47 protein-coding genes, 1 pseudogene and 1 riboswitch (1 of these 49 cut by a window edge) are annotated in these 57671 nt (G+C 70.6%); of the genes and pseudogenes, 29 read left to right on the top strand and 19 right to left on the bottom strand.

What is annotated here, in order from left to right:
- The 4 genes and pseudogenes from ACFYRY_RS33650 to ACFYRY_RS33635 all read left to right on the top strand — a co-directional run.
- Positions 1 to 289, top strand: partial view of a glycoside hydrolase family 5 protein gene (locus ACFYRY_RS33650; RefSeq protein WP_389154339.1) — the 3' portion only. Its footprint begins 749 nt before the window's first position; only the last 289 of its 1038 coding nucleotides appear in the window; its start codon lies beyond the left edge, outside the window; its stop codon occupies positions 287 to 289.
- Positions 290 to 833: 544 nt separating this feature from the next.
- Positions 834 to 2573, top strand: a complete 1740-nt coding sequence (locus ACFYRY_RS33645) for a pyruvate dehydrogenase (protein WP_389154336.1) — start codon at positions 834 to 836, stop codon at positions 2571 to 2573.
- Between the two features lie 758 nt (positions 2574 to 3331).
- On the top strand, positions 3332 to 4552 hold the full coding sequence (locus ACFYRY_RS33640) for a right-handed parallel beta-helix repeat-containing protein (protein WP_389154334.1): 1221 nt from the start codon (positions 3332 to 3334) through the stop codon (positions 4550 to 4552).
- A 463-nt stretch (positions 4553 to 5015) separates the two neighbouring features.
- Positions 5016 to 6122: pseudogene (locus ACFYRY_RS33635) on the top strand (polysaccharide lyase family 1 protein); the annotation flags it as partial.
- A 42-nt stretch (positions 6123 to 6164) separates the two neighbouring features.
- Here ACFYRY_RS33635 and ACFYRY_RS33630 read toward each other — a convergent pair.
- The 3 genes from ACFYRY_RS33630 to ACFYRY_RS33620 form a co-directional block, all read right to left on the bottom strand.
- A complete protein-coding gene (locus ACFYRY_RS33630; protein WP_389154332.1) occupies positions 6165 to 7130 on the bottom strand; it encodes a glycoside hydrolase family 6 protein in 966 nt (321 codons plus the stop codon).
- A 141-nt stretch (positions 7131 to 7271) separates the two neighbouring features.
- On the bottom strand, positions 7272 to 9314 hold the full coding sequence (locus ACFYRY_RS33625) for a non-reducing end alpha-L-arabinofuranosidase family hydrolase (RefSeq protein ID WP_389154330.1): 2043 nt from the start codon (positions 9312 to 9314) through the stop codon (positions 7272 to 7274).
- 53 nt (positions 9315 to 9367) lie between these two features.
- Positions 9368 to 11011, bottom strand: a complete 1644-nt coding sequence (locus ACFYRY_RS33620) for a glycoside hydrolase 43 family protein (RefSeq protein WP_389154879.1) — start codon at positions 11009 to 11011, stop codon at positions 9368 to 9370.
- A gap of 488 nt (positions 11012 to 11499) precedes the next feature.
- Here ACFYRY_RS33620 and ACFYRY_RS33615 point away from each other — a divergent pair, with 488 nt between their 5' ends.
- On the top strand, positions 11500 to 13146 hold the full coding sequence (locus ACFYRY_RS33615; protein WP_389154327.1) for a glycoside hydrolase family 27 protein: 1647 nt from the start codon (positions 11500 to 11502) through the stop codon (positions 13144 to 13146).
- A gap of 230 nt (positions 13147 to 13376) precedes the next feature.
- Here the strand turns inward: ACFYRY_RS33615 and ACFYRY_RS33610 are convergent, their stop codons facing one another.
- The 3 genes from ACFYRY_RS33610 to ACFYRY_RS33600 form a co-directional block, all read right to left on the bottom strand.
- A complete protein-coding gene (locus ACFYRY_RS33610) occupies positions 13377 to 14420 on the bottom strand; it encodes an alpha/beta hydrolase (RefSeq protein WP_389154324.1) in 1044 nt (347 codons plus the stop codon).
- A gap of 237 nt (positions 14421 to 14657) precedes the next feature.
- Positions 14658 to 15482 carry an enoyl-CoA hydratase/isomerase family protein gene (locus ACFYRY_RS33605; RefSeq protein ID WP_389154322.1) on the bottom strand — a complete coding sequence of 275 codons (825 nt, stop codon included), beginning with the start codon at positions 15480 to 15482 and terminating at the stop codon, positions 14658 to 14660.
- A 207-nt stretch (positions 15483 to 15689) separates the two neighbouring features.
- On the bottom strand, positions 15690 to 16280 hold the full coding sequence (locus tag ACFYRY_RS33600; protein WP_389154319.1) for a pyridoxal-phosphate dependent enzyme: 591 nt from the start codon (positions 16278 to 16280) through the stop codon (positions 15690 to 15692).
- On the opposite strand from ACFYRY_RS33600, the gene ACFYRY_RS33595 reads away from it, so the two are divergent.
- Positions 16210 to 16650 carry an Lrp/AsnC family transcriptional regulator gene (locus ACFYRY_RS33595; RefSeq protein WP_389154316.1) on the top strand — a complete coding sequence of 147 codons (441 nt, stop codon included), beginning with the start codon at positions 16210 to 16212 and terminating at the stop codon, positions 16648 to 16650. The two genes, ACFYRY_RS33600 and ACFYRY_RS33595, sit on opposite strands and share 71 nt — an antisense overlap.
- A 159-nt stretch (positions 16651 to 16809) precedes the next feature.
- Here the strand turns inward: ACFYRY_RS33595 and ACFYRY_RS33590 are convergent, their stop codons facing one another.
- The 3 genes from ACFYRY_RS33590 to ACFYRY_RS33580 all read right to left on the bottom strand — a co-directional run bounded on the left by ACFYRY_RS33590 (position 16810) and on the right by ACFYRY_RS33580 (position 19801).
- Positions 16810 to 17382, bottom strand: a complete 573-nt coding sequence (locus tag ACFYRY_RS33590; protein ID WP_389154313.1) for a TetR/AcrR family transcriptional regulator — start codon at positions 17380 to 17382, stop codon at positions 16810 to 16812.
- 224 nt (positions 17383 to 17606) lie between these two features.
- A complete protein-coding gene (locus tag ACFYRY_RS33585; RefSeq protein ID WP_389154310.1) occupies positions 17607 to 18242 on the bottom strand; it encodes a UbiX family flavin prenyltransferase in 636 nt (211 codons plus the stop codon).
- A gap of 89 nt (positions 18243 to 18331) precedes the next feature.
- Positions 18332 to 19801, bottom strand: a complete 1470-nt coding sequence (locus tag ACFYRY_RS33580; protein WP_389154307.1) for a UbiD family decarboxylase — start codon at positions 19799 to 19801, stop codon at positions 18332 to 18334.
- 140 nt (positions 19802 to 19941) lie between these two features.
- On the opposite strand from ACFYRY_RS33580, the gene ACFYRY_RS33575 reads away from it, so the two are divergent.
- From ACFYRY_RS33575 to cobI, 11 genes are all read left to right on the top strand, one after another.
- Positions 19942 to 20370, top strand: coding sequence for a MarR family winged helix-turn-helix transcriptional regulator (locus ACFYRY_RS33575; protein ID WP_389154303.1), 429 nt, complete (start codon positions 19942 to 19944; stop codon positions 20368 to 20370).
- Positions 20371 to 20607: 237 nt separating this feature from the next.
- A complete protein-coding gene (panD, locus tag ACFYRY_RS33570; protein WP_389154300.1) occupies positions 20608 to 21027 on the top strand; it encodes an aspartate 1-decarboxylase in 420 nt (139 codons plus the stop codon).
- Positions 21028 to 21051: 24 nt separating this feature from the next.
- Entirely contained in the window at positions 21052 to 21396 is a 345-nt protein-coding gene (locus tag ACFYRY_RS33565; RefSeq protein WP_389154297.1) for a GNAT family N-acetyltransferase, read from the top strand.
- A 50-nt stretch (positions 21397 to 21446) separates the two neighbouring features.
- Positions 21447 to 22121 (top strand): aspartate/glutamate racemase family protein, encoded by a 675-nt coding sequence (locus tag ACFYRY_RS33560; protein WP_389154294.1) that lies wholly within the window; start codon positions 21447 to 21449, stop codon positions 22119 to 22121.
- 999 nt (positions 22122 to 23120) lie between these two features.
- A riboswitch (cobalamin riboswitch) is annotated at positions 23121 to 23253 on the top strand.
- Between the two features lie 100 nt (positions 23254 to 23353).
- On the top strand, positions 23354 to 24295 hold the full coding sequence (locus tag ACFYRY_RS33555; RefSeq protein ID WP_389154291.1) for a cobalamin biosynthesis protein: 942 nt from the start codon (positions 23354 to 23356) through the stop codon (positions 24293 to 24295).
- Positions 24292 to 25824: a cobyric acid synthase gene (locus tag ACFYRY_RS33550; protein ID WP_389154288.1), complete on the top strand. Its 1533-nt coding sequence runs from the start codon at positions 24292 to 24294 to the stop codon at positions 25822 to 25824. Before ACFYRY_RS33555 ends, ACFYRY_RS33550 begins: the two co-directional genes overlap by 4 nt.
- Complete coding sequence (gene cobN / locus ACFYRY_RS33545; RefSeq protein ID WP_389154285.1) at positions 25821 to 29477, top strand: cobaltochelatase subunit CobN; 3657 nt, start codon at positions 25821 to 25823, stop codon at positions 29475 to 29477. The genes ACFYRY_RS33550 and cobN overlap by 4 nt, the downstream gene beginning before the upstream one ends.
- Complete coding sequence (locus ACFYRY_RS33540) at positions 29474 to 31510, top strand: putative cobaltochelatase (RefSeq protein WP_389154282.1); 2037 nt, start codon at positions 29474 to 29476, stop codon at positions 31508 to 31510. The genes cobN and ACFYRY_RS33540 overlap by 4 nt, the downstream gene beginning before the upstream one ends.
- Positions 31510 to 32118, top strand: a complete 609-nt coding sequence (cobO, locus tag ACFYRY_RS33535) for a cob(I)yrinic acid a,c-diamide adenosyltransferase (protein WP_389154279.1) — start codon at positions 31510 to 31512, stop codon at positions 32116 to 32118. The genes ACFYRY_RS33540 and cobO overlap by 1 nt, the downstream gene beginning before the upstream one ends.
- Entirely contained in the window at positions 32112 to 33596 is a 1485-nt protein-coding gene (locus ACFYRY_RS33530) for a cobyrinate a,c-diamide synthase (RefSeq protein ID WP_389154277.1), read from the top strand. The genes cobO and ACFYRY_RS33530 overlap by 7 nt, the downstream gene beginning before the upstream one ends.
- Positions 33593 to 34342 carry a precorrin-2 C(20)-methyltransferase gene (gene cobI, locus ACFYRY_RS33525; protein WP_389154274.1) on the top strand — a complete coding sequence of 250 codons (750 nt, stop codon included), beginning with the start codon at positions 33593 to 33595 and terminating at the stop codon, positions 34340 to 34342. Before ACFYRY_RS33530 ends, cobI begins: the two co-directional genes overlap by 4 nt.
- Before the next feature lie 20 nt (positions 34343 to 34362).
- On the opposite strand, the gene ACFYRY_RS33520 is transcribed toward cobI, so the two are convergent.
- Positions 34363 to 35100, bottom strand: coding sequence for a ZIP family metal transporter (locus ACFYRY_RS33520; protein WP_389154271.1), 738 nt, complete (start codon positions 35098 to 35100; stop codon positions 34363 to 34365).
- A gap of 83 nt (positions 35101 to 35183) precedes the next feature.
- Between ACFYRY_RS33520 and cobM the strand changes: the two genes are divergently transcribed.
- Genes cobM through cobC form a run of 6 tightly spaced genes read left to right on the top strand, consistent with a single transcriptional unit; the run spans position 35184 to position 41537 of the window.
- The gene (cobM, locus tag ACFYRY_RS33515) at positions 35184 to 36002 is read left to right on the top strand and encodes a precorrin-4 C(11)-methyltransferase (protein WP_389154268.1); all 819 of its coding nucleotides are present in this window, start codon (positions 35184 to 35186) and stop codon (positions 36000 to 36002) included.
- Positions 35999 to 37273, top strand: coding sequence for a precorrin-6y C5,15-methyltransferase (decarboxylating) subunit CbiE (gene cbiE / locus ACFYRY_RS33510; protein WP_389154265.1), 1275 nt, complete (start codon positions 35999 to 36001; stop codon positions 37271 to 37273). The genes cobM and cbiE overlap by 4 nt, the downstream gene beginning before the upstream one ends.
- Positions 37270 to 38973, top strand: a complete 1704-nt coding sequence (gene cobJ / locus ACFYRY_RS33505; RefSeq protein ID WP_389154262.1) for a precorrin-3B C(17)-methyltransferase — start codon at positions 37270 to 37272, stop codon at positions 38971 to 38973. The genes cbiE and cobJ overlap by 4 nt, the downstream gene beginning before the upstream one ends.
- Positions 38970 to 39560 (top strand): precorrin-8X methylmutase, encoded by a 591-nt coding sequence (locus tag ACFYRY_RS33500; protein WP_389154259.1) that lies wholly within the window; start codon positions 38970 to 38972, stop codon positions 39558 to 39560. The genes cobJ and ACFYRY_RS33500 overlap by 4 nt, the downstream gene beginning before the upstream one ends.
- Positions 39557 to 40486, top strand: coding sequence for a sirohydrochlorin chelatase (locus tag ACFYRY_RS33495; protein ID WP_389154256.1), 930 nt, complete (start codon positions 39557 to 39559; stop codon positions 40484 to 40486). The genes ACFYRY_RS33500 and ACFYRY_RS33495 overlap by 4 nt, the downstream gene beginning before the upstream one ends.
- Positions 40476 to 41537: an Rv2231c family pyridoxal phosphate-dependent protein CobC gene (gene cobC, locus ACFYRY_RS33490; RefSeq protein ID WP_389154253.1), complete on the top strand. Its 1062-nt coding sequence runs from the start codon at positions 40476 to 40478 to the stop codon at positions 41535 to 41537. The genes ACFYRY_RS33495 and cobC overlap by 11 nt, the downstream gene beginning before the upstream one ends.
- Here cobC and ACFYRY_RS33485 read toward each other — a convergent pair.
- From ACFYRY_RS33485 to ACFYRY_RS33445, 9 genes are all read right to left on the bottom strand, one after another.
- Positions 41485 to 43425, bottom strand: a complete 1941-nt coding sequence (locus ACFYRY_RS33485; protein WP_389154250.1) for a DUF2264 domain-containing protein — start codon at positions 43423 to 43425, stop codon at positions 41485 to 41487. The two genes, cobC and ACFYRY_RS33485, sit on opposite strands and share 53 nt — an antisense overlap.
- Before the next feature lie 93 nt (positions 43426 to 43518).
- A complete protein-coding gene (locus tag ACFYRY_RS33480) occupies positions 43519 to 44568 on the bottom strand; it encodes a LacI family DNA-binding transcriptional regulator (protein ID WP_389154876.1) in 1050 nt (349 codons plus the stop codon).
- 59 nt (positions 44569 to 44627) lie between these two features.
- Positions 44628 to 46277 (bottom strand): extracellular solute-binding protein, encoded by a 1650-nt coding sequence (locus ACFYRY_RS33475; protein ID WP_389154247.1) that lies wholly within the window; start codon positions 46275 to 46277, stop codon positions 44628 to 44630.
- A 60-nt stretch (positions 46278 to 46337) separates the two neighbouring features.
- On the bottom strand, positions 46338 to 47225 hold the full coding sequence (locus tag ACFYRY_RS33470; RefSeq protein ID WP_389154244.1) for a carbohydrate ABC transporter permease: 888 nt from the start codon (positions 47223 to 47225) through the stop codon (positions 46338 to 46340).
- On the bottom strand, positions 47222 to 48076 hold the full coding sequence (locus ACFYRY_RS33465; RefSeq protein ID WP_389154242.1) for an ABC transporter permease: 855 nt from the start codon (positions 48074 to 48076) through the stop codon (positions 47222 to 47224). The genes ACFYRY_RS33470 and ACFYRY_RS33465 overlap by 4 nt, the downstream gene beginning before the upstream one ends.
- 370 nt (positions 48077 to 48446) lie before the next feature.
- Positions 48447 to 49541 (bottom strand): amidohydrolase family protein, encoded by a 1095-nt coding sequence (locus tag ACFYRY_RS33460; RefSeq protein ID WP_389154239.1) that lies wholly within the window; start codon positions 49539 to 49541, stop codon positions 48447 to 48449.
- Between the two features lie 88 nt (positions 49542 to 49629).
- Entirely contained in the window at positions 49630 to 50439 is an 810-nt protein-coding gene (locus ACFYRY_RS33455; protein WP_389154236.1) for an amino acid ABC transporter ATP-binding protein, read from the bottom strand.
- Positions 50436 to 51269 (bottom strand): amino acid ABC transporter permease, encoded by an 834-nt coding sequence (locus ACFYRY_RS33450; protein WP_389154233.1) that lies wholly within the window; start codon positions 51267 to 51269, stop codon positions 50436 to 50438. Before ACFYRY_RS33450 ends, ACFYRY_RS33455 begins: the two co-directional genes overlap by 4 nt.
- Before the next feature lie 4 nt (positions 51270 to 51273).
- A complete protein-coding gene (locus ACFYRY_RS33445; protein WP_389154231.1) occupies positions 51274 to 52143 on the bottom strand; it encodes a transporter substrate-binding domain-containing protein in 870 nt (289 codons plus the stop codon).
- Between the two features lie 174 nt (positions 52144 to 52317).
- Between ACFYRY_RS33445 and ACFYRY_RS33440 the strand changes: the two genes are divergently transcribed.
- The 6 genes from ACFYRY_RS33440 to thpD all read left to right on the top strand — a co-directional run bounded on the left by ACFYRY_RS33440 (position 52318) and on the right by thpD (position 57564).
- Entirely contained in the window at positions 52318 to 53418 is a 1101-nt protein-coding gene (locus tag ACFYRY_RS33440) for a pyridoxal-phosphate-dependent aminotransferase family protein (protein WP_389154228.1), read from the top strand.
- A gap of 73 nt (positions 53419 to 53491) precedes the next feature.
- Complete coding sequence (locus tag ACFYRY_RS33435; RefSeq protein ID WP_389154225.1) at positions 53492 to 54025, top strand: DinB family protein; 534 nt, start codon at positions 53492 to 53494, stop codon at positions 54023 to 54025.
- A gap of 328 nt (positions 54026 to 54353) precedes the next feature.
- Positions 54354 to 54872, top strand: coding sequence for a diaminobutyrate acetyltransferase (gene ectA, locus ACFYRY_RS33430; RefSeq protein WP_389154222.1), 519 nt, complete (start codon positions 54354 to 54356; stop codon positions 54870 to 54872).
- 58 nt (positions 54873 to 54930) lie between these two features.
- A complete protein-coding gene (gene ectB, locus ACFYRY_RS33425; RefSeq protein ID WP_389154219.1) occupies positions 54931 to 56202 on the top strand; it encodes a diaminobutyrate--2-oxoglutarate transaminase in 1272 nt (423 codons plus the stop codon).
- A 45-nt stretch (positions 56203 to 56247) separates the two neighbouring features.
- Positions 56248 to 56652, top strand: a complete 405-nt coding sequence (locus ACFYRY_RS33420) for an ectoine synthase (protein ID WP_356777138.1) — start codon at positions 56248 to 56250, stop codon at positions 56650 to 56652.
- Positions 56653 to 56658: 6 nt separating this feature from the next.
- The gene (thpD, locus tag ACFYRY_RS33415) at positions 56659 to 57564 is read left to right on the top strand and encodes an ectoine hydroxylase (RefSeq protein ID WP_389154216.1); all 906 of its coding nucleotides are present in this window, start codon (positions 56659 to 56661) and stop codon (positions 57562 to 57564) included.
- The last annotated feature ends 107 nt before the right edge of the window (positions 57565 to 57671 follow it).

The raw sequence follows: 57671 nt of genomic DNA, 5'->3' as shown, positions 1-57671 counted from the left end.
GAAGGAGCAGTTCCTGAAGCGCCTGGACCGAGCCTCGGACAAGCTCCCGATCTTTGTCTCGGAGTGGGCCGTCGCCTCCTGGAACGGCTGGGGCCTGGACTTCGCCATGGCGCAGAAGTTCACCGACCTCATGGCCAAGAAGAAGATCGGCTGGACGAACTGGAGCCTCTCCGACAACCACAAGGACATCTCGGTCTTCAAGAAGGGCGCCTGCAGCGCCGGCAAGTTCACCGGCACCGCCCCCCTCACCGCCAACGGTGTCTGGGTCAGGCAGAAGACGAGGGGCTGAGCGCCTGACCGCTCCGCACGCCGGACGTCGTCACCGCCTCCCGTTCCCCAGGCCGACGTCCCCTCGGGCAACACGACCGTGTCCCGCGGGTCGCCCTCCGAGGGGACGTGAGCCGACCGCCGTCCGGCCGGCGAGCGTGTGTGAGTCCTGGAATGAACATGTGGGGATGGCTGACGCGGTGGCAGCGACATCCTCGAAAGGCGTCTGACGGGTATCTATCCAGGTCAGTCGCCTTTTTCGTGCGCCCGTGCGCTGCTGTCACACCGACCTTCGGCGCGTCGGGAGGGACTCCGCCGCCTGAAAGGGACGAGGTCGTCCCGGCCCTCGGTGCGGCGACCGCCGTGGGCCGCCGTCGCGAGGGCGGCCGGATGAACGGCGCGGGCCGCGGCGTCGGCGCGCGGTCATCCTCCGCCGCCCGGCGGTTCAGGGTGCGGCACCTGCGATCATCTACCAGTCGTTCCCAAGCCCTGCCGCAGCGAGTTCCGGGCTCCATGGCGCGAATGGGAGCCAGTTCCGTCGAGCAACCCGTTCAAGGAGGCCCCCGGTGCGTAACCCGACCGTGGCACAGCAACTGATCGATGTCCTGCGACAAGCAGGGGTGGAGCGCATCTACGGCGTCGTCGGTGACAGCCTCAATCCCGTCGTGGACGCTATCCGGCGTACCGACGGCATCGAGTGGATTCATGTGCGCAACGAGGAGGCGGCGGCGTTGGCCGCCGCGGCCGAGGCGCAGCTGACCGGACGGCTCGCGGTGTGCGCGGGCAGTTGCGGTCCGGGGAACACCCATCTGATCCAGGGACTGTACGACGCGAACCGCTCCGGCGCCCCGGTGCTCGCGATCGCCTCCCACATCCCGTCGAAGCAGATCGGCACCGGGTTCTTCCAGGAGACGCATCCGGAGCGGCTGCTCACCGAGTGCAGCCAGTACTGCGAAATGGTGAGCCAGCCGTCGCAGATGCCGCGGATGGTGCGGATCGCCGTACAGCGCGCGCTGGCCGACAACGGGGTGTCGGTGCTCGTCGTGCCCGGTGACCTGTCCCACGCGCCCGCCACCAACCCCACCGGATCGAGTAACTTCGTCACTGCCCGTGGCCGGGTCGTACCTCCGCCCGAGCAGGTGCGGGAACTCGCGGCCAAGCTCAACGCGGCACAGAAGGTGATGCTCTTCTGCGGCGCCGGCGTACAAGACGCTCACGCCGAGGTGATGGAGCTCGCAGGCCGGGTGCACGCGCCTGTCGGGCACACGCTGCGAGGCAAGGAGTGGATCCAGTTCGACAACCCGTACGACGTCGGTATGAGCGGGTTGCTCGGCTACGGCGCCTGCTACGACGCGATGCACGAGGCCGACCTCGTGGTACTGCTCGGCACCGACTTCCCGTACGACGACTTCCTGCCGCAGGCCCGCACCGTACAGGTCGACCACGATGCGGGGAGGATCGGGCGGCGGACCACGCTGGAGCTGGGCGTGCACGGCGATGTCGGAGAGACGCTGCGCGCGGCGCTGCCGCTGGTCGAGACGAAGCGCGATCGCTCGTACCTGGACCGGACTCTGCACCACCACGCCAGGTCGCTGGAGAACGTGGTCTCCGCCTACACCCGTGACGTCGAGCACCAGGTGCCGATCCACCCCGAATACCCGGCGTCACTTCTCGACGAACTCGCCGACGACGACGCGGTGTTCACCGTCGACACCGGTATGTGCAACGTGTGGGCGGCCCGCTACATCACGCCCAACGGCCGCCGTCGCGTGATCGGTTCATTCCTGCACGGCACCATGGCCAACGCTCTCCCGCACGCCATCGGTGCCCAGTTCGCCTATCCGGGTCGCCAGGTGATCTCCATGTCGGGCGACGGCGGACTCGGCATGCTCATGGGCGAGCTGCTCACCGTCAAACTGCACAACCTGCCGGTGAAGACGATCGTCTTCAACAACTCCTCCCTCGGCATGGTGAAGCTGGAGATGATGGTCGACGGCCTGCCCGACTATCAGACGGACCACGAGCCGGTGGACTACGCCGCCATCGCCGCGGGGGCCGGAATCCATTCGATCCGCATCGAGGATCCCCGCCGGATCCGCGAAGGCCTGCGGGAGGCGCTGTCGCACGACGGGCCGTGCCTGGTGGACCTGGTCACCGACCCCAACGCACTGTCGATCCCGCCGCACATCTCGGGCGAACAGGTGAAGGGATTCGCCTTCTCGGCAGGCAGGACGGTCCTCAACGGGGGCGTGGGCAAGATGCTCGACCTGGCCAGGGCCAATCTGCGCAACGTTCCCAGGCCGTGAACCCGCCCGCCGCGACGCTGCGCAAGCCGGGCACAGCACGGTCTGCTCGCCCGCGATCTCCTCAAGACCGGTCGCCGCGGAAGCGCGCAACCTGAGCCTTCCAGAGTCTTGGGGCCAGCCGCTCAGAACCGCGCCCCGACATCCGCGCCGCTGCTGGGGCGCAGGAACGTGGCGGACGGGATGGCGCCGTCGGCGCCCGGGGTTCCGTCAATAGACGTGTACGTGAATCCTGTTTGTGTGCATGAAACTGTTCGGTGCTGTCGCGACGCGTCGGCAACAGGGATGCGAAGGGGTGAGCGTCGGGGGTGCGGGGCGAGCCGATCCCCGGTCGCCCGGCGGTCGCGGTGCGGCCTGGCAGGCGCGAGCACATCGTAGGCTCTGCTCCGCGGCCTCCCCTTGCCGTGGACCTGCGCTGCCAGGCGGCGCCCCTCCAGGAGAGGCTCCGCGACCTTGAGACGTGCGGCGTGTGGTGCCGCGACACCGCCGTTGGTTCATCTACATGAACAAATTGCACGCACTGCTATTGACGTGGCCAGGGCGAGTACTTACGGTCCGAGAAAGCGCTTTCCCCGTCTGTGTCGGCCGTGTCAACCCCTCAGCACGCGGAGTCGCAACAGGGGATCAGCTCGAGAACCAGCTCATGCACTGCTGTTCTGTCGCCGGACCCAGGGCCCAGGGCCAACTGCCGCCCCACCCCGCCCCGACGACACGGACCACAGCCCTCGTACCCCCACAACCGAGGAATCTGGAGACAGGCGATGCAATCGAGAGCCGCACTAGCATCGGTCAGCCTGCTGGCCGGCGCCGCCCTCCTCACACTGTCCGGCCACACGGCACAGGCCGTTTCCGTTCGTGACGACCACAGTGACACCGTGCCCACAGCGGGCGTCGACGTGAGGGCGGCGAGCACCGTCCTCTACGTGGCGCCGAGTGGCAAGGACAGCGCGGCCGGAACACAGGCCGACCCGACGACGCTCACCTCGGCGATCAGCCGCATCGCCCCCGGTGGCACGATCTACTTACGCGGCGGCACCTACAACTACTCCTCGACGGTCACCATCCCGATCGGCAGCAACGGCACCTCCAGTGCCCGCACCACCCTCTCCGCCTACTCGGGTGAGAAGCCGGTGCTGGACTTCTCGGCGCAGAGCGAGAGTTCGTCCAACCGGGGCATCCAGCTGAACGCCAACTACTGGCGCCTGTACGGCCTGACCGTGCAACACGCGGGCGACAACGGCATCGCCGTCGGGGGCAGCAACAACGTCATCGAGCGTGTGGTGACGGCGTACAACCGCGACACGGGCCTGCAGCTCGGCCGGATCGCTTCCAGTACCCCCAAAGCCCAGTGGCCGGCCGACAACCTGATCGTCAGCTCGGAGTCACACGACAACTCCGACTCCGATGGAGAGGACGCCGACGGCTTCGCCGCGAAGCTCACCACCGGCACGGGCAACGTCTTCCGCTACGACGTCTCCCACAACAACATCGACGACGGCTGGGACCTCTACACCAAGACCGACACCGGCGCCATCGGCCCGGTGACCATCGAGAACTCCCTGTCCTACAACAACGGCACGCTGAGCAACGGCACCCAGAACAAGAACGGCGACCGCAACGGCTACAAGCTCGGCGGCGAGGACATCAAGGTCAACCACGTCGTCCGCAACAGCATCGCCTACCACAACGGCAAGCACGGGTTCACCTACAACAGCAACCCGGGCACGCTGACGATGTCGAACAACGTCAGCATCGACAACGGCACCCGCAACTTCTCGTTCGACGAGGGCACCTCGGTGTTCAAGAACGACACCTCATGCCAATTCAGCAGCGGCGGATCGAACGACAAGGTGGTCGGTGACGCCGACAGCTCGAACCAGTTCTGGTCCGGCTCGAACGGGTCCCGGTGCTCCTCGTACTCCGGCGCCCTGAAGTGGTCCTTCGCCTCGAACGGAAGCCTCGTCGTGACCTTCGGCGGCTAGGGCCTGTCGTTTGGATCACGCCGCAGACGCGGAGTCTGGCACGCCTCCCCCCCTCTCTGCGTCGCTCGAGCGGGAGGTACCCCCACCGGCGTTGTCGTCGGTTGCCGACTCCCCCACGCTCGGCTGCGCTCGCGCGGGGGGACCCCCATCGCGTCGACGCCCTCCTCCGCCTTGCAGCCGCACGCGCCAGACCCCGCTCACCGGCATCGACCAGCCCCGTCAGTTTCCTGCGGCCTGATCCAAACGACAGGCCCTAGGTCCGGGTGGTGAATCCGGGAGCGACCCCGCCGCCCGGACGCGGTGAGGACGGGGGCCTGTCCGGTTCGGATGGGTCCCGGTCGGCGGCGGGGCGGACAACCGTCGCTGATCCCCCGAGCCCCCGATGCCCCAGGGGCTCGGCGAAAGCAACCCCCGGCACTCTAAGACGAACGAGGAGACGAGGATGGCGAACGAGAAGCCACGCATGCGGAGGCCAGTCGCACTGCGACTCCGTGCGGCGCTGGCCACGATGGCTCTCGCGTCCGCGGCGGGCGCGGTTCTGTCGATGCCCGAGGCGTCGGCGGCGACCAGCGGTGCCACCGGCTACGCGACCCAGAACGGCGGCACTACGGGAGGCGCGGGCGGGCAGACGGTCCGGGCCACCACGGGGACCGCGATCCACGCGGCCCTGTGCGGCAGGGCCGACAGCAGCACCCCGCTCACCATCGAGGTCCAGGGGACCATCAACCACGGCAACACCAAGAAGGTGTCGGGCAAGAGCTGCAGCACCGCCGACGGCGTGATCGAGCTCAAGAAGGTCAGCAACGTCACGATCATCGGGGTCGGCAGCGGCGCTGTCTTCGACCAGGTGGGCATTCACGTCCGCGAGGCCGCCAACATCATCATCCAGAACGTCACCGTCCGGAACGTCAAGAAGTCCGGTTCCCCCACGTCCAACGGCGGAGACGCCATCGGCATGGAGCGCGACGTCCACAACGTCTGGGTCGACCACACCACACTCGAGGCGTCGGGCGGGGAGTCGGAGGGCTACGACAGTCTCTTCGACCTGAAGGACAACACCCAGTACGTGACCTTGTCGTACAGCATCCTGCGCAACTCCGGCCGCGGAGGCCTCGTGGGGCACAGCGACACCGACCTCTCGAGCACCTTCGTGACCTACCACCACAACCTGTACGAGAACCTCGACTCCCGTGCGCCCCTGCTGCGTGGCGGCACGGCTCACATCTACAACAACTCCTACGTGCACCTCAACGAGTCCGGCATCAACTCCCGGGCCGGAGCCCACGCCAAGGTGGACAACAACTACTTCAAGGACAGCAAGGACGTCCTGGGCACCTTCTACACCGACAAGGCCGGCTACTGGCAGGTCAGCGGCAACGTCTTCGACAACGTGACCTGGTCCGCCCCCGGCAGTGAGAACCGCCCCGCAGGCCCCGACCCGAAGTCCAACACCACGGTCGGCATCCCCTACTCCTACAGCCTCGACGCGGCCAGTTGCGTGCCGAGCATCGTGACCCGGACGGCAGGCGCCGACAAGGGTCTGCGGGTGTCGGACGGCAGCTGCTCGCCGTAGACATGCGGCGTGGATGGACCGGGCCACGGGAGTCCTGGATCAGTAACCGTAGATCATCTTGTAGGCGACCTCGGGGAGGAACTGCCCTGCCGAGGAGCCGGCTCCGACACCGCAGTTGCCGTCGGACTCGCCTGGGGTCTTGATCCACAAAAGCATCTCGGCGCCTCCGCCCAGCCGGGTGGGGGCGCCGATGCGGCGGCCTGAGGGATTGCACCACTGACCGTTGGAGCCGTTGCCGTTGCGGCTGGTGTCCACGACGAACGGCTTGGTGTAGCCGTAACGGGCCGCCAGTTGGCTGTTCACGGCGTTGCCGTAGGCGGTGTTCTCGGCCGTGGTGAAGTAGTTGGAGATGTTGAGCGAGAAGCCGTGGGCCCCTCGGAGGCCCGCTTCGTCAAGACGCTGGGCCATGGTCGCCGGGCTTTCCCAGCCCGGGTTACCGGCATCGAGGTAGACCCAGGTGTTGGGGGCCTGGCGGCCGAACTGGGCGAGGGCGCCGGTGAGCATGCCCTGGCGTTCGCTGATCTGAGCCCGCGTCATGCAGCCGTAGTCCCCGAGTGAGTCCGGCTCGAGGAGCACGACGGCCGGTCGGTTGGCGATCCCGCCGGCGAACTGGGAGATCCAGGTCGCGTAGGCGGAGGGTGAGGCGGCTCCGCCGGAGGAGTGTCCGCCGCAGTAGTCGCGGTTGTAGATGTTGTAGGCGACGAGGACGGGCAGCTTGTCCACGGAGTCCGCCGCCCCGGCGTACCCGCCCGTGGCGGTGCCGATGGTGCCGCTCCAGGAGCCGAACCAGCGGGCCATCGCAGTGTTGGCGACGGAGGCGTTGATCGCGGGCGCCCGGCCGTCGCCGGGGTTGGCGGCGACCCACCTCTTCGCGCTGGAGTCGGGGTCCGCGTAGAACCCGTTGGTCATGGTGGTCGGGTCGGCGGCGTGGGCGGACGGTGCGACGGCTAGCGCCAGCGGCAGAGCGACGAGCGTTGCCATGAAGGTGCGGAGTCTGCGGCGCATGACGGTACCTCGGTTTCCTGGCAGGGATGCGTCGCCCGCTCTCGTCCTGAGCGCGCGACGCGCTGAGGTGGTGCGGCGGAATGTTCGACCCGCCTCCAGGCTGGACCGGGCCCCCGGACCGTGCCGGGGGCCCGGAGGCGGTCAGCAGGTCGAGTTGGTCTGCGTGAGCAGGCCGAGCCGCCACGGGAGGAGGTTGTAGTCACCGCCCGCGTTGGGGTTCATGCCCTGGTAGAGGTATTGGAGCCGGCAGGCTGGAATGGTGAGTGTCTGGTCGTAGCCGGCACGGATCATCTCGCCGTGGCTGATGTCCCGGCTCCAGGCACCCGAGGGGAAGGTGACGTTGTTGGCTCGCGCGAACGGGTTGCTCTCGGACGCGGCCAGGGGCGTCCATGAGCCGCCGAGGCTGCCTGAGGTCCAGGAGCGGAAGTAGCGCCGGCCGTCCGATCCGATGGCCTCGACGAGGAGCAGGTACTGGTTACTGCCCTGCACCTTGTAGACGTTGCTCGCTTCGAAGAGGGCGTATTTGTTGGAGTCCTGCGCCACGATCGCGGTGTTGGTGAACCCGTTCGGGAACTGGCCGACGGTCGTCTGGGAGCGGTACAGGTGCCCGTTGTCGTCGGAGGAGAAGAGGTAGCAGTTGGCGCTGTCGCAGATCACCCACATGTCGACCCAGTAGCCGTTGCCGATGTTCTGCCGGATGACGTCCGGCATGGACGAGTAGAAGTTGCGCGGCGCGCTCCACCCGTTGGGATTGCTGATGTCGGGGTTGGTGGAGTACGAGGCGTTGCCGGTCTGGTAGACGAGGTACCACAGGCGCTGCGGCGCGTAGTAGAAGACCTGCGGCGCGGCCCGGTACCCGGTGCCGATGGCGGTGCGGTCCAGGTAGTGGTGCGTCGCCGAACCGGCCTGCGACCAGTCACTGAAGTTCAGGTACACCAGGTTGTATCCGGACGAGCTCGCGGTGCTGGCGAACACGTGGTACTTGCCGTTGTACTGGACGACCGTCGGATCCTTGATGCCGGCGATGTTGTGGGTGGCGTCCGGCTTCGGTGAGATCAGCGTTCCGCTGGAGCTCCAGGAGAACCGGGAGGGCAGCGCGGCGGCGGACCGGGGCGAACGGGCCGCGGATTTCTGGGACATCACGGCCGCGCCGCCTGCCGACGCCCTGCCCCCCATCGTGGTGAGGACCGACTGGTAGGCCGGTTTCTTGTTGCCGTTCCGGTCGAACAGCAGCGGGTTGTCCCCGCTGCGCCAGGAGTCGCTGTCGCGGATTCCCCAGACGGTGACGCCGTTGCAGCGTGCCACGTTCAGGCAGGCCCGCACGGTGTTCGCGTAGGCCGTCGTGGGCGCCTGGGCGATGTCCAGTTCGGTGATCTGGACATCGACGCCGAGGGCGGCGAAGTTGGCCAGTGTGGTCTGGAAGCTCGACGGCGGGCCACCGGCACCGAAGTGGGACTGGAAGCCGACGCAGTCGATGGGCACCCCGCGCGCCTTGAAGTCGCGCACCATGCGGTAGACGCCCTGGGTCTTCGCGTCGCTCCAGTTCTCGATGTTGTAGTCGTTGTAGCAGAGTTTGGCCGCCGGGTCGGCCGACCGTGCGGTGCGGAAGGCCTGTTCGATGAAGCCGTCGCCGAGCAGGTTCTGGAACACCGAGGAACGGTGCTGGCCACTGCCGCCGTCGGCGAAGGCCTCGTTGACCACGTCCCAGGCGAAGACCTTGCCCTTGTAGTGGTTCATCACGGAGGTGATGTGGTTGTTCATGACGCCGCGCAGCGTGTTCGCGTCCCCGATGGAGCTGACCCAGCCGGGCAGTTGGGAGTGCCACACCAGGGTGTGGCCCCGTACGCGCTGACCGCGAGCCGTGGCGCGGTTGACGATCTGGTCGGCGGGGCCGAAGTTGAACGAGCCGCGGGACCGCTCGGTCGTGTCCCACTTCATCTCGTTCTCGGGTGTGACCGAGTTGAACTCGCGGTCCAGGATCCCGGAGTACGTGCCGTCGCCGAGCCGTCCGGCGGCCACGGCGGTCCCGAAGTACCGGCCGGACTGGGCCGCTTGGGCTCCGAGGGTGGAGGCCCGGACGTTGTCGGGTGCGGCGGTCGCGGCGCCGGGCGTCACCAGGGCGGCGACGGCCAGCAGGGATAACACCGAGGCTCGGCGACGGCCGAGCCGCGTCAGCGGGTTCATGGTTTTCCTCTACGGTTGGCGGGGGGTTGGGTGGTGCGGTCGGTGGGGTCGGGTCAGGGCGTGGACAGCTCGAACCGCGTGACGCGGACCGCGCCGCCGAGTGCCTGCGTGGCATGGTTGAAGAGGGCGAATCGGTAGCCCATGAAGAACCGCCAGTCATTGCCCATGGAGAAGGCGGGCCCGAGGCGGGTGAAGCTGGTGCCGTCGGTGCTGTAGGAGAAGGTGCCGGGGCGTGCCGCGCCGGGACGGATGTCCGCGCTCGCGCGCAGCCAGACGCGGCCACCGGGGGCGGCGGCGCTCGCGACCTCGGTGCCGGTGCCGGTGGTGTTCCAGTTGCCGTCCATGGTCAGCCCGCTGACCATCGCCAGCCTCGTCACGCCACCGTCGCGTTTGACGCCGATCCAGGCCGAGGAGTCACGCAGCAGAGCGAGTCCGGCCCGGTCGCCGTCCCGCATCGCCGCGTGGTCGAGCTGGACGGTGGCTGTGGAGGTGGGGCCCTGAATGCGGTGCGTGAGGGTGTTGCGGGCCCCGTACAGGTCGTTGGTGACGGTGGCGGTCCGCAGAGTCAGTCCGTTGCTGACCGACCACTTGGTGTTGTCCGGGTTGTGGTTCCACTCCCACCTCGGCTTGAGGCTCGTGCCGTCGAAGGTGTCGACGCCGGTCATGGGGGTGACCTGGCGGGGCGGAGTGGGGACGACGGGGCTGGGATACGAGGCGCCCCATGCGCCGTTCACGAGCTGCACGACGGGCCAGCCGTCCGGAGTCCAGGTGACCGGCGCGAGGACAGGCATCCGGCCGCCGGGGTACGCGTCGACGAAGGCCATGTAGTACCAGGCACCGCTCTGCGTCTGGACCAGCCCGCCCTGGTGCGGGACACCACCGCCGGCGATCGGCCCGCGCAGGTCGAGGAGGACCTGGCGCATCGTGTAAGGACCGAAGGGGCCGCTCGACGACTTCAGGATGTACTGGCCGTTCGCGGGGCGGGTCAGGAAGATGTAGTACTGCCCGTTGATCTTGTAGAAGCGGGAGCCCTCGAGGGTGCCGACACTCGAGGGAGCGGTGAAGACCTGCTGCGTGCGGACCTGGTTGCGCCCGTCGGGCGAGAGCTGGGCCACGCTGATGGTGGTGTTCCCGTACGCCACGTACAGGGTGTCGTCGCTGTCCACGAGCAGCCCCGCGTCATAGTAGGGCGTGCTGATCGTCGTGAGTCTGCTCCACGGCCCCTCGGCAGCGGTGGCGGTGTAGATGTACGTCCTGGCGAAGTCGATCTGGCCGAGCCAGTAGAAGGTCGCGTTGCTCGGACGGTAGGCCAGCGACGACGCCCAGATGCCGCGGACGTAGCCACGGGCGCCGTTCAGGTCGTACTTGGCGCCGAAGTCGAGGACGGGCACCGAGTGACCGGCGATCTCCCAGTTCACCAGGTCGTACGAGCGCAGGACGGGTGCGCCCGGCGAGTAGTGCATCGTCGAGGCGGAGGCGTAGTAGGTGGCGCCGACGCGGATGACGTCGACATCCGCGAAGTCCTGCCAGATGACCGGGTTCGGGTACGCCGGAGCGGCCGCGAGGTTCGCCTCCCGGGCGGAAGCGGCCGCGGCGGTCCGGAAGGCTCCGGCCGGAGGCAGGAAGGCGCCGGTGACCAGGCCGGTGGCGGCGGCCAGCGCACGGCGGCGGCCCCATGATTGATGAGAGCATGACATATCCATGTGTCGTTCTCTCTGCGAGGAGGCGCTTCATGGGCGGGTGGTTCTCGCGATGTTCGAGATCGCGAACACTCACGACTCACTGAGCATCCTGGATGATAGGAAAACGAGAGCTCCCGTCAATACGTCTCGCATGATTCGTTGTTTGCTTCGAAATGTTTCGCCCATCGGGGCTTGCATGGATCACCGATGCGTCCTTCCACTCTCTCGCTCTCGGCGTCGAGGAGGGCGTCGGTGTACGTGATTTAAGCGTGTGGGTGGTGTTGACATGCTTGGGAACTTCTCTAACGTCCATGACGTCAGCGATCCGAAATCGGACCGAAATTTCGAACGATGATCAGTGTCATGCGCATGATTTAAGTCGACTGCGGTGCGGCATTCATCCACTGTCTGCCGGCCTGGCGACGATCGCATCGCCCGCAGAGCCCATCGCGAGCGCCGTAGGTGTGCAGCCCACGGCGCCTGTCCCTGGAAAGGAGCACACGGTGCCCAGACGATCAGGTAGGCGGCTGCTCCGTCTCTTCGCGGCCGCCGCGCTGACGGTCACCGCGTCCTTCACGGCCCTGGCCGACTCCTCCGCTTCGGTCGCGCCCGGCAGCCCGGCACTCACTCCACCGCTCGGCTGGAACAGCTGGAACAGCTTCGGATGCGGGGTCACCGAGGCGCAGGTCCGCCAGGCCGCCGACGCCATGGTGTCCTCGGGCATGCGGGAGGCCGGCTACCGGTACGTGGTGGTCGACGACTGCTGGTTCGACCCACAGCGTGACGCGTCGGGCAACCTGCGGGCCAACCCGACCAAGTTCCCGAGTGGGATGAAGGCCCTCGGTGACTACATCCACAGCAAAGGCCTGAAGTTCGGCATCTACCAGGTGCCGGGCGAACGCACCTGCGCGCAGACCAGCGGCGGCTATCCCGGGTCGACGGGCAGCAGGGGGCACGAGACCCAGGACGCCGCCACGTTCGCCTCGTGGGGCGTCGACTACCTCAAGTACGACTGGTGTTCCTCCAGCGGTACCCGTGACGAGCAGGTCGCGCGGTTCACGCTCATGCGCGACGCCCTGCGTGCCACCGGGCGGCCGATCGTCTACAGCATCAACCCCAACAGCTTTCACGCCATCACCGGCTCCACGTACAACTGGGGCGAGGTCGCCGACCTGTGGCGGACGACCGAGGACCTGCTCGACATCTGGCAGAACGGCAACACCAACAGCTATCCGATGGGCGTCGGCAACGTCCTGGACGTCACCGCGCCGCTGGCGGCGCAGTCCGGCCCGGGACACTGGAACGACCCCGACATGCTGGTCGTCGGTCGTCCCGGCCTGTCACTGACCGAGTCCCGCTCCCATTTCGCCCTGTGGGCACTGCTGGGTGCCCCGCTCATGGCCGGCAACGACATCCGCACCATGTCCGCCGACGTGAGCGCGATCCTGCGCAACCCGCGTCTGCTGGCGGTGAACCAGGACGCGCTGGGCGCGGGCGGGCGCAGGGTGCGCGACGACGGCACCACCGAGGTGTTCGCCAAACCCCTGTCCGACGGTTCGGTCGCGGTGGGCCTGTTCAACCGGGGAGGCGGCACCGCGACGGTCACCACGACAGCGGCACAAGTCGGCCTGTCCGGCGGGTCGTTCACCCTCACCGACCTGTGGACCGGCGGTACGGCGAGCACCTCCGGGCAGATCTCGGCGAGCGTTCCCGCGCATGGCGTGGCCGTGTTCCGCGTGAGCGGTGGCAGCCCGTCGGCCGCCACCACCTCGCGTCTGCGCGGCGCCGGGTCCGGCCGCTGTCTGGACGTGGACAACGCTTCCACCGCGGCCGGGGCCACGGTCCTGATCTGGGACTGCCACACGGCCGCCAACCAGCTGTGGACCACGTGGGCAGGCGGTGAGATCCGTGTCTTCGGCGACAAGTGCCTGGATGCCTACGACCTCGGCACCACCAACGGCACCCGTGTCATCACCTGGTCCTGCAACGGCCAGGCCAACCAGAAGTGGACCATCGGCTCCGACGGATCGATCCGCAATGTTCACGCCGGTCTCTGTCTCGATGTGGACCGGTCCGGCACCGCCAACGGGACCCCCCTGGTCCTGTGGACCTGCGACGGGCAGGCCGACCAGAAGTGGACCCGCGTGTGACGAGCGTCGCGCGCCGTTCTCGACGATCACCCGTCGAGAGAAATTCCCACGGGACCCGCCCGCTGCTCGGCGGCCGGAAGGTCACGCTGCTGGCCGATACCGGACCCTCGACACCATCCAGGACCTGCTGAACTGCTGGACCGGCACCTGCACCACCTGCCACCGGCCCCTGCCCAGAACATCCACCACCAGCCAGAACCCAAGAACCAGAGCAACCTGGCGGAGTCCTACTAGAGCTTGTTGGAGAGCCACTTGTCGATGGTGTTCGTGGTGCTGTCGGCGTTGCGCTGGAGAGCCAGGTCGTGGCCGGCATTGAGAACGGATTTCACGTCGACGTCAGGGCTGGACCCGTAGGAGGCCGGCTCCGCGGCGAGGGCCTTCTTCAGGTCCGCGGGGTCGAAGAACAGTCCGTCGTGCTCGCCCACGAGCGACAGGACCGGGACATTGACGTTCTTGCCGAACGTGTCGTTGGTCAGCTCGTCCGCGAAGGCGGTGAACTCTCCCTGGGTGGTGATCTGCTTGACCGCGTCGTCGCCCTTGACGGTGCTCAGGTCGGCGTTGAACGGCCAGTAGAACTGGTGGCGCATGCCGTCCCTGGTGGTGAGGGAGCCATCCGGTATCGCGCTGCCCTTGAAGGCTGTGTCTTCGGCTGCGGGGTGCACTATGGCGTTGAACACCAGTTGCCCGGAGCCGGAATGGTGCATGAATCCGGTGACGACCAAGGCGTCGACGTCCTTGTAGGTCGCGGCCTCCCTGATGGCCACCGCGCTTCCCATGGAGTGGCCGACCAATGCGACCGGCAGCCCCTTATGGGCGGCCTTCAGCTTGGTGATCAGTTGATGGATGGTGGCGGAGTGGGTCGCGCCGTTCAGCTGGTCCGCGGCCGGGCTGCTGGAGTCGCCGGTTCCGAGGCGATCGACGGCGACGGAGATCCAGCCGTCCTTGGCTGCTTCGCGCGCCTGTGAGACCCAGCCGCGGCTTGTCTTGAGATCGAAGTACCGGTGGTCGTAGGTGACGCCCGGGACCATCACCTGAATGCCCTTGACGCGCACTCCGGTCGGTTCGTACTCCACGGCGCTCAGTGTCTGGTCAGCCGGTCCGCTGTCGGTGAGTGAGACCTTCTGGGTGATCGTGTGGCGGGTGAAGCCCGGGTCACCGCCGGTGGCAGCGGATGCGCCCCCGGTGGTGATCGCGATGGCGGTGACGAGCGACGCGGCGGACACTCCGATCACGCCGAAGCGGACCGCGGAGTGTCGGGGATGGATCGAGAACATGGGGGAGGGCCTTGTCGTTTGGGCCGAGGTGCACGCCTCGGCATGAACCCTGGGGTGGGTGTGATGCCTGCGGGACATCGTGCATTTGAAGTACAAGCAGGCATGGATCGCCCGTGCACCGCTATCGATGGCTTCTGGACGGGCATGGCCAGGCCGTTCGCATGCGGCGCCGGGTCTCGCGGGCGTCCGTCCGCGCATGCCCCACGGAGCAGGTGACGGTACGAACGCCCGAGAGGCTCAGAACCTCTCGGCGACGTGCTTGCCGAGATCGAGTTCGATTCCCTGGGGCTGCTGCAGGCCGCGTTCGAAGAGGCTGCGCACGTGATCCGCGTTCTCCGGGCGTCCCCCCGTGCGCCTGATGGCGGCCAGAGCGGCCGCGTAGTCCCCCGCGGGGATTGCGGTGGCCGCGTCGACGAACTCCTTCGTGCCGGAGACCGCGGCCTTGTCGAAGCCCGCGATGCGGCGGGCGAAGGTGTCGACGAAGTCGTCCAGCTCGTCCTCGGGAAGAACGCGGTTGACGTAGCCGTATTCGGCGGCGAGCTGGGCCGGGAAGTCGTCTCCTCCCACCACGATCTCCATCGCGCGGCCCCGGCCCACCAGCTCGGCCAGTCGCCCCATCGGGTTGCCGCCGGGTACGGCGCCGAAGCCCACCTCGGGCTGTCCCAGGATGGCGTTGCTGCCGGCGAAGCGGATGTCCGTGTTCAGGACGAACTCACTTCCCGCTCCTCGGGCACGGCCCTTGATGGCCGAGATCGTGACAGCCGGGACCCTGCTGAGGCGCAGAAGGCTGTCCGGGTAGGGGAGGAGCCCGGTGGGACCCGGCGCCGTGGTGTAAAAGCGCTGCATGTCGGACCGGAGGTCGAAGTGCGCCATGAAGAAGTCGGGGTTGGCGCTCTGGAACACCACGACGGTCAGATCGGGGTCCTGCTCCATACGGGTCACCAGATCGCCAAGCTGCTCGACGGTGTCCAGATCGATGAGGTTGATCGGGTCGTTCTCGAAGGTCACCTTCCAGTAGGACGGCGACACCGCATGTACGTGAAACTGCGAGGGATTGCTCATGAGGGTGACCCTAGAGGGTCTGACTTTAAAAATGCAATCCAGCAGGGGTGTGACGTGGGCCCACTGCCGAGCCAGCGGAGATGCCATCTCGCGAGCCTCTTCTTCGTCCACGGTGCGGGCTTCGTCGTACGGGCCTTCCGCGAGCAGAGGCGGAACGATGCCGGTGGCGATTCCCTTCGACGCGGTGTGGGCCGGGTGTGCCGGCGGTCAGCATCGGCGAGGAGTCCGGCTCGAGAGCGACTGCGCGTATCCGGCCGGCCTGCGACAGCGCCGCAGAAACGCCGGCGAACATGCCGGCGGTGCCGACGGCCGCACGAAGACGTCCACTGTCACACCGCTGCCCTGGGCCTGCTGGACGATTTCACGACCGAGGTCCGCATAGCCGGTGAGCGCATCGGTGTTGTGGAACTGATCGGTCCAGAAGGCCCCTTCGCGCTCGATGATCCGGTCGACTTCCCAGCGCATCCGCACGAAAAGCTTCATCGCACAGACGAAGGCCAGTGAGGACCCCGTACTACCCCCGGTGAACTCCACGACGCGTTGTCCAGGAACCAACCTGCCGCGGCGCTCCGCGCCCTCGATGATGGCGAGGGCCATCCGATCCTTGTAACTGCCGGTGGGATTACCTCCCTCCACCTTGACCCGGACTTCAGCCGCGCCATCGGGAACGACACGACGCAGGCGCACCAGTGGTGTTCCTCCGATGGCATGGAGAGACGAAGAATGGATGCCGGCTGAGCTGCAACACGACGGGCGGCTGACCCTGACCGACTTGGCCGACCGGGTGCAGCTGAGCATCTCCCGCTGCCAGCGGCGCCTGCGCGAACTGGAGCGCTCTGGTGTCATCCGCGGCTACCACGCCGAGGTGGACGCCGCCGCGGTGGGCTTCGGCTTCGAGGTCCTGGGTTTCGTCACCCTGCGGCAGGGGGCACAGGACACACTCGCCGCCTTCGACGAGGCCGTCGCCGCCATCCCCAACGTCGTGCAGACGCAGCGCCTGTTCGGCGACCCTGATTACCTACTGCGGGTGGTGACCGCCGACCTCGACGCCTATCAACGCCTCTACGAATCCAGACTCACGAAGTTGCCGGGCCTGCAGCGCATCACCTCCACCATCGTGATGAAAAAGGTCATCGACATGCGCCCCCTCCCCACGCCTCCGCACTAGCTGACGAACAAGTTTCACGCGAAAGGCCGCGGGTCCTGCGTACGCGGAGTTGGGCGTCTCACTTGTCAACTGCGTGCCGTACAAAAAAAGACATGACGGCGCCCCCTGTTGCGAGCAGGGGCCACCGACTTCGACAGCAAGAACCGACGACCGTTCCCCTCAGCGCATGAAGGTGAGGGCGTTCTCGATTCCCTTCTCAAGGACCTCGTCGGAGAACTTCCGGTCGGAGAGAGCGCGGGACAACTGCAAGGTTCCCACCGCCATGGTGAAGAGCCCGATGGCCTTACCGAGGGCGGATTGCGGATCCTCGGGTGCCAGTCGGACGGCGAGCTCTTCCACGATGGCCCTGGCGCCGTCAGTGTAGGCGTCCTTGGTCCCGCCGCCGCAGCGGCCGACCTCGTCGAGCAGGGCGGCGGACGGGCATCCGTCGCCGGGGTTGTCCCGGTGCTCGGGTGACAGATATTCGCGAAGGAAGTCCTCGAGTCCCTCGCGACCGGGCCGCAGCGTGCCGCACTTCTTCACCTGCGTGCGCAACTGGTCGGCCACGACGTTGGTGACGAGGTCGTCCTTGGAGTCGAAGTGGGCGTAGAAGGCTCCGTTGGTGAGTCCGGCGTCCGACATCAGCGTGGAGATGCCGGAGCCGTCTATCCCGTCCTGCTTGAACCGGTGGCCGGCCCGCTCGATGATCCGTTGCCTCGTCAACTGCTTGTGCTGCTGGGTATAGCGGGCCACAGGGATCCTCCGTCAACTCCGCCGGGCCATTGCCCCGCATCATTCTAATTCATGGTCTGACAAATGTAATATTATGGTTGGCGGGTGTTTTTTTGGCCGATCCCTGCCGCCCCGGGACGCCACCGCCACGTGGGCGCGGTCCGCCGAAGGCGGCGTTCCTGCGCAACCGTGGCAGGTCACCACCTTGAAGTGGGGCCGGTTCATCTCCGATGGGCGGCACAAGGTCAGCGCGAGAACGGCGCTACGGGAGTCGGCACGTCGGAGTCGGGAGGCGTGCGTCGGTTGCTGCGGCGTGCGGTGGCGGGCCCCTGCCAGCGCACGGCGCGTTCGCTGTCCAGGCCGAGCTGGTCCATGACCCGGGCGACCAGGTGGTCGACGATGTCGTCCACGGACGCGGGCTTGTTGTAGAAGGCCGGCATGGGCGGCAGGATCGTCACCCCCATCTGCGAGAGGGCCAGCATGTTCTCCAGGTGGATGGTCGACAGCGGGGTCTCCCGTACGCCGAGCACCAAGGGACGCCGTTCTTTGAGGATGACGTCCGCGGCCCGCGAGACAAGGTCGCTGCCGTAGCCGGCCCGTATCGCAGCGAGCGTCTTGGCGCTGCACGGCAAGATCACCATGCCGTCGGTGCGGAACGAGCCGCTGGATATGGAGGCCGCCTGGTCATCCGGGCCGTGGACGACATCGGCGAGGTCAGCGACCTGCCGCGCCGACCAGCCGGTCTCCAGCTCAATCGTCGCCCGCGCCCAGCGGCTCGTCACCAGGTGTGTCTCCACGTCCGGTTGGCCGGCGAGCTCCTGAAGCAACCGGATGCCCAGGATGGCCCCCGTGGCACCCGTCATCCCCACGATCAATCGCATGCAACTGCCCTTTCGTATGCGCGGGCCGGGCCGCTTCCTGTGCGGCTGGCACCGCCCGTTCAGGACGCGGCCCGGCGGATCCGGCGGTCTCAGCGCTGGTGCCTGGCCAGAACCTTGGCGCGCACCGCGGCGGGGTAGGCGTGCGCGAAGTCGCTCAAGGACTCGCGTTCGTCCTGGACGGGGAGCAGGGCATCATGCACGACCTTGGTGGCGCGGCCTGCCTTGCGCTCTTCCTCGGTGTAGCAGGTGAGCAGCGAAAGAATGGGGCCGTCCTCGAAGCGCACCGTGCGGTCAACGGGGTGGACCCGGGTGGCCAGTGCCCACATCAGGTCGGCATCGTTCGCGGGATCGACGTCGTCGTCGAGCAGGAACACGTTCGGCAGGGCTGCCCCGTACTTGGTGGAGTGGATCGCCTCGCCGACCCGGCGGGCGAACTCCTCGGTGGTGACGCCGGGCAGGTGGTCGCGCCAGTCGCCCGGGACGGACACGACCAGCCAGTGGCTGGCGCTGCTCAGGGAGGACCAGGCGGTGGTGACGGGCAGTCCGGCCGCGCGGATCACGTCCAGGGTGCCTGCCGCCACGCCGAGCCCGGTGACGGTGTGGAAATCGTCGGTCGGCTTTCCTTCCGCGACCAGCGGCCAGATGGGGTCGTCGCGGTAGGTGATCGCCTCGACGCTGTAGACCGGCTGCAGGCTCGTCCCGGACGGCATGTAGCCCGCGAACTCGCCGAAGGGTCCCTCGACGCCGGTGCGTTCGACGGAGAGGTGGCCCTCGATGACGATCTCGGCGCTCGCGGGGACCAGCAGGTCCGACAACTCCGCCTTGACGACTGCGAGCGGCTCGCCGATCAGCGCGCCGATGTAGTCCGCCTCGGCGACGCCGTCGCCGATCGGGATGCCGCCGACATACGGGATGGCCGGGTCGCCGCCCTGGACCAGCGCATACGGCATGGGCCGGCCGAGGTCGGCCCACTGCTGCCAGATCTGGGCGATGTGCTGCGGGTGAATCACCAGCCCGGTCATGTGCTTGCCGTCGACCATCATGATCCGGGCGATGGACCAGTTGGTCCAGGACCCGTCCGGAGTCTGGGCGACGATCACGCCGTACGTGTTGACGTAGCGATCGCCGTCGCCCTCGTGCACGAACGGCACCGGGAAGCGGGTGAGATCCGCGTCATCGCCGAGCAGGACGTTCTGCTTGACCGCGGCTTCGCCGCGGCTGACCGTCTTCGGCGGGATACCGGGGCGGTGCTGGGTGGCGGCCAGGTGGTCGATGATCTGCGGGCCGGTGGCCTCGGGCGGCAGTCCGATGCTCAGCGCGACGCGGGCGAAGGGCTTGCCGGGGGCGGAACTGAGCGCGGCGGGTGCGCCCAGGAGGCGGAAGCCGTCGGCAACGCCGGTCACCTTCTCGAACAGCGGGGCGGGCAGGCGGTGCTCGGTGCTGTAGCGGGTATGCGCGGCCGCCTCCAGATTCCAGTCGACCTCGGTTTCGATCCGGTCGAGGTCTCCCAGGGCTTCCAGTGCCTTGATGTGTTCACGCAGGTCCGCGGGATGGCTCATCCCGTCCTCCTCGAGAGAATGTCAGTACGCGGAATGTCTGTGTACTGAACAATGCCACATGCCTCGCCCGCTGCGGGCATCGGGGAGTGTGAGTCGTGTGACAGGATCTTCATCCCGCGCCCGAACGGAGTCCGCACGCCATGCAACCCGAACAGCTCATCGACCAGCCGATGCACCTGCTGCGTCGAGCGCTTCAGCGGGTCAACGCGGTCTGGCAGGCGGAGGTGCCCGAGCTGACCGCCCCCCAGTACGCGGCTCTCGCCACGCTCGCGGAGCGTCCCGGGATCGACCAGTCCGCCCTCGGTCTGGCCACTGCCATCGACCGGTCCACCATGACCACCCTGCTGGACCGGCTCTCCTCCCGAGGCTGGGTCAAGCGCGAACCCGACCCGCTCAACCGCAGGCGTCACATCGTCCACATCACGGAGGAAGGGCACGCGCTGCTGCGCGAGGTGGAACCGGCAGTCGCGCGCGTGAACCAATGGACCGTCGATCAACTCGGCGAGGAGAGAACAGGCACGCTCCTCCCACTGCTGTGCGATCTGGCCGGCGTCGGGCTGGACGATTGAGCGTGTGTCGGCCCTCTGACCGACGCTGGGAAGCACGGCGTCGGTCTCCACGCCGGTCCGGGAGCGAGCCCGCAGTCTTCCGGTGACCGCCGGCGAACGGCCGGAACCCGTGGAAGCTAGGTCATGGCCATGCACGATCTTCCTGAAGGTCTTCGCGTCGAAGGTATGGCCATGTACAGTGTTGGCCGCCCCTGACCTGCAGAAAGTAGGCGGGGAGCCGTCCTCCAGGAGTCCAAAGTGCTGCGTACTCTCTTCAAGTCCAAGATCCACAGAGCCACCGTCACCCAGGCCGACCTGCACTACGTGGGATCGGTGACCATCGACGCGGATCTGCTCGACGCCGCCGACCTGCTGCCCGGTGAGCTCGTGCACATCGTCGACATCACCAACGGGGCCCGGCTGGAGACGTACGTCATCGAGGGCGAGCGTGGATCCGGGGTCGTGGGGATCAACGGGGCCGCGGCCCATCTGGTGCATCCCGGCGATCTGGTGATCATCATCAGTTACGCTCAGATGACCGACGCCGAGGCACGGGAGTTCGCACCCCGGGTCGTGCACGTGGACCGCGACAACCGCGTCGTGGCTCTGGGGGCCGACCCGTCCGAGCCGGTGCCGGGGTCGGACCAGGAGCGCAGCCCGCAGGCCGTCGTGGCCTGACCCCGACGTACCAGGAGCGTGCCCATGAGCGAGATCGAGATCCGCGACGACCGGACCGCGGGCCGCCTGGAGGCCCGCGCCGGTGGTGAAGTCGTCGGTCGTATCGAGTACTTCGTGCTGGAGTCGCCCGCGGCCGCCCTCGTCCCCGTGCACACGATCGTCGAGCCGGCCCACGAGGGGAAGGGCATCGCGGGTTCCCTGGCGCGCGAGCTGTACGACATCGCGCGGCGCGAGCACATCGTCGTCGCCCCGCTGTGCCCGTACGTCGTCAAGTGGGCCGAACGCCACCCCGACGAGGCTCCGGCCGCCGACCCCGAACTGCTGCGCGCCGCGAAGCAGTGGCTGGCGGCCCACCCGGGCCGTTTCTGAGCCCCGAGGAGCACACGAGCGGGAGAAACGAGCGGGAGAGAGGACAACGCGTGACGCTCGCCCTTCTGCACACCTCGCCCCGCCACGTCCCGGTCTTCGACGGCCTGCGCGACGCGGACCACCAGGGCCTGGAGCTGGGGCACTTCGTCGACGAGGAACTGCTGAGCCGGGCCCGCGCCGAGGGACCGGACGCGGTACGGGACGACGTGCGCGCCGCCCTGGAGCGTGCGGTCGATCTCGGCGCGCGGGTCGTGCTGTGCACCTGCTCGACCATCGGGGGTGTCGCCGAGGCCGCCGCCCCCGAGGTCGGGGTACCGGTGCTTCGGGTGGACCGCCCGATGGCCTCCGCCGCGGTGGCCGCCGGACCGCGGATCGTCGTCCTCGCCACCGTCGAGAGCACGCTCGGCCCCACGGCCGCCCTGATCGAGGAGGAGGCCCGCCGCGCAGGCGACGCCGTCGCGGTACGCGGCCGTCTGGTCGGCGGTGCCTGGCAGCGCTTCGAGGCCGGCGACCTCGAGGGCTCGCTGCGCCTGGTGGCGGCGGCGGCCGACGAGGAGAGGGACGCGGACGTGATCGTGCTGGCGCAGGTCTCGACCGCCTCGGCCCAGGACCTGGTGGCGACCACGATCCCGGTCCTGTCCAGTCCCCGGCTTGGACTGGCGGCGGGCGCGCGGGCGATGGCCGCCGCCGGGCGTCCGAGCCACGTGCGGGGCACGGGGGAGTAAGGGGGCCTTTCAGCGGGCCCGACCGGGCGCCGCTCCAGAGCGTGCCGACCTCTGCGCGTTGACGTCTGCGCGCCGACGTCTGCGGGGCGAGACTCGCCGCCGACCGCATCCGCCCCCGGGCAGCCACGGCCCACCGCACGTCGAGCGGCCCACCAGGGCCAGGTAGTTCACGCGGGGGAGTGAGTGGCGGCGCCGCCGTCGGGTACGCGGGGGAGTAGTCCAGAGCCGACGTCGACCGACTCGCCGGAGGACGCCATGACGAACCCGTACTCGGACCCCGTCCATCCAGGACCCACTCCTGGCCCCGGACCGGAACCCACACCCGGCCCGGATCCCGGGCCGCCGCAGCCGTACCCCGATCCGGTACCGAACCCCGAACCGCCCCCGGCTCCGGATCCCACATCCCCACCGGCCCCTGGCCCCCCTCCGGACCCAACGCCCCCACCGGCCCCTGGCCCGACTCCGGACCCCCGTCCGACGCCCGAGCCCTCCCCGTCCCCGATTCCCCCGGGCCCGGAACCCGTGCCCCAGCCGGAACCAGGCCCGCCGCTGACCTGAGGCCACTGTCCTGAGGCCGCCGCCCGCCGCTCCCGTCGCGCGGAGGGCGGCCCGCCCCGCCCGACGCCGACGCCCGGCCGAGGGCGCGCCCGGCGTAAGCGCCCCGGCGGCGAAAACCCGCCCAACACGACGGCGGTGGGGGGGCCCCCGGGGGGCCCCCCCCCCCCGGGGGGGGGTTTTCGTTTCTGGCTACCCCACTATTGGGGCAACACCCACCCGTGGCCCCCCCCCACGGTGTGGTAAGCGCCCTACCCGGGGGGGGGGGGGGTGTGGGGCACCCCCCTTCTCGGCCCGCGGGGGGCGCCCCCGGCCCCCCGGGGGGGGGGGGGGGCGGGCCCCCCCCCCCCCCCCCCCACGTCGTTGTGACGGCTGTGACCGCGCGTGTGTGGGTCTCAGCACACTCTCCCTTCGCAGGTCAACGGCAAGTTGACGGCCCTTCCAACCCCGTGGTGGACTGCCGGGGCCATGTACGGCGGCAGAAGAGGAAGCCGGTGTGAGTCCGGCGCGGTCCCGCCACTGTCACCGGGGTAGAAAGCCCCGGGAGCCAGGAACTCTCGCCGCCGGTCTCGTCGAACCAGGGCGTGGACACCCTGAGTGAGGACATATCGCCATGCTCGGCTGCCGTTCGAGATCCCGTAGCCGCACCCCGTCTGTGACAGCGGTCGGCTGAGTCCATGCGTGCCGATCGCGTCTTCGCGTACGGCGCCGCCGCCGGCCTCCTCGGTGACCTGCTCCTCGGTGATCCTCGCCGTGGGCATCCGGTCGCCCTGTTCGGGCGGGCCGCGGGTGCCGTGGAACGGGTGTTGTGGCGGGACCACCGGGGGTGGGGCGCGCTGCACGCCGTCGTGTGCGCCGGTGGCGCCGTCGCGCTCGGGGCCGCGGCGACTCGTGCCGTACGTACCTCACCCGCCGCTTCCGTCGCGCTGACCGGTGCCGCCACCTGGGCGGTCGTCGGCGGGACGTCACTCGCGCGGGAGGCCCGGAGCATCGCTCGGGCGCTGGAGGCGGGGGACCTCACCGGGGCGCGGGCCCGGCTGCCGCATCTGTGCGGGCGGGATCCGCAGGCGCTGGACGCCGACGGGATCGCGCGCGCGGTCGTGGAGTCGGTCGCCGAGAACACCTCCGATGCCGTGGTGGGGGCGCTGGTGTGGGGAGCCGTGGGCGGGGTGCCCGGGCTTCTCGGGTTCCGGGCCGTCAACACCCTCGACGCGATGGTCGGGCACAAGTCGCCCAGGTACCGGCGCTACGGATGGGCGTCCGCGCGGCTCGACGACGTCGCGGGCTGGCCCGGGGCGCGGCTGACCGCCGTCCTGGCGGCGCTCGCGGGCCCCTGTCCGCGAGGTGCCGTGCGCGCCTGGCGGGCCGACGCGGCACAGCATCCGAGTCCCAACGCGGGGCCCGTGGAGGCGTCGTTCGCGGGCGCGCTCGGGGTGCGGCTGGGCGGGACCTTGTCGTACGGGGGCCGGGTGGAGCACCGGCCCGTGCTGAACGGGGAAGGGCGGGCCGTGGACACCCACGACATCGAGCGGGCCGTACGGCTGTCCCGCAACGTCGGTCTGCTGGCGCTCGGTGTCAGTGCCGCCGGGCGGTTTCTGATGAGGGGGCGTGGCCGATGAGTGGTGGTCTTCTGGTGGCCGGCACCACCTCCGACGCCGGCAAAAGCGTCGTCACCGCGGGGATCTGCCGGTGGCTGGTGCGCCAGGGCGTCAAGGTCGCGCCCTTCAAGGCGCAGAACATGTCCCTCAACTCGTTCGTGACGCGTCAGGGCGCGGAGATCGGGCGGGCGCAGGCCATGCAGGCGCAGGCCTGCCGGGTGGAGCCGACCGCGTCGATGAATCCGGTGCTGCTGAAGCCGGGCGGCGAACAGAGCAGTCAGGTCGTGCTGCTCGGCAAGCCGGTCGGGGAGCTCAGTGCGCGTGGCTATCACGGTGGGCGGCAGCAGCAGTTGCTGGGGACCGTCCTCGACTGTCTCGCCGAGTTGCGGGGCACGTATGACGCGGTGATCTGTGAAGGGGCCGGCTCTCCCGCCGAGATCAACCTGCGGCGGACCGACATCGTGAACATGGGCGTCGCGCGCAACGCGCGGCTTCCGGTGCTCGTGGTCGGTGACATCGACCGTGGGGGCGTCTTCGCCTCCTTCTTCGGGACCGTCGCCCTGCTCTCTCCCGAGGACCAGGAACTCGTCGCCGGGTTCCTGGTCAACAAGTTCCGGGGGGACGTCAGCCTGTTGGAGCCCGGCCTGGACATGCTGCACGGGCTGACCGGGCGGCACACCTACGGCGTCCTGCCCTTCCGGCACGGCCTCGGCATCGACGAGGAGGACGGGCTGCGGGTGTCCTTGCGCGGGACCGTACGGGAGTCCAACCTCTCCCCGCCCGTCGGCGAGGACGTGCTGCGGGTCGCCGTCTGCGCGGTCCCCCTCATGTCCAACTTCACCGACGTGGACGCGCTGGCCGCCGAACCCGGCGTCGTGGTGCGGTTCGTGGACCGGCCCGAGGAACTGGCCGACGCCGATCTCGTCGTGATCCCGGGTACCCGGGGGACGGTCCGTGCTCTGGAGTGGCTCCGCGAGCGGGGGCTGGCCGAGGCCATCGGGCGCCGGGCCGCCGAGCACCGGCCCGTCCTCGGCATCTGCGGCGGCTTCCAGATCCTCGGCGAGCACATCGAGGACGACGTCGAGAGCCGCCGCGGACACGTGGACGGGCTCGGGATCCTGCCCGTCCGGGTGCGGTTCGCCCGCGAGAAGACCCTCACCCGGCCGGAGGGCGAGGCCCTGGGCGAACCGGTCGAGGGATACGAGATCCATCACGGGGTCGCCGAGATCTCCGGGGGCGACACGTTCATCTCCGATGACCGTGGACACAGTCTGGACGGCTGCCGGGTCGGCCAGACCTGGGGCACCCACTGGCACGGCTCGCTGGAGTCGGACGGCTTCCGGCGGGCCTTCCTGCGCGAGGTGGCGGCCGCCGCGGGCCGGCGTTTCGTGCCGGCCGCCGACACCTCGTTCGCCGCGCTGCGCGAGGAGCAGCTCGACCGGCTCGGCGACCTGATCGAACAGCACGCGGACACGGACGCGCTGTGGCGGCTCATCGAGTCCGGCGCGCCGCAAGGACTGCCTTTCATTCCACCGGGAGCGCCCGCATGAGCACAGTGTTGTTGTTGTCGACCGCCGACACGGACCTGTTGGCGGCCAGGGCCGCTGACGGCGCCTCGTACCGGATCGGCAATCCGACCCGGGTGGATGTCGCGGAGGACCTTCCGGGACTCCTCGACGGCTCGGACATCGCCGTCGTACGGCTGCTCGGCGGCAAGCGGGCTTGGGAGGACGGGCTGGCGGCGCTGAAGGCGTCCGGTGTCCCGACCGTGCTGCTGGGCGGGGAGAGCGTTCCCGACGCGGAGTTGATGGCCGAGTCGTCGGTGCCCGCGGGCGTCGTCGCGGAGGCGCTTCGGTACCTCGTCGAGGGCGGGCCCGACAACCTCACCGAACTGGCGCGTTTCCTGTCCGACACGGTGCTGCTGACGGGTGAGGGGTTCGTCGAGCCGCGGAAGATGCCGGAGTACGGCATCCATGGCGGGCGTGACCTCGTCGAGGGCCGCCCGACCGTCGGTGTCCTCTTCTACCGCGCCCATGAGCTGAGCGGGAACACCGCCTTCGTGGACACGCTGTGCGACGCGATCGAGGCGACGGGCGCCAACGCCCTTCCGGTGTACTGCGGTTCGCTGCGCGGCGCCGACGCCGGGCTGTACGAGATCCTCCAGAAGGCCGACGCCCTGGTCGCCACCGTCCTCGCGGCGGGCGGCGCCCACGCCTCGCAGGCGTCGGCCGGCGGCGACGAGGAGGCCTGGGACATCGGAGCCCTCGCCGACCTCGACGTCCCCGTGCTGCAAGGGCTCTGTCTGACGTCCTCCCGGAAGGCCTGGGACGAGTCGGACGCCGCCCTGTCCCCCATGGACGCGGCGATGCAGGTGGCCATCCCGGAGTTCGACGGGCGCCTGATCACCGTCCCCTTCTCGTTCAAGGAGCAGGGCCCGGACGACGTCCCGGTGTACGTCGCCGACCCCGAGCGGGCCGCGCGGGTCGCCGGGATCGCCGTACGGCACGCCCGGTTGAGGCACAAGCCGAACGCCGACAAGAAGCTCGCGCTGGTGTTCACCGCGTACCCGACCAAGCACTCCCGGGTCGGCAACGCGGTGGGTCTGGACACGCCCGCTTCGGCGGTGCGGGTGCTGGACTCCCTCCGGGACGCCGGATACGTGGTCGAGGGCCACCCCGACAACGGCGACGAGCTGATCCACCGGCTGATCAACGCCGGTGGCCACGACGTCGAGTGGCTCACCGAGGAGCAGCTGGCCGCCGCGCCCGCCCGGGTGCCGCTGGCCGACTACCGGGCCTGGTTCGACACGCTCGACCCGGACCTCAGGGACGGCATGCTGGAGGCGTGGGGCGAGCCGCCGGGCAGCCTGTACGTGGACGGCGACGACATCGTGCTCGCCTCGCTCCAGTTCGGGAACGTCGTCGTGATGATCCAGCCGCCGCGCGGCTTCGGCGAGAACCCGATCGCGATCTACCACGACCCGGACATGCCGCCGTCGCACCACTACATGGCGGCCTACCGCTGGCTGGAGAACAGTTTCGGCGCCGACGCGATCGTGCACATGGGCAAGCACGGCACGATGGAGTGGCTGCCCGGCAAGGGGCTCGGGCTCAGCGGCGGCTGCGCCCCCGACGCGGTGCTCGGTGAACTCCCGCTCATCTACCCCTTCATCGTCAACGACCCCGGTGAGGGCACCCAGGCCAAGCGGCGCGGGCACGCCACCGTCGTCGACCATCTGGTGCCGCCGATGGCCCGCGCCGACACCTACGGCGACCTGGCCAAGCTGGAGCAGCTCCTCGACGAGTACGCGCTCGTCTCCGACCTGGACCCGACGAAGGCGCCTGCCGTGCGGGCGCAGATCTGGACGCTGGTGAAGGCGGCCGAGCTGCACCACGACCTGCATGTCGACGACCAGCCGGACGACGACTCCTTCGACGAGTTCGTGATGCACATCGACGGCTATCTGTGCGAGATCAAGGACGTGCAGATCCGGGACGGCCTGCACATCCTCGGTGGCGGTCCGGTCGGCGAGCCGCGGGTGAACCTCGTGCTCGCGGTGCTGCGGGCCTCGCAGGTGTGGGGCGGGCAGGCGAACGCGCTGCCCGGTCTGCGGGCGTCGCTGGCCGCGCACTTCGGGCTGGTGGAGAAGGAGCTGCTCGCCGAGCCGGGGGCGCCGCTCAAGGTCCCGGTGGAGCTGACGGACCTCGTCGAGGGGCCCGCCCGTTCGGCGGCTGACGCGATCGACCTGCTGGAGCAGCTGTGCCGGCGGTTCGCCGAGGGCATGGAGGAGCGGGACTGGGCGGCCGCCGAGTGCGCCGCCCTGGTACGCGAGGTGATCCGCACCGAACTCCCCGACGCGGTCGCCGTGTTGGAGTTCGCCTGCACCGAGGTCGTACCGCGCCTGGCCCGGACCACCGACGAGATCGGCCACATCCTCAAGGCGCTCGACGGGGGGTACGTCCCGGCCGGTCCGTCGGGCTCGCCGACCCGCGGGCTGGTCAACGTCCTGCCGACCGGCCGCAACTTCTACTCCGTCGACCCCAAGGCCATTCCGTCCAGGCTGAGTTGGGAGGTCGGCCAGTCGCTCGCCGACTCGCTGGTCCAGCGCTACCTCCAGGACACCGGCGAGTACCCGAAATCCGTCGGCCTGACGGTGTGGGGCACCTCCGCCATGCGCACCCAGGGCGACGACATCGCCGAGATCCTCGCGCTGCTTGGCTGCCGCCCGGTGTGGGACGACGCCTCGCGCCGGGTGACCGGCTTCGAGGTGGTCCCGCCCGCGGAGCTGGGCCGGCCCCGCATCGACGTCACGGTCCGCATCTCCGGTTTCTTCCGGGACGCGTTCCCGCATGTGGTCGGACTGATCGACGACGCGGTGCGGGCGGTGGCGGAGCTGGAGGAGAGCGCCGAGCAGAACTACGTGCGCGCGCACGCCGACGCCGACACCGCCGAGCACGGTGACCGGCGGCGCGCGACCGCCCGGATCTTCGGTTCCAAGCCGGGCGCGTACGGCGCCGGGCTGCTGCCGCTGATCGACGCCCGCAACTGGCGCAGCGACGCCGACCTGGCCGAGGTGTACGCGGTGTGGGGCGGTTACGCCTACGGGCGCGGGCTCGACGGGCGGGCCGCGCGCGGCGACATGGAGACGGCGTTCAAGCGGATCGCGGTGGCCGCCAAGAACGTGGATACCCGCGAGCACGACCTGGTGGATGCCGACGACTACTTCCAGTACCACGGCGGCATGGTCGCCATGGTCCGCCATCTGACGGGCACCTCCCCCGAGGCGTACGTCGGCGACTCGGCCGTCCCCGACCAGGTCAAGACCCGCACGCTCGGCGAGGAGACACACCGCGTCTTCCGCGCCCGGGTGGTCAACCCGCGCTGGATGGCGGCGATGCGGCGGCACGGCTACAAGGGCGCCTTCGAGATGGCGGCGACCGTCGACTACCTCTTCGGGTACGACGCGACGGCGGGGGTGGTCGACGACTGGATGTACGAGAAGCTCAGCGCCGAGTACGTCTTCGACCAGGAGAACCGGGACTTCATGAAGAAGTCCAACCCCTGGGCGCTGCGCGGCATCACGGAACGGCTCCTGGAGGCCGCCGAGCGCGGACTGTGGGCGGAGCCGGACGCGGACACCATGGAACGGCTGCGGGCCACCTACCTGGAGCTGGAAGGCGATTTGGAGGGCGACGACAAGTGAGTACCCCGTTCCCGTTCACGGCCGTCGTCGGTCAGGACGACCTGCGGCTCGCGCTGCTGCTGAACGCCGTGTCCCCGGCGGTCGGCGGGGTGCTGGTGCGCGGTGAGAAGGGCACCGCCAAGTCGACGGCGGTGCGGGCCCTTTCGGCGCTGCTGCCGGAGGTCTCCGTGGTCCCCGGCTGCCGTTTCTCCTGCGACCCCGCCGCACCCGACCCCGACTGCCCGGACGGCCCGCACGAGACCGGCGGCGGTGCCCGGCGTCCGGCGCGGATGGTGGAACTCCCCGTCGGCGCCTCCGAGGACCGGCTCGTCGGCGCCCTCGACATCGAGCGGGCGCTCGCCGAGGGCGTGAAGGCCTTCGAGCCCGGGCTGCTCGCCGACGCGCACCGCGGGATCCTGTACGTCGACGAGGTCAACCTCCTCCACGACCACCTGGTCGACCTGCTGCTCGACGCGGCGGCGATGGGCGCGTCGTACGTGGAACGCGAGGGTGTCTCCGTACGGCACGCCTCGAAGTTCCTGCTCGTCGGGACGATGAACCCCGAAGAGGGCGAACTGCGGCCGCAGTTGCTCGACCGGTTCGGGCTGACCGTGGAGGTCGCGGCCTCGCGGGAGCCCGACCAGCGGGTGGAGGTGGTGCGGCGGCGGCTCGCCCACGACGACGACCCGGCCGGCTTCGCGGCGCGGTGGGCGGACGAGGAAGCCGCCGTACGGGCGCGGATCGTGGCCGCTCGGGAGCTGCTTCCGTCGGTGCGGCTGGGCGACGGGGCGCTGCGGCAGATCGCGGCGACCTGCGCCGCGTTCGAGGTGGACGGCATGCGGGCCGACATCGTGATGGCGCGGACGGCGACCGCGCTGGCCGCGTGGGCCGGGCGGACGGACGTGCTCGCGGAGGATGTCCGGCAGGCCGCGCTGCTCGCGCTGCCGCACCGCAGGCGACGCAATCCCTTCGACGCGCCCGGGCTCGACGAGGACAAGCTCGACGAGACCCTGGAGGAGTTCGGCGGCTCGGACGACGAGGACCCGGATCCCGACGGGACGGATCCTGACGGGCCGGGGCCCGACGGGGACGGCGGGGGTGGCGGTCAGCCGCCTGCCGAGGGGCCCGAGGCGCCCGAGGGCGGTGACACCGGGGCGCGGCCCGAGGCCGGGGAGGAGGGCGGACAGCCGCAGTCCTCCGGTGGCGGTGCGGGTGAGCAGCAGCCGACGCGGGCGTCCGAGCCCTTCCGTACCAAGGTGCTGAGCGTGCCCGGTCTCGGTGAGGGGGTCGCGGGACGGCGTTCGCGGGCGCGGACCGAGCACGGGCGGACGACCGGGGCCCGGCGGCCCCGGGGGGCGCTGACGAAGCTGCACCTGGCGGCGACCGTGCAGGCGGCGGCGCCGCATCAGCGGGCGCGCGGGCGCTCGGGGCGTGGGCTGGTCGTGCGGCGGGACGATCTGCGGCAGGCGACGCGGGAGGGGCGCGAGGGGAATCTCGTGCTGTTCGTCGTCGACGCCTCCGGGTCCATGGCGGCCCGGCAGCGGATGAGTGCCGTGAAGGGTGCCGTGCTGTCGCTGCTCCTCGACGCCTACCAGCGGCGGGACAAGGTGGGGCTGGTGACGTTCCGGGGTTCGGCCGCCGAGGTGGCGCTGCCCCCGACCTCCTCCGTGGACGCGGCGGCGGTTCGGCTGGAGTCGCTGCCGACGGGCGGCCGGACGCCGCTCGCGGCGGGCCTGCTGCGGGCGCACGAGGTGCTGCGGGTGGAACGGCTGCGGGATCCGGCTCGGCGGGCGCTGGTCGTGGTGGTGACCGACGGGCGGGCGACGGGCGGACCGGAGCCGGTCGCCCTCGCCGGGCGTGCGGCTCGTCTCTTCGCGGCCGACTCGGTCGCCTCGGTGGTCGTGGACTGCGAGTCGGGGCCGGTGCGGCTGGGGCTGGCCGGACAGCTGGCGGGTGAGCTGGGCGGTACGGCGGTGACGTTGGACGAGTTGCGGGCGGACTCGATCGCCGGGCTGGTCAGGGAAGTTCAGGACGATTCCAGGAGGGCCGCGTAATGCCGCAGGGACAGCCGAGTGTCGTACCGGAGGACGGTCTGACGACCCGTCAGCGGCGTAACCGGCCGCTGGTCGTCGTGCACACGGGCGTCGGGAAGGGCAAGTCCACCGCCGCTTTCGGTCTCGCGCTGCGGGCCTGGAACCAGGGGTGGCCGATCGGGGTGTTCCAGTTCGTCAAGTCGGCGAAGTGGAAGGTCGGCGAGGAGAACGCGCTGCGGGTGCTGGGGGCGTCCGGGCAGGGCGGGTCCGTCGACTGGCACAAGATGGGCGAGGGGTGGTCCTGGGTCCAGCGTGATCTGCGGGGGGACAACCTCAGCAATGAGGAGAAGGCCCGGGAGGGCTGGGAGCAGGTCAAGCGGGACCTGGCCGCCGAGACGTACCAGCTGTACGTGCTGGACGAGTTCGCGTACCCGATGCACTGGGGGTGGGTCGACACCGACGAGGTGATCGAGGTGCTGCGGAACCGGCCCGGCACCCAGCATGTGGTGATCACCGGACGCAACGCGCCCGAGAAGCTGGTGGAGTTCGCGGACCTCGTCACCGACATGTCCAAGGTGAAGCATCCGATGGACGCCGGGCAGAAGGGGCAACGGGGCATCGAATGGTGACGTCCTCCGTCCCTCGGCTGGTCATCGCCGCGCCCTCCTCGGGCAGCGGCAAGACCACCGTCGCCACGGGTTTGATGGCCGCGTTCGCCGCGCGCGGGCTCGCCGTGTCCGGGCACAAGGTCGGGCCGGACTACATCGACCCCGGGTACCACGCGCTCGCGACCGGGCGGGTGGGGCGGAATCTCGACGCGTATCTGTGCGGGCCGGAGCTGGTCGGGCCGTTGTTCGCGCATGGTGCGCGGGGCTGTGACCTCGCTGTCGTCGAGGGTGTGATGGGGCTGTACGACGGGGCCGCCGGGGAGGGTGAGCTGGCGTCCACCGCTCAGGTGGCGAAGCTGCTGCGGGCGCCGGTGGTGCTGGTCGTCGACGCCTCGTCGCAGTCCCGGTCGGTGGCGGCGCTGGTGCACGGATTCGCCTCCTGGGACCCGGAGGTGCGGATCGGGGGCGTGATCCTGAACAAGGTCGGGTCGGACCGGCACGAGGAACTGCTGCGGGAGGCGTTGGACTCGGCGGGGGTGCCGGTGCTCGGTGTGCTGCGGCGGACGGCTCAGGTGGACACGCCGTCGCGGCATCTGGGGCTGGTGCCGGTCGCCGAGCGGCGGGCTTCTGCGGTGGAGGCGGTTGCCGCGATGGCGGAGCAGGTGCGGGTCGGGTGTGACCTGGAGGCGTTGGCTGCGCTGGCGGGGAGCGCCGGAGCGTTGGCGGGTGCGGCGTGGGATGCGGCTGAGGTGCTGGTTTCTTCGCCCCCTCCGCCCCTTCCCTTCCCGTCTCTGGGGGCTGCCGCCCCCGAGCCCCCGCTGTCGGCCCTGGAGGGGCCTCGTCCTCAAACGCCGGACGGGCTGGAGGAAGCGGACCGGCGATTCAAAGGGGTGGCCGGTGTGAGAGTCGCCGTCGCCGGGGGGCCCGCCTTCACCTTCTCCTACGCGGAGCACACGGAACTGCTCGCCGCGGCCGGTGCCGAGGTTGTCACCTTCGATCCCCTCCGGGACGAGCAACTACCTGACGGAACAAGCGGGTTGGTCATCGGGGGCGGGTTTCCCGAGGTGTACGCCGACGAGCTGTCTGCCAACGAACCCCTGCGCAAGTCCGTCGCGGCCCTCGCGGAGAGTGGCGCTCCGGTCGCCGCCGAGTGTGCGGGGCTGCTCTATCTCAGCCGTGAGCTCGACGGGCTGCCGATGTGCGGAGTGCTGGACGTGACCGCGCGGATGTCCGAGCGGCTCACGCTCGGGTACCGGGACGCGGTGGCCGTCAGCGACAGCGTGCTCGCCGAGGCCGGGACCCGGATGCGGGGGCACGAGTTCCACCGGACCGTGGTGGAGCCCGGGGCGGGGGAGGTCGCCGCCTGGGGTGTGCGCACCCCCCGACGGCGGCTCGAAGGTTTTGTGCAGCAGGGTGTGCACGCGAGTTATCTGCACACGCACTGGGCGTCCGAGCCCGGTGTCGCCCGTCGGTTCGTGGAGAGGTGCCGGACGTCATGAGCAGCAAGCTGATCGGAGTCGGGGTCGGGCCCGGGGACCCGGAGCTGGTGACCGTCAAGGGCGTCAACGCTCTGCGGGAGGCCGAGGTGGTCGTCGTCCCCGTCATGGCGGCGGCTGACGGGCAGGACGGGGGTGAGCGGGGTCGCGCGGAAGCCACCGTGCTGCACTACGTGCCCGAGGAGAAGGTCGTCCGGGTGGTGTTCGCGCTCAACGAGCGCAGTGACCGGGCCCGGCGGGAGGCCGCCTGGGACGCCGCCGGAGACCGGGTCGCCCGGCTGCTGGAGGCCCATGGTTCCGTCGCCTTCGCGACCATCGGCGATCCGAACGTGTACTCCACCTTCACCTATCTCGCGCAGACCATCACCGAGCTGGTGCCGGGCGTGGTCGTGGAGACCGTGCCCGGGATCACCGCGATGCAGGACCTCGCGGCACGCTCGGGGGCCGTCCTCACCGAGGGGACCGAGCCGCTCACGCTGGTACCCGTCACCGCCGGGGCCGCCGCCCTCAAGGACGCCCTGAACGGGCCCGGCACCGTCGTCGCGTACAAGTTCGGGCGGCAGTCACGGGAGGTGGCCGAGGCGTTGCGGGAGACCGGGCGGCTCGGCGACGCCGTGTGGGGTTCGGCGCTCGGGCTGGAGTCGGAGTCCATCCGCCCTGCCGCCGACCTCGACGGTGCTCCGCTGCCGTATCTCTCCACGCTCATCGCGCCCGCGCGGCGCGACGGCGGCCGGGGCGGAAAGCTGTGAGCCCGTCAAGACCCGCGGCGTCAGCCCGCGACTCCGACGACCAGCCAGATGAACGCCACTCCGGCGACCGTGCACAGCAGCGTCGAGCGGGCGGGGTGCTCGTGGTGGGCCTCGGGGAGGATCTCGGCGGCCGCGAGATAGAGGAGCGCGCCGCCGAAGAACCCGAGATAGCCGCCGAGCACCCCCTGCGGGATCGTGAAGAAGAGCGTGGAGGCCGCGCCCACGACCGGGGCCGCCGCGTCCGCGAACAGCATCGCCAGGGCCCGACGGCGGGCGTTGCCGTACAGGCTGGTGATCGTGTACGTGTTGAAGCCGTCCGCGAAGTCGTGGGCGACGACGGCCAGCGCGACCGCCGCGCCCATGCCGCCGCCGACCTGGAAGGCCGCGCCGATCGCCACCCCGTCCATGGCGCTGTGGCCGACCATCGCCGCGGCCGCGGTCAGGCCCACCTGGGGCGCCCTGCCGTCGCGGGGAGCGGTCTCCTCGGCGCCGTGCGCGGCCTGACGGCCCGCGAGCAGGCGCTCCACCATGTGGGCCAGCAGGAATCCGGCCACGAACAGGAGCAGCGCGGCGGGGACGCCGAAGACCTCGGTGCCGGCCGCGTCCAGCGACTCCGGCAGCAGATCCAGGCCGACCACGCCGAGCATCAGGCCGCCGGCCAGGCCCAGCACGAGATGGCGGCGGTCGGTCACCCGCAGTGCCGTCCAGCCGCCCGCCAGCGTCATCAGGAACGCGCCGAGCGCGACAAAGACCGCCATGTGCCCTTGGTATCCGATCAGGGCCCGGTCACGCACCTCCGAACCCAGCAGCACTGAACTTCCGCACGAGAGGACCCGAACCCATGGCCGATGCCCCCACCGGCAAAGTGACCTTCGTCGGTGCCGGCCCCGGCGCCGCCGACCTGCTGACGATCCGTGCCGCGCGTGCCATCGCCGACGCCGACGTCGTGATCTGGGCGGCCAGCCTGGTCCAGGCGGAGGTCCTCCAGCACGCGCGCGAGGACGCGGAGATCCTCGACTCGGCGACGATCTCCCTGGAGGACGTGGTGGCCGTGTACGAGCGGGCCCTCGCGCAGGGTCTGCGGGTGGCCCGCATCCACTCCGGCGACCCCGCGCTGTGGGGCGGTACGCAGGAGCAGCTCGACCGGTGTGCCCGGATCGGCATCGAGACCGAGGTGGTCCCGGGCGTCTCCGCGTTCTCCGCCGTCGCGGCGCTCGCCGGGCGTGAGCTGACCATCCCGGAGGTCGCCCAGTCCGTGGTGCTCACCCGGCTCGGCGGCGGCAAGACGCCGATGCCGCCCGGGGAGGAGGTGCGGGAGTTCGCCAAACACGGCACCACGATGGCGATCTTCCTGTCGGCCGCGCGCAGCGGTCAGCTCGTGCGGGAGCTGCTGGAGGGCGGCTACCCGACCGGCACGCCGGTCGTCGTCGCCTACCAGGCGACCTGGCCGGAGGAGCTGATCGTGAAGTGCACCATCGGCACCCTGGAGGAGACGGTCAAGGAGCACAAGCTCTGGAAGCACACCCTGTTCCTGGTCGGCCCGGCGCTGGACGCCGAGGGCACCCGCTCGCACCTCTACCACCCCGGTCATTTCCACGGCTACCGCAAGGCCGACCCTGAGGCCCGCAAGGTCCTGCGCGCCCGGGGTGCCGGCACATGAGGGACCGTCCGATCACCGTCGTCGGTACGGGGACGGGGACGGGGGCGCCGCTGCCGCCCGACGCCGCGGCCGCCGTGGCGGGGGCCGGGCTGGTCGTGGGCGGCCGGCGGCATCTGGCCGCCGCGCCGGTCGCCGCGGACGCCGAGCAGGTGGTCCTCGGTGCGCTGGCGCCCGCCCTGGACAGGATCGAGCGGTATCTGGACGAGGAGGGGCACGCGGGCCGGAGCCCGGTGGTCGTGCTGGCCTCCGGCGACCCCGGGTTCTTCGGGATCGTGCGAGTGCTGGCGGAGCGGTTCGGTGCCGAGCGGCTCGATGTGCGGGCCGGTGTCTCGTCCGTCGCCGCCGCCTTCGCCCGGGTCGGGCTGCCCTGGGACGACGCGGTCGTGGTCAGCGCGCACGGGCGTGAGCTGCGGACGGCGGTCAATGTGTGCCGGGCCCGGCCGAAGGTCGCCGTGCTGACCGGGCCGGGTGCGGGGCCCGCGGAACTGGGGGCCGCGCTCGGGTCCGCCGCGCGGGTCCTGGTGGTCGCCTCCGCGCTCGGCTCCGAGGACGAGCGGGTGGAGCGGGTGACACCGGCCGAGGCCGCGGCCCGGGACTGGGGATCGTCGGTGAGTGTCGTGCTGTGCCTGGACGAGGCGCGGGCGCTCGGCGCGGTGCGTACGGTCGCGGGGGCGCCCGCCGGGCCCGCCGGATGGGCCCTGGACGAAGGGGAGTTCGCGCACCGCGACTCGATGATCACCAAGTTCGAGGTGCGGGCGCTGGCACTGGCCCGGCTCGGGCCCCGCCTCGGTGACGTGGTCTGGGACGTCGGCGCGGGGTCGGGTTCGGTGGCCGTGGAGTGCGCGCGGTTCGGCGCTGCCGTGACCGCGGTGGAGAAGACCAGCGACGGGGCCGGGCGGATCCGTGCGAACGCCGCCGCGCACGGCGTCGACGTGCGGGTGGTGCACGGGGCGGCGCCGACGGTGCTGTCCGGCCTGGACGATCCCGACGCGGTGTTCGTCGGCGGCGGAGGGCGCGAACTGCCCGCCGTCGTCACGGCGTGCGCGCGGCGGGCCCGGCGGGCCGTCGTCGTCGCGATGGCCGCGCTCGACCGGGTACCGGCCGTGCGGACGGCGCTCACCGACGCCGGCTTCGACTGCGACGGGGTGCTGTTGCAGTCGTCCCGGCTCGCCCCGCTGCCGGGGGACGTGACCCGGCTCGCGGCGACGAATCCGGTTTTTCTGCTGTGGGGCGTCAGACCCCCGGCACAGCGTGAAGGAGTGAATCAGTGATCGGCCTCATTTCCGCCACCGCGGCGGGCGCGGCGGCGCGGGACCGGCTGGCCGCGGCCTGGCCGGAGCGGACCCGGGTGTACGACGGCCCGGTCGGGGACGCCGTACGGGCCGCGTTCGCGCAGTGCGAGCAGCTCGTGTGTTTCCTGGCGACGGGGGCGGTGGTGCGGCTGCTCGCGCCGCTGCTGGACGACAAGGCGTCCGACCCGGGCGTGGTCTGTGTCGACGAGGGCGGACGGTTCGCCGTGTCGCTGCTGGGCGGACACGGCGGCGGCGCCAACACGCTCGCGGACGAGGTCGCTGCGGTGCTGGGCGCGCGGCCCGTGGTGACGACGGCCACGGACGCGGTCGGACTGCCGGGCCTGGACACCCTCGGGTTCCCGGTGGAGGGCGATGTCGCCGCGGTGTCGCGGGCCCTGCTCGACGGCGAACCGGTGGCGCTGAAGGCCGACTTCGGCTGGCCTCTTCCGGCCCTCCCGGTCACCGGGGAAGGCCGGTACGCGATCCGGCTGACGGACCGCCTGGTCGAACCCGCCGAGCGTACGGTCGTGCTGCGCCCGCCGTCCCTCGTCGTCGGTGTGGGCGCCTCCCGGGGCGCCCCGGTGGAGGAGGTGCTGGGGCTGGTCGAGGCCGCGCTGCGGGACGCGGGACTGTCGGCCCGCAGCATCGCCGAACTCGCCACCGTCGACGCCAAGGCGGAGGAGACCGGGATCGTCGAGGCGGCCGAGCGCCTGGGCGTGCCGCTGGTGACCTGGTCCGCACCGGAGCTGGCCTCGGTGAACGTGCCCAACCCGTCCGACGCGCCGCTCGCCGCCGTCGGCACCCCGTCCGTGGCGGAGGCCGCGGCGCTGGTGGGCGGGGGTGAACTCCTCGTCCCCAAGCGGAAGTCGGCGGCGGATCCCGCCATGGCGACCTGTGCGGTGGTACGGCGCCCCGCGCGCGGCCGGCTCGCGGTGGTCGGGCTCGGACCGGGCGCCCGGGACCTGCTCACGCCCCGCGCGCAGGCGGAGTTGCGGCGCGCCTCCGTGCTCGTCGGTCTCGACCAGTACGTCGACCAGATCCGCGACCTGCTGCGACCGGGCACCCGGATCCTGGAGTCGGGGCTCGGGGCGGAGGAGGAGCGGGCCCGGACAGCCGTCGAGGAGGCCCGCAAGGGCCGGGCCGTCGCGCTGATCGGCAGCGGGGACGCCGGCGTGTACGCCATGGCCTCCCCCGCGCTCGCGGAGGCCTCCGACGACATCGACGTGATCGGCGTGCCGGGCGTCACCGCCGCCCTCGCGGCCGCCGCGATCCTCGGCGCCCCGCTCGGCCACGACCACGTGTCCATCAGCCTCTCCGACCTGCACACGCCGTGGGAGGTCATCGAGCGGCGGGTGCGGGCGGCGGCCGAGGCGGACATCGTCGTGACGTTCTACAACCCGCGCAGCCGGGGCCGCGACTGGCAGCTGCCGAAGGCGCTCGCGGTCCTCGCCGAGCACCGGGAGGCCACGACACCGGTCGGTGTCGTACGGAACGCGTCACGACCGGACGAGTCCGCCCGGCTGACGACCCTGGCCGACCTGGACCCGGCGACGGTCGACATGATGACGGTCGTGACCGTGGGCAACACCGCGACCCGGCGGATCGCCGGGCGCATGGTGACGCCGCGCGGCTACCGCTGGCAGCAGAGCCCGCGGGACGGACGGGAGGAGACCCGGTGAACCGTGTGGTCCACCCGATCGAGCAGGAGTCCTTCCGGCGGCTGCGCGCCCGCCTGGAAACCTCGCACTTCCCGCCGCTGACCCGGGCGGTCGTGGAACGGGTCATCCACTCCGCGGCCGACCTGGAGTACGCGACGGATCTCGTCATGGACGAGGGCGACCTGGCGAAGGCGCACGCCGCGCTGCACGCCGGGGCGCCCGTGGTCGTGGACGTGGAGATGGTCGCGGCCGGGATCACCCGGCGGGAGACCGTCTGCCGTCTCAAGGACGCCACCGCCGGCCCCGGGCTGACCCGTTCGGCCCACGCGATCCGGCTGGCGTACGAACAGGTCGGCCCGGGCGCCCTGTGGGTGATCGGCAACGCCCCCACCGCGCTGGAGGAACTGCTGACCCTGGACGCCTCCCCCGCGCTCGTCATCGGCCTGCCCGTCGGCTTCGTCGGCGCCACCGAGTCCAAGGCCGCGTTGCGCGAGAGCGGGCTGCCCGCTGTCAGCAACGTGTCCGAGAAGGGCGGTTCGGCGGTCGCCGCCGCCGCGCTCAACGCCCTGCTGTACCACCCCGATTCGCATCCCGAGGAGCAACCGTGACCACCCCGCCGCCCGCCCTGCTCATCGCCGGCCACGGCACCCGGGACGACGCCGGAGCCGAGGCGTTCCGCGACTTCGTACGGCGCCTGGGCGAGAGCCACCCCGAACTGCCCGTCGCGGGCGGCTTCATCGAACTGTCCCCGCCGCCGCTGGGTGACGCGGTCACCGAGCTGGTGGAGCGGGGGGTCCGCCGGTTCGCGACGGTTCCGCTGATGCTGGTGTCCGCCGGACACGCCAAGGGGGACATCCCGGCGGCGCTGGCCCGCGAGAAGGAACGGCACCCGGGGATCTCGTACAGCTACGGCCGTCCGCTGGGCCCGCACCCCGCGCTGCTGAGCGTGCTGGAGCGACGGCTGGACGAGGCGCTCGGTGAGTCGGTGCGCACGCCCGCGGACCGGGCCGACGTGACGGTGCTGCTGGTGGGGCGCGGGTCCACGGACCCCGACGCGAACGCCGAGGTGCACAAGGCGGCCCGGCTGCTGTGGGAGGGGCGCGGATACGCGGGCGTGGAGACGGCGTTCGTGTCGCTGGCGGCGCCGGACGTGCCCAGCGGCCTGGACCGGTGCGCGAAGCTCGGGGCGCGGCGGATCGTGGTGCTCCCCTACTTCCTGTTCACCGGGATCCTGCCGGACCGGGTGCGGCAGCAGACGGAGGGCTGGGCGGCCGCGCACCCGGAGGTCGAGGTCCGGTCGGCCGATGTCATCGGTCCGGAGCCGGAGTTGCTGGACCTGGTGTGGGAACGTTACGAGGAGGCCGTCAAGGGCGACCTGCGGATGAACTGCGACTCGTGCGTGTACCGGATCGCGCTGCCCGGCTTCGAGGACAAGGTCGGTCTGCCGCAGCAGCCGCACTTCCACCCCGACGACGAGGACCACCACCACGGGCACCACCAGCACGGAGGACACCCCCACTCCCATGCGCACTGAGGGACATGACCTGCGCCACCACGGCGACGCCGAGGTGCGTGACGTCGGCTCGGCGGTCGTCGACCTGGCCGTGAACGTCCGTGCGGACACCCCGCCCGGCTGGCTGCGGGAGCGGATCGCCGAGTCGCTGACCTCGCTGGCCGCCTATCCGGACGGGCGGGCGGCGCGGGCGGCGGTGGCGGCGCGGCACCGGCTGCCGGTGGAGCGGGTGCTGCTGACGGCGGGTGCCGCCGAGGCGTTCGTCCTGCTGGCGCGGGCCCTGAAGGTGCGTCGGCCGGTCGTGGTGCACCCCCAGTTCACGGAGCCGGAGGCGGCGCTGCGGGACGCCGGTCACTCGGTCGAGAGGGTGCTGCTGCGGGAGGAGGACGGTTTCCGGCTGGATCCGGCGGCCGTTCCCGAGGACGCCGACCTGGTCGTGGTCGGCAACCCGACGAACCCCACGTCCGTGCTGCATCCGGCCGCCGTGATCGCCGAACTGGCGCGTCCCGGGCGGACGTTGGTGGTGGACGAGGCGTTCATGGACGCGGTGCCGGGTGAGCGGGAGGCGCTGGCCGGGCGGACGGACGTGCCCGGCCTCGTGGTGCTGCGCAGCCTCACCAAGACATGGGGGCTGGCCGGGCTGCGGATCGGTTATGTGCTGGCCGCGCCGGAGACCGTCGTGGAACTGGAGCGGGCCCAGCCGCTGTGGCCGGTGTCCACGCCCGCCCTCGCGGCGGCTCAGGCGTGCGTCTCACCGCGGGCGCTGGCGGAGGCGGGCCACGCCGCCCACCGGGTCGCCACCGACCGGGCGCATCTGGTCGCGGGCCTTGAGGAGTTCGGCGCCGACGGGCTGCGGGTGGCGGGGCCTGCCGAGGCGTCGTTCGTGCTCGTCCGGCTGCCGCACGCCCTGGTCGTACGACGGCATCTGCGCGACCTCGGGTTCGCGGTCCGGCGCGGGGACACCTTCCCGGGGCTGGACGAGGAGTGGCTGCGGCTGGCGGTACGGGACCGGGTGACCGTCAACTCGTTCCTCCAGGCGCTGGACCGGGCGATGGCTCTGGCGCAGCGCTGAGCCGGGGCGCCACCCGTTCCCGGGTGCCGTCAGGGAAGCGGATCTCCACGGTGCCGTCCTCGGCGACCGAGGCGCCGGCTCCCGTACGCAGCGCGTCCGGGTCGGCGCTGAGCACCACGAGGGTGACCAACAGTCTGGCGCCATCGTCGAGTTGGAGCACGGGCGTCGCCGAGTGGTGGCCCACGGCGTTGGTGCCGACGGCCGTCGTGACCGTGGCCACGGCGCCCTCCCAGCCGTACAGGCCGGTGATCGCGCTGGTCAGGCCGTCCGCACGGCGGGCCGACGCCTGGCAGGGCCCGGTCCGGGCGACCGGCGTCGCGGTGTCGTCGGCGACGGCCCAGCCGCCTTCGCGGACCGGCGTCCCGGGCGGGACGTCGAGGTGATGGACCCGCACCTCCCAGGGGCCGTGCACCACGCTCACCGTCTCCATGCGGTGTCCCCGTGCCCGGTGCCAGGAGGCGGCACGGCCGCCCGAGACACCGAGCGGGTGGATACGGCCGCGTGCGGACGGCGTGCCGTCGGGGGCGAGCAGGGCGAGGTGGTTGTCCGGCCCGGTGCCCGGGGCGTCGGGGGTTTCGGGTGCCGTCGCGCTGGAGTACGCGAACCGGGCGTAGTGCGGGCTGTCCTCACCGGTGGCAGGCGGGGGCGGGAACCGGTCGCTGCCGTGGTTGACGAGCCGTACGATCCCGTCGGCGGCGGTGGAGTGCAGGAGCCAGCCGGGGGCCGGGAGGGCCAGCCGTACGTCGGCTCTGTCCACCGGGGCGGGCTCCTCGGGTGCCGTCCACACCGGGTGGTTCTCGGGCAGCAGCAGGCCCAGGAAGGCCTTGCTCGCCCAGTACGGGGAGGCGGGGCCCGAGTAGCGCTGGGTGACCGGAAGGAAGGGGCGGTACCAGCCGAGGGTGAGCAGACCCCGCTCGTCCGGCACGCCGCGCTCGGCGAAGTGCTTCAGCGCGCCCGAGGCGAGGCGGCGGGCCCGGCCGGGGGGTAACGGGGTGGCGTCGGCGAGGGCGCCCGCCCACAGCGGTGCGGTGGTCGCGAAGCGGTAGGTGAGGGAACGGCCCTGGTGCACCGGGGCGCCGTCGGAGCCGAAGAAGTGCTGGTGGACGGCGAGGAACTCACGCAGCCTGGCGCGGTGCCTGGCCACCGTCGCGGGGTGCGCGCGGGGGCCCGCGATGCGTGCCCACAGCACCGGGTACAGGTGCAGCGCGAGGGCGTTGTAGGAGTCGAACTTGCGGCCGTCGCCGTCGGTGTACCAGCCGCCGCCCCGGTACCAGTCGTCGAGACGGGCGAGCCCGGCGTCGATCTCGGCGCGGCTGTGCGGGGCGCCGACGGAGGCCAGGAACTCCTCCGTGATGACCTGGAACAGCCGCCAGTTGGAGTCGTTGACGTCGGCCCCGACGAAACCGCCCAGCCAGTCGGTGACCTGTCCGCGGACGCGGTCGTCGAGGTGGTCCCACAGCCAGCGGCGGGACTCGTGCAGGGCGATCGCGATCGACGCGGCCTCGACCATGGGCTGGGCGCGGTCGGTGATGGGCGGCCAGCGTTCGCCGCCGTGCGGGTCGGTGCCGGCGGCGAGTCCGGCCGCGTACCGCTCGACCAGGCCGGGGCCGACGCGACCGCCTGAGCCGGCGATCCGGAAGGCGGCCAGCAGGAAGGACCGGGCGAACCCCTCCAGGCCGTCCGACCAGGGCCCGGAGTGGCTGGGTGGCCCGGGCAGCCGGTACTGCGCGAAGCCCGGCGAGGCGTACGGCACCAGCCCCTCCAGGAGACGGTCGGCGGTCGCCTCCCAGTGGGCGCGGGTCCAGCCGGTGACGGGGGACGAGGTGTGGTCGGGGGGCGGGAGCAGATGCGTCGGGTCGCCGGGCGGGGAGATGTGCGGTGCGGTCATACGAGGTCCGGTCCTCCATAAGCAGGGGGCACCATGGCGCCCCATAGGGGCGCGGGGAACTGCGCGACCAGCCACAGATCACCCGCAGCGAACTCACGATCCTTCCGGCGGAGCCCCAACACTTCGGCGCACAACGATGTGCGTGCCCAACAGATGGCGGCTCCCAGCCGCATGCTCCGGATCCCGCAGAGCGATCCGCACGGCCGCCCGCCCGAGTTCCTCCGCGGGCGTCCGCACCGTGGTGAGCGGCGGGTTGAAGTCCTCGGCGAGCGGGATGTCGTTGTACCCGACGACGGACACGTCATCGGGGACGACGAGCCCCACGTCGGCGATGGCGCGCAGCGCACCCGCGGCGACCATGTCGTCCCCGGCGACCACGGCGGTGAACTCCCTCGTCTCCTTCAGGAGTTCGGTCATGGCCCGCAGACCGGCGGTGCGACCGAGGCCGCAGTCGACGACGCGCGCGGCCGCCGGCGGCAGCCCGTGCTCGGCGAGCGCGCCCCGGTATCCGGCGACCCGGGCGTCGAGGGCGGTGTTGCCGGGCAGGCCCCCGAGGAAGACGATCCGCCGATGCCCCGCCGACAGCAGATGCCCGGTGATGGCCCGGGCCCCCGCCTCGTTGTCGAACTCGACGACGAGCGCGGGCAGGTCGGGCCCCGGCGCCGGCCGCCCGCACAACACCAGCCGCGCCCCGGACGCGTCCAGGGCCTGCGCGTAGTGCGTGACGCGCGAGCGGTACGCGTCGTCCTCGACGACCCCGCCGACCAGGATCACCAGCCGCGCGCCCTCCTCCCGCATGAGCTGCACGAACTCCATCTCGCGCTGCGGGTCCCCGCCGGTCGCGCCGACCACGCACAGCCAGCCCCGGTCGGCGGCCTCCGCCTCCACGCCCTCGGCGACCTGGGCGTAGAACGGGCTGGTCACCTGGCGGACGACGACCGCGGCCATCTTGCGGCCGCCGCCGACCAGGGCGCGGGCGTGCGCGTTGGCGACGTAGTCGAGGTCGCGGGCCGCGCGCAGCACACGGGTCCGGGTCGCGGTGGGCACCGGATGGTTGCCGCTCAGGGCGCGGGAGGCGGTGGCCATCGACACGCCCGCCCGTTCGGCGACCTCCCGGATCGTGACCCGTCGCTTGGGCCCCATGTCGTTCCCCATCCCCGCGTCTCCTCTTTCACCGGCGCCCGGTTGTCACCGGCACCCGATCATGTGTTGGCCGTGTAGTCCTTCGCGAACTCCTCGGCCATTCTGTCGCCGCCCCGGGACCGCCACTTCTTGACCGCCCCGTCCCATTCCGACAGCGGGACGCGCCCGGCGACGATGCCGGTGACAGTGTCCTCGAGGAGCGCTTTCAGTGTCGTGCCCTGGGCGTTCTTCGTCCGTGACTGCAGGCCGTAGGAGGCGTTGCGGATGGCGCGCGGGACGGTCTTGAGCTGCCAGGCGTGCAGGGCCCGTACGGCGTCGGGCATGCCCGGCACGAACAGCACCTGGGGGCCTTCGGCGAGGTACTTCAGCGGCAGGTTGGTGTTGTTCTCCACCTCGCCGAGTTTCGTGGGCTGCGGGGAGCCGTCCTTGCCGCGGGTGAAGTGGGTGCCCTCGACGCCGTAGTGGACGAGTTCCCACTCCTTGCTGCCGAAGGGCGCGGCGAGGTGGTCCAGGACGCGCAGCAGCAGTTCGACGCGTTCCTTCTTCGCCTTCTTCAGCACCGTGTAGCCGAAGGAGCGGCGGGCGGCGACAATGCCGCCGGGCTCGCCGCCGACGCTGTACGGCAGTGCCGCGGCCGGGGTCAACTTGCCCCGGGACTCACGGTACTTGGGCAGGTAGGCGCCGAAGCCGTCCTGCATGGAGCCGACGGTGCCGTTGTAGTAGAGGGTGGTCAGGTCGATCTGGGAGATGGACGTGGCGTCCGGGTGGAAGGAGCCCGCCTTGCGTAGTTCGGACTGGAAGGCGATGGACGCCTTGAAGCGCTCGTCGTCCCAGGCCGGCCGGAAGGTGCCGTCCTTGGTGACGGACCATTCCTGGGGCGCGTTGTGGGCGGCGGAGTGCACGGCGTTGCCGAACAGGGAGCCCGCGGCGGCGCCGAGCGCGTACGTCCGTCCGCTGGTCGCCCGCTTCGCGACGGCGGCGAAGTCGTCGGCGCTCCAGCCCTCCGTCATCCCGGCGTCGGTGAACATTCCCTGGTTGAGCCAGAGGGTGGAGCCGGGCAGCGGGCGTTCCAGGGGGATGCCGTAGATGCGACCGCCGATGCGGCCCATGTCCCGCCAGGCGTGGGTGGGGATGCCCGCGAGGTTGGGGTAGTCGGCGACGGCGTCGCCGGACAGGTACGGCGTGAGGTCCTCCGCGCGCCGCTGCACGAACTCGGCCTCTCGCGGCAGGACGAACCCGGAGAAGAGGTTGATGATGTCCGGCAGGGCGTCGGCGTCGCCGGCCATCACGGTGGCCATCTTCTTCTGGTAGTCGGCCTGGGAGACCACCGTGTACTCGATCTTCACGCCGAGGGCCTTCTCGACGGCCGCCCAGAACCGGTTCGCGGAGGCGGGCTTGGGCGGGGTGCCGAAGGACACCGACATGACCTTGACGGTGGACCCGTCGCCGGGGGTGCGGGCGACGGACTTGACCAGGTCGGAGGGGTAGGCGGTGTATCCGGCCTGGACACCGGCGTCGGTGGGGGCCAGGTCCGGCTTGGGGCCGGCGGCGGGACGGTACGTGGGCCAGGGGGCGAGCTTCTTGCCGGCGTTGGAGACGTCACTGTCGCCGGAGCTCGTGGAGCAGGCGGTCAGCAGACCGGGGACGAGGACCGCGGCGCCACCCGCGGCCGTGGAACGCAGCAGGGTACGGCGGGACATGCGAGGCATCGGCAAGTCACCTTTCTACACACGGCTCTTGAGGGGGCCGTCAGCGGCGGACGGAACCTGTCAGCTCTTGATGGCGCCGGTGAGCACGCCCTTGGTGAAGTACTTCTGCAGGAACGGGTAGACCAGCAGGATCGGCACGGTGGCGATCACCAGCACCGCCATCTGCACGGTCTGCGGCGCGGTGACGGTGCCCTCACCGGTCGTCGCGTCGGTGAGCCCGGAGCCCGCCACCACGTAGGTGCGCAGGACCTGTTGCAGGGGCCAGTGGTCGCTCTCCAGGTAGAGCGAGGCGTAGAACCAGGAGTTCCAGTACGCCACCGCGTAGAACAGCCCGACCACGGCGAGCGCGGCCTTGGACAGCGGCAGGACGATCGAGACCAGCACCCGCCAGTCCCCCGCCCCGTCGAGCCGGGCGGCCTCGTACAGCTCTTCCGGGATGCCCTGGAAGAAGCCGCGCAGGACGACCAGGTTGAACACGTTCACCACGACGGGCAGCACCAGCGAGGCGTAACTGTCCAGCAGGCCCAGCTCCTTGACCAGCAGGAAGCTGGGGATCATGCCGGGCGGGAAGAGGAACGTGAACAGGATCAGCAGCAGCGCGGGCCTGCTCCCGAAGACGCCCGGGCGGGACAGCGCGTAGGCGAGGGTCACCGTGCAGGCGAGGCTGAGCAGGGTGCCCACGACCGTGACGCCGGCGCTGACGCCGAGGGCGTGGGTGACGATGCCGCCGTCGAGGATGTCGCGGTAGGCGTCGAGGGACGGATCGGTCGGCCACAGCACCCAGCCGCCGTTGTCGACGACCTCGTCGGTGGAGGCCAGCGAGGTCGACACGATGACGAGGAACGGCACGCACACCAGCAGCACGACGGCGACCAGCGCGAGGGCTTTGGCGGCCTGGGTGAGCGGCTTCGGCTTCTCCATCCAGCCGGGCCGGACATGGGCACTCACCTGTAGACCCCCTGTTCGCCGAGCCGGTGGGCGACCTTGTTGGCGGCGTAGACGAGAAGGGCGCCGATGACGCCCTTGAACAGGCCCGCGGCGGCCGCGAATCCGTAGTCGCCGCCGACGATGCCCTGGTAGTAGACGAAGGTGTCGATGATCTCCGCGGTCTCCGGGCCGACCGCGTCGCGCTGGAGCAGCATCTGCTCGAAGCCGACGGAGAGGATGTCGCCGAGCCGCATGATGAGCAGCAGCACGACCACCGGGCGGATGGCGGGCAGGGTGACGTGCCAGAAGCGCCGCCAGGGGCCCGCGCCGTCGATGGCGGCGGCCTCGTACTGCTGCTCGTCGACCTGGGCCAGCGCGGCGAGGAAGATGATCGTGCCCCAGCCGGCGTCCTTCCAGATGACCTGGGCGACCACCAGCGGCCGGAAGGCGTCGGGGTTGCCGATGATGTCGACGCTGTGCAACCCCATGCCGTCCAGCGAGGAGTTGAGCAGGCCGGTGTCGCCGAGCACCTGCTGGAAGAGGGCGACGACGATCACCCACGAGATGAAGTGCGGCAGATACGCCACGGACTGCACGAGGCGGCGCACCGAGCTCCAGGTGAGGCTGTGCAGGAGCAGGGCGAGGCCGAGCGGCACCGGGAAGTAGAAGACCAGCTGGAGGACGGCGATCCAGAGGGTGTTGAGGACGGCCGCCCAGAACTCCCCGTCCTCGAACATCCGCTGGAAGTTGCCGAGCCCGACCCAGGGGCTGCCCCAGAGGCCGTCGAAGGGGACGTACTCCTTGAAGGCGATGACGTTGCCGACCAGTGCGCCGTAGTGGAACAGCAGGAAGTAGGCGAGGCCGGGCAGCATGAGCAGAAAGAGCGCGCTTCCTTGAAAGCGTTTTCGCTTCGGATGCGCGCCGCCTTCTCGGCGAGGAGCCGCGTCGACCTCCTCTGTACCTGCGTGTTCCCGTAGTACTGCGGCCACGGGTCCCCCTCATGTCTCGAAGTCGGAGTGAGGGGAAGTTAAAACGTTTTCATCGCGCCGTCAACAGCCCTGACACAGAAGGGTTGTTGACGGCGCGGCACCCGGCGGGCCGGCTCGGGCCGCGTCACTCGTCCCCGCGACCGCGCCTCCACCCACCCTGACCAGGGCGATCGCCCCGCCCACGACTCACGGAGTCGAGCCGCGCGTCGATCCGGGCCAACTCCTTTTCGGGGGTGGCACCTTGCCGCTTCTGCTAGCCCACGATCCGCCCGTTCACCACGATCCGCGACGGCGCCCCCAGCACGCGCACGTCCGTGCGGGGATCGCGTTCGTACACCACGAGGTCGGCCGGTGCGCCCTCCTCCAGGCCGGGGCGGCCCAGCCAGGTGCGGGCGCTCCAGGCCGTCGCCGAGAGGGCGTCCAGCGGGGGGATGCCGGCCGTCACCAGTTCCGCCACCTCGGCGGCCACCAGGCCGTGCGGCAGGGTGCCGCCCGCGTCGGTGCCGACGAAGACCGGGATGCCGGCGTCGTAGGCGCCGCGGACGGTGTCGTAGCGGCGTTCGTGGAGTCGGCGCATATGGGCCGACCAGCGGGGGAACCTGGCCTCGCCGCCGTCGGCCAGCTTCGGGAAGGTGGCGATGTTGACCAGCGTCGGGACGATCGCGACCCCGCGGGAGGCGAACAGCGGGATCAGCTCCTCGGTCAGACCGGTCGCGTGCTCGACGCAGTCGATGCCGGCCTCGACCAGGTCCCGCAGGGAGTTCTCGGCGAAGCAGTGGGCGGTGACCCGGGCGCCGAGACGGTGTGCCTCGGCGATGGCCGCCTCGACCGCCTCCCGCGGCCAGCTGGGCGCCAGGTCGCCGAGGTCCCGGTCGATCCAGTCGCCCACCAGCTTCACCCAGCCGTCACCGCGCCGCGCCTCCTGGGCGACGTACGCGACCAGGTCCTCCGGTTCGATCTCGTGCGCGTAGCCCCGGATGTAGCGGCGGGTGCGGGCGATGTGCCGGCCCGCACGGATGATCTTGGGGAGGTCCTCGCGGTCGTCGACCCACCGGGTGTCGGAGGGCGAGCCGGCGTCCCGGATGAGCAGGGTGCCCGCCTCGCGGTCGGTGAGCGCCTGCTTCTCCGCCACGTCCGCGTCCACGGGCCCGTGCGGACCGAGGCCCACGTGGCAGTGGGCGTCGACCAGGCCGGGCAGCGCCCAGCCCTCGACGGTCCGGATGTCACGGGCCCCGGCGGGGCGGTCGTAGGAGATCCGGCCACCGACGACCCACAGCTCGTCACGGACCTGGTCCTCGTCGCGGCCGACAAGAACCCGGCCCCTCACGTGCAGCACCGCTTGGTTCATGTATCGCACCTTATGCAACCCGCCCGCCGCGGGATGCGGGGGCATCCGGGATCACCGTCCCCGGGGTCCCTCGGCGGGCGACCGCGAATCAGTCGGCCTTCCCAGCCTTCTCGGCCTTCCCGGCCTTCTCCGATGCACCCTCCTCCACCTCGGCCCGCGCCGGATCGAGGAGGCGCGAGAGGAAGTGGCGGGTGCGTTCGTGGCGCGGGTCGCCGATCACCTGCGCGGGGGTGCCGTCCTCGACGATCGTCCCGCCGTCCATGAAGACGACCCGGTCGGCGACCTCGCGGGCGAAGCTCATCTCGTGGGTGACGACCATCATCGTCATGCCCTCGTCGGCGAGCATGCGCATCACCGCGAGGACGTCCCCGACGAGTTCCGGGTCGAGCGCCGAGGTCGGCTCGTCGAACAGCATCACCTGGGGGCCCATGGCGAGAGCGCGGGCGATCGCGACCCGCTGCTGCTGCCCGCCGGACAGGGAGGAGGGGTAGGCGTCCGCCTTCTCCGACAGGCCCACCCGTTCCAGGTTCTCGGCGGCCACCCTCGCGGCCTCGGCCTTGCCGCGTCCGAGCACCCGGCGCTGCGGGAGCGTGAGGTTCTCGGTCACCGTCACGTGCGGGAAGAGGTTGAACTGCTGGAAGACCATGCCGATACGGCGGCGTACGGCGTCGATGTCGACGTCCGGGTCGGTGAGCTCGCTGCCGCCGACGAAGACCCGGCCCTCGGTGGGTTCCTCCAGCAGGTTCACGCACCGCAGCAGGGTCGACTTGCCGGACCCGGACGGGCCGATCACGCAGACGACCTCGCCCCGGCCGATCTCCAGGTCGATGCCGCGCAGCACCTCGTTGTCGCCGAAGGACTTGTGCAGGCCCTGGACCTGGATCTCCGGTCGGCTCATTTCACGGCCTCCTGGGCCTTCGCCTCCATACGGCGTACGACGAAGCCGAGCGGGATCGTGACCAGCAGGTAGCACAGTCCGGCGACGAGGATCGGCGTGGAGTTGGCGGTCGTACTGGCCAGGTCGCGGCCGTACTTGGACAGTTCGCGTTCCTCCAGCGTGACACCGAGGAACAGCACCAGCGAGGAGTCCTTGAAGAGGAGCACCAACTCGTTGGTCAGCGGCGGGAGGATGATCCGGAACGCCTGCGGGATGATGATCGAGACCATCGCCCGCGCGGGCGAGAAGCCCAGCGAACGGGCCGCCTCCAGCTGCCCCTTGGGCACGGCCTGGATGCCCGCGCGGATCGTCTCCGCCATGTACGCGGCGGCGACCAGACCGAGCGCGAGGGCGACCTTGCCGTAGGTGCCGCCGATGATCTCCGTGCCCGGGAAGGCGAGGGGGACCGCGACACCGATGAAGATGAAGATCAGCAGGGCGGGCAGGCCGCGGAAGATCTCGATGTACACGCCGGCGAACCAGCGGTACGGGCCCACCGACGACAGTCGCATCAGGGCGATCAGCAGGCCGAGCACGAGCCCGACGACGAAGCCGGACAGCGTGTAGAGCACGGTGTTCTTCAGCGCCAGGGTGATGACGTCCGGGAACATCTGCTCGGCGATGTCCGCCTGCGCGAACTGGTTCTTGAGCTGCCCCCAGTCCGCCGAGACCGCGAAGCCGATCACCGCGGCGACGAAGACGACGTACTGGGCGCCGCGCGACAGAGTGCGCTTCTGGCGCCTGGTCAGGCCCTTTTTCCTGGGCTGGGGTCGTATGTCCGTGTCGGTCATGGGATCAGGAGGCGGACGGAGAGGCGGACGGGGCGGCGGCGGACTCGTCGTAGGGGCCTATCCACTTCTCGTACAGCTTCTTGTACGTGCCGTCGGCCTTGGCGTCCTTGATCGCCTTGTTGACGGCGGCGAGCAGCTTGGTGTTGCCCTTCTTGACCGTGAAGCCGTACTGCTCACCGGTGTTGAGGTTGTCGACGACCTTGAAGGCGTCGGCGTTGGCCTTGGTCTTGAGCCAGCCCTGGACGACCGGGTAGTCGATGATGACGGCCTTGACCTGGCCGGAGCGCAGACCGTTGAGGACGGCGTCGGAGGACTCGAAGGAGACCGGGTCGAAGCCCTGCTTCTGGACGTACTCCTCACCGGTCGTCTGCGCCTGCGCACCGAGCTTGACCTTCTTGGACTTCAGGTCGGCGAGCGAGTTCACGCCGCTCTTCTTGTCCACCAGGACGGCCTGGGTGGCGTCGAAGTACGGGTCGGAGAAGTCGACGTTCTTCTTGCGCTCCTCGGTGATGGTCATGCCGGCCGCGGCGAGGTCGCACTGACCGGCGTTGAGGAAGGCGCCGGTCTTGAAGTTCTCGAACGGCGTGTCCAGGATGTCCTGCTTCACGCCGAGGTCCTTGGCGACCAGGTCGACGAGGGAGACGTCGAAGCCCTGCACCTTGCCGCCCACCTCCGACTGGAAGGGCGGGTACGGCAGATGCGTGCAGGTGGTGAGCTGACCGCCCTTGACCAGCCGGACCCCGCCGGCCGCGGTCTTGGAGCCACTGCCTCCGCTGTCGGTGGAGGTGCAGGCGGAGACAGACACGAGCACCAGCCCGGCCATCGCGGTGGTGGCGGCCAGGACGCGGGTCCGGCGCCCGAGAAGGGTGTTCACGGCGGGCCTTCCTAGGGGGGAACTGTGGGTTCCGATTATAAGGAGACGTTTGAGTCCCTCAAACCAAAACGATGGTCACGCGGCTGCCCGACCTACGAAGCAATCGGTCGGGGTGAGACGAATGGTGCCGGTTACCCTCGTCTCGTCTACCCCGTGAGTGAAGAGAGCACCCCCGTGACACATCCGTTTCTTGATCTGGCCCCGCTGACCGCGGCGCACTTCGCGTCGATCGAGGACCGTGTGGCGCGGTTGCTGAGTACCGGTCAGGACGTGGTGATCACGCAGGGCGAGGCGCTGCTGCCGCTGGAGGGTGCGATCCGTTCCACCGCCGGGCCGGGCACCACCGCCCTCAACGTCATCACGGGCCCGTACGGGCAGACCTTCGGCGACTGGCTGCGCGACTGCGGCGCGACCGTGATCGATCTGGCGGTGCCGTTCCACACGGCGGTCGGCGCCGAACAGATACGGGAGGCCTTCGCCGAGCACCCGGAGATCGACTTCGTGTCCCTGGTGCACGCGGAGGCGGCCACCGGCAACACCAACCCGGTCGCGGAGATCGGGGAGGTGGTACGGCGGCACGGCGCCCTGTTCTACCTGGACGCCGTCGCGTCGATCGGGGCCGAGCCGGTGCTGCCGGACGCGTGGGGCGTGGACCTGTGCGTGATCGGGGCGCAGAAGGCGATGGGCGGCCCCGCGGGCGTCTCGGCCGTGTCGGTGAGCGAGCGGGCGTGGGCCCGGATGGCCGCGAACCCGGGGGCGCCGCGACGGTCGTACCTCTCGCTGCTGGACTGGAAGGACCGGTGGCTCGACGGCGGCCGCACGGCGCTGCCGCACGCGCCGGCCCAACTGGAGATGCTGGCGCTGGAGGCTTGTGTCGAGCGGATCGAGTCGGTGGGTCTGGACGCGGTGATGGACCGGCACCGCCGGGCCGCGGAAGCGACGCGGGCGGGTGCGCGCGTGCTGGGCGCGGGCCTTGAGCCCTATGTGCACGCGGACCGTGAGGCCGCGCCGGTCGCCACGACCCTGCGGGTGCCGTCGGGGACGGTGGCGTCGGAGGTGGTGGCGCGGGCACTGGAGTCGGACCCGGCGGCGCCGTTGGTCGCGGGCGGCGGCGCGTTGGCCAAGGAGATGATCCGGGTCAACCACTACGGGGCGGACGCCACACCGGGGGCGGTGCGGGCGAGCCTGTCGGCGCTCGGGGGCGCGATGCGGGAGAAGGGCCTGGACGTCGCCGTGGAGGGGGCGTTGCGGGCGGCCGAGGACGCGTGGCGGTAGTCGTCCTGGGCGACCCTGAGGGCTCGGCCGCGAACGCCGGACAGGCGGAAACAGCCCGTGACATGCTCGCTCCATGACCACCGACACCGGTTCCCCCCTCACCCTTCCCGACGGCCGCACCGTCCCCCTCACGACCGGCGAGGAGCGGCCCATGCTCGAGAGCTGGCTCGCCTTCCACCGGGCGACGCTGGAGCTGAAGTGCGCCGGGCTGGACGACGCGCAGGCGCGGACCGCCTCTGCGGAGCCGTCGTCGCTCACGCCTCTCGGGCTGGTGCGGCACCTCACCGTGATCGAGCGGAACTGGTTCCAGCGGGCAGCCGCGGGAGCGGACGTGGCGCCGCTGTACGGGGAGCAGGGCGGCCTCGTCCTGGATCCCGGGCAGGGGCTCGACGAGGCGCTGGCGGCATGGAGGCGGGAGATCGCCCGGGGGGACGAGGCCTGCGCCGAGCTGCCGCTGGAGCACACCGGGCGGATCGCCGACGGGCCGTTGGCCGGCCTGGAGGTCAGCCTGCGCTGGGTGTACATCCACATGATCGAGGAGTACGCGCGTCACAACGGGCACGCCGACATCCTTCGGGAGCGGATCGACGGAGTGACCGGATTCTAATTCCGGATTAACCTCGGAAGTAATGTCGGACACATTTAGGAATGTTTTCGAGAACAGCTTCCCGTATTCTTCTGCCCGCTTTCCTTCGACCTAAACGCAAAGATTCTGCGAACGCGAACGGGCGTAATTCGGGTAGATCTCGTGGGGGTTACCCAGCTGTGACGCGTTACACAGCACGATCATTTTGCCCCTTATCTGACGGGCATACCAGCAAAAAAGGGACGACATTCGCGCGTCTGTACGCGCCCGCGCGATAACACAGATCGCGCTCGCATGTAACCCCCCACGGCGATGCATTTTTCTATTTCCCTCGGTAAATTCAATTCGCATGACTGCCGCACAAGCAGACCTGCAAATCGACCGTCCGTCGGTGGCGGACGGCGCCTCGCTGTGGCGGATGGCCAGGGACTCGAAGGTCCTCGACCTGAACTCGTCCTACAGCTATCTGCTGTGGTGTCGTGACTTCGCCGCCACCTCGGCCGTGGCGCGCGACGAGCACGGAGAACCGATCGGCTTCATCACCGCCTACGTCCGGCCGGAGAGCCCGGAGACCCTGCTCGTCTGGCAGGTGGCGGTGGACGAGGCGTACCGCGGCCGTGGGCTCGCCGCCGCGCTGCTGGACGGGCTGGTCGCACGGACCACCGCCGAGCGCGGGCTGACCACCGTCGAGACCACCATCACGCCGGGCAACACCGCCTCCGAACGCCTGTTCACGTCGTTCGCCGAGCGCCACGGCGCCCGGCTGGAGCGCGAGGTGCTGTTCGAGACGGGCGTGTTCCCCGACGGACCGCACGAGCCCGAGGTGCTCTACCGCATCGGGCCGCTGACCCGCACCCCCTCCGCCTGACCCCCTGTCTTCGCCTGACCACCGCCGCTGCACCCCACGCAACGAGGAGCGATTCGTCGTGACCATCACCCAGCCCGACCTCAGTGTCTTCGAGACCGTCGAGTCCGAGGTACGCAGCTACTGCCGCGGCTGGCCCGCCATCTTCGACCGTGCGCAGGGCAGCCGCATGTACGACGAGGACGGCCACGAGTACCTGGACTTCTTCGCCGGAGCGGGGTCACTGAACTACGGCCACAACAACCCCGTCCTGAAACGGGCGCTGATCGACTACCTGGAGCGCGACGGCGTCACGCACGGGCTCGACATGTCGACCACCGCCAAGCGGGCCTTCCTGGAGTCCTTCCACAACCTGGTCCTGCGGCCGCGTGACCTGCCCTACAAGGTCATGTTCCCCGGCCCGACCGGCACCAACGCCGTGGAGGCCGCGCTGAAGCTGGCGCGGAAGGTGAAGGGACGCGAGTCGATCGTGTCGTTCACCAACGCCTTCCACGGCATGTCGCTCGGCTCGCTCGCCGTGACCGGCAACGCCTTCAAGCGGGCCGGGGCCGGCATCCCGCTGGTGCACGGCACGCCGATGCCCTTCGACAACTACTTCGAGGGCACCGTGGAGGACTTCCTCTGGTTCGAGCGGCTCCTGGAGGACCAGGGCTCGGGCCTCAACAAGCCCGCCGCGGTGATCGTGGAGACCGTGCAGGGCGAGGGCGGCATCAACGTGGCGCGCCCGGAGTGGCTGCGCGCGCTGTCCGAGCTGTGCGAGCGGCAGGACATGCTGCTCATCGTCGACGACATCCAGATGGGCTGCGGACGCACCGGTGCCTTCTTCTCGTTCGAGGAGGCGGGCATCACCCCCGACATCGTCACCGTCTCCAAGTCCATCAGCGGGTACGGCCTGCCCATGTCGCTGTGCCTGTTCAAGCCCGAGCTGGACATCTGGGAGCCGGGCGAGCACAACGGCACCTTCCGCGGCAACAACCCCGCCTTCGTGACCGCCACCGCCACGCTGGAGGCGTACTGGGCGGACGGGTCCGTGATGGAGAAGCAGACCCGCGCCCGCGGCGAGCAGGTCGAGCAGGCCTTCATCTCCATCACCGAGGAGAACCCCGCCGACGTGAAGGAGTACCGGGGCCGCGGCCTCGTGTGGGGCCTGGAGTTCCACGACAAGGAGCGGGCCGGACGGGTCGCGAAACGCGCCTTCGAGCTCGGCCTGCTCATCGAGACGTCGGGCCCGGAGAGCGAGGTCGTCAAACTGCTCCCGGCGCTCACCATCACGCCCGACGAACTGGACCGGGGCCTGAGCGTCCTGGCCCGGGCCGTCCGCGAAACGGCCTGACCGCACCGACACATCCGTCATCCATCTAGGAGGCATCGCAACACCGTGATCGTCCGTTCGTTCAAGGACATCGAAGGCACCGACCGGCATGTGAAGGCCGAGTCCGGCACCTGGGAGAGCAAGCGCATCGTCCTCGCCAAGGAGAAGGTCGGCTTCTCCCTGCACGAGACGACCCTGTACGCGGGTACGGAGACGTCGATGTGGTACGCGAACCACATCGAGGCCGTCGTGTGCGTCGAGGGCGAGGCCGAGCTCACCGACGACGAGACCGGGCAGAAGTACACCATCACGCCCGGGACCATGTACCTGCTCGACGGCCACGAGCGGCACACGATGCGGATCAAGGAGGACTTCCGCTGCATCTGTGTCTTCAACCCGCCCGTGACCGGACGGGAGGACCACGACGAGAACGGCGTCTACCCGCTGCTCACCGAGCCCGAGGAGGTGTGACATCCCATGACCACCACCACGCCTGACACCACGGTCACGGACCTCTATCCCAGCCGCGGCGCCACCGAGGTGGCGATCCCGCGTCAGGACCCGGTCGTCTGGTCCGCGCCCGGCGCGGCCGGCCCGATCCCCGGCCCCGACCTCCAGTCCTTCGAGCGTGACGGCTTCCTCGCCATGGACCAGCTCATCGGGCCCGACGAGGTCGACGTGTACCAGCGGGAGTTGGAGCGGCTCGTCACGGATCCGGGGATCCGCGCGGACGCGCGCTCGATCGTCGAGCCGAAGTCCCAGGAGATCCGGTCCGTCTTCGAGGTGCACAAGATCAGCGAGCTGTTCGCGAACCTCGTGCACGACGAGCGGGTCGTCGGACGGGCCCGGCAGATCCTCGGCTCGGACGTGTACGTCCACCAGTCGCGGATCAACGTCAAGCCGGGCTTCGGCGCCAGCGGTTTCTACTGGCACTCCGACTTCGAGACCTGGCACGCCGAGGACGGTCTGCCGAACATGCGGACGGTCTCGGTGTCGATCGCGCTCACCGAGAACTACGACACCAACGGCGGCCTCATGATCATGCCGGGGTCGCACCGGACGTTTCTCGGGTGCGCGGGGGCCACTCCGAAGGACAACTACAAGCAGTCCCTGCAGATGCAGGACGCGGGTACGCCGTCCGACGAGGCGCTGACCAAGATGGCGTCCGAGTACGGCATCAAGCTGTTCACCGGCAAGGCCGGTTCGGCGACCTGGTTCGACTGCAACTGCATGCACGGCTCGGGCGACAACATCACGCCGTTCCCGCGCAGCAACGTGTTCATCGTGTTCAACAGCGTGGAGAACACGGCCGTCGAGCCGTTCTCGGCTCCGGTGCGGCGACCGGAGTACATCGGGGCTCGGGACTTCACTCCGGTGAAGTAGACCCAGGGCCCCGTGGAGCGGGGGGGGGGGGGGGGGGGGGGGGGGGGGCCGCCGGCCCGGGGGGGGGCCCCCCGCCCCGGGGGGGGCGGGCGGCGCCCCCCCGGGCG

Origin of the sequence: Streptomyces sp. NPDC005263, from assembly GCF_042872365.1 — a bacterium.
In the GTDB taxonomy this organism is placed as follows: domain Bacteria; phylum Actinomycetota; class Actinomycetes; order Streptomycetales; family Streptomycetaceae; genus Streptomyces.
Note: the sequence above shows the minus strand (reverse complement) of the source record. Positions and strands in the feature narration are given on the sequence as shown.

Coding starts and splice junctions, on each gene's coding strand:
- ACFYRY_RS33640 (WP_389154334.1), top strand. CDS start 3,332: ATGCAATCGAGAGCCGCACTAGCATCGGTCAGCCTGCTGGCCGGCGCC.
- ACFYRY_RS33630 (WP_389154332.1), bottom strand. CDS start 7,130: ATGCGCCGCAGACTCCGCACCTTCATGGCAACGCTCGTCGCTCTGCCG.
- ACFYRY_RS33625 (WP_389154330.1), bottom strand. CDS start 9,314: ATGAACCCGCTGACGCGGCTCGGCCGTCGCCGAGCCTCGGTGTTATCC.
- ACFYRY_RS33620 (WP_389154879.1), bottom strand. CDS start 11,011: ATGTCATGCTCTCATCAATCATGGGGCCGCCGCCGTGCGCTGGCCGCC.
- ACFYRY_RS33610 (WP_389154324.1), bottom strand. CDS start 14,420: ATGTTCTCGATCCATCCCCGACACTCCGCGGTCCGCTTCGGCGTGATC.
- ACFYRY_RS33605 (WP_389154322.1), bottom strand. CDS start 15,482: ATGAGCAATCCCTCGCAGTTTCACGTACATGCGGTGTCGCCGTCCTAC.
- ACFYRY_RS33595 (WP_389154316.1), top strand. CDS start 16,210: ATGCCGGCTGAGCTGCAACACGACGGGCGGCTGACCCTGACCGACTTG.
- ACFYRY_RS33600 (WP_389154319.1), bottom strand. CDS start 16,280: ATGCTCAGCTGCACCCGGTCGGCCAAGTCGGTCAGGGTCAGCCGCCCG.
- ACFYRY_RS33585 (WP_389154310.1), bottom strand. CDS start 18,242: ATGCGATTGATCGTGGGGATGACGGGTGCCACGGGGGCCATCCTGGGC.
- ACFYRY_RS33580 (WP_389154307.1), bottom strand. CDS start 19,801: ATGAGCCATCCCGCGGACCTGCGTGAACACATCAAGGCACTGGAAGCC.
- ACFYRY_RS33575 (WP_389154303.1), top strand. CDS start 19,942: ATGCAACCCGAACAGCTCATCGACCAGCCGATGCACCTGCTGCGTCGA.
- ACFYRY_RS33565 (WP_389154297.1), top strand. CDS start 21,052: ATGAGCGAGATCGAGATCCGCGACGACCGGACCGCGGGCCGCCTGGAG.
- ACFYRY_RS33555 (WP_389154291.1), top strand. CDS start 23,354: ATGCGTGCCGATCGCGTCTTCGCGTACGGCGCCGCCGCCGGCCTCCTC.
- ACFYRY_RS33550 (WP_389154288.1), top strand. CDS start 24,292: ATGAGTGGTGGTCTTCTGGTGGCCGGCACCACCTCCGACGCCGGCAAA.
- cobN (WP_389154285.1), top strand. CDS start 25,821: ATGAGCACAGTGTTGTTGTTGTCGACCGCCGACACGGACCTGTTGGCG.
- cobO (WP_389154279.1), top strand. CDS start 31,510: ATGCCGCAGGGACAGCCGAGTGTCGTACCGGAGGACGGTCTGACGACC.
- ACFYRY_RS33530 (WP_389154277.1), top strand. CDS start 32,112: ATGGTGACGTCCTCCGTCCCTCGGCTGGTCATCGCCGCGCCCTCCTCG.
- cobI (WP_389154274.1), top strand. CDS start 33,593: ATGAGCAGCAAGCTGATCGGAGTCGGGGTCGGGCCCGGGGACCCGGAG.
- ACFYRY_RS33520 (WP_389154271.1), bottom strand. CDS start 35,100: ATGGCGGTCTTTGTCGCGCTCGGCGCGTTCCTGATGACGCTGGCGGGC.
- cobM (WP_389154268.1), top strand. CDS start 35,184: ATGGCCGATGCCCCCACCGGCAAAGTGACCTTCGTCGGTGCCGGCCCC.
- cbiE (WP_389154265.1), top strand. CDS start 35,999: ATGAGGGACCGTCCGATCACCGTCGTCGGTACGGGGACGGGGACGGGG.
- cobC (WP_389154253.1), top strand. CDS start 40,476: ATGCGCACTGAGGGACATGACCTGCGCCACCACGGCGACGCCGAGGTG.
- ACFYRY_RS33485 (WP_389154250.1), bottom strand. CDS start 43,425: ATGACCGCACCGCACATCTCCCCGCCCGGCGACCCGACGCATCTGCTC.
- ACFYRY_RS33480 (WP_389154876.1), bottom strand. CDS start 44,568: ATGGGGCCCAAGCGACGGGTCACGATCCGGGAGGTCGCCGAACGGGCG.
- ACFYRY_RS33475 (WP_389154247.1), bottom strand. CDS start 46,277: ATGCCTCGCATGTCCCGCCGTACCCTGCTGCGTTCCACGGCCGCGGGT.
- ACFYRY_RS33465 (WP_389154242.1), bottom strand. CDS start 48,076: ATGCTGCCCGGCCTCGCCTACTTCCTGCTGTTCCACTACGGCGCACTG.
- ACFYRY_RS33460 (WP_389154239.1), bottom strand. CDS start 49,541: ATGAACCAAGCGGTGCTGCACGTGAGGGGCCGGGTTCTTGTCGGCCGC.
- ACFYRY_RS33455 (WP_389154236.1), bottom strand. CDS start 50,439: ATGAGCCGACCGGAGATCCAGGTCCAGGGCCTGCACAAGTCCTTCGGC.
- ACFYRY_RS33450 (WP_389154233.1), bottom strand. CDS start 51,269: ATGACCGACACGGACATACGACCCCAGCCCAGGAAAAAGGGCCTGACC.
- ACFYRY_RS33435 (WP_389154225.1), top strand. CDS start 53,492: ATGACCACCGACACCGGTTCCCCCCTCACCCTTCCCGACGGCCGCACC.
- ectA (WP_389154222.1), top strand. CDS start 54,354: ATGACTGCCGCACAAGCAGACCTGCAAATCGACCGTCCGTCGGTGGCG.
- thpD (WP_389154216.1), top strand. CDS start 56,659: ATGACCACCACCACGCCTGACACCACGGTCACGGACCTCTATCCCAGC.